The 49728-nt window shown below is 61.6% G+C and carries 49 protein-coding genes, 1 rRNA gene and 2 pseudogenes; 29 read left to right on the top strand and 23 right to left on the bottom strand.

What is annotated here, in order from left to right; genetic code table 11:
- A pseudogene (locus FZZ88_RS00260) lies at positions 1–143 on the top strand (photosystem II D2 protein (photosystem q(a) protein)); the annotation flags it as partial.
- 51 nt (positions 144–194) lie between these two features.
- On the opposite strand, the gene FZZ88_RS00255 reads toward FZZ88_RS00260, so the two are convergent.
- Entirely contained in the window at positions 195–935 is a 741-nt protein-coding gene (locus tag FZZ88_RS00255) for a hypothetical protein (RefSeq protein ID WP_226423757.1), read from the bottom strand.
- Between the two features lie 87 nt (positions 936–1022).
- Between FZZ88_RS00255 and FZZ88_RS00250 the strand changes: the two genes are divergently transcribed.
- A complete protein-coding gene (locus tag FZZ88_RS00250) occupies positions 1023–1958 on the top strand; it encodes a hypothetical protein (protein ID WP_166018487.1) in 936 nt (311 codons plus the stop codon).
- A gap of 29 nt (positions 1959–1987) precedes the next feature.
- A pseudogene (locus tag FZZ88_RS00245) lies at positions 1988–3478 on the top strand (DUF2079 domain-containing protein); the annotation flags it as partial.
- Between the two features lie 7 nt (positions 3479–3485).
- On the opposite strand, the gene FZZ88_RS00240 reads toward FZZ88_RS00245, so the two are convergent.
- The 4 genes from FZZ88_RS00240 to FZZ88_RS00225 are packed head-to-tail and all read right to left on the bottom strand — an operon-like array spanning position 3486 to position 9162.
- Entirely contained in the window at positions 3486–4934 is a 1449-nt protein-coding gene (locus FZZ88_RS00240) for a DUF2079 domain-containing protein (RefSeq protein ID WP_166018488.1), read from the bottom strand.
- Positions 4912–6447: a glycosyltransferase family 39 protein gene (locus tag FZZ88_RS00235; RefSeq protein WP_226423758.1), complete on the bottom strand. Its 1536-nt coding sequence runs from the start codon at positions 6445–6447 to the stop codon at positions 4912–4914. Before FZZ88_RS00235 ends, FZZ88_RS00240 begins: the two co-directional genes overlap by 23 nt.
- Positions 6410–7540 (bottom strand): glycosyltransferase family 2 protein, encoded by a 1131-nt coding sequence (locus FZZ88_RS00230; protein WP_166018489.1) that lies wholly within the window; start codon positions 7538–7540, stop codon positions 6410–6412. The genes FZZ88_RS00235 and FZZ88_RS00230 overlap by 38 nt, the downstream gene beginning before the upstream one ends.
- Before the next feature lie 23 nt (positions 7541–7563).
- The gene (locus FZZ88_RS00225) at positions 7564–9162 is read right to left on the bottom strand and encodes a glycosyltransferase family 39 protein (protein ID WP_166018490.1); all 1599 of its coding nucleotides are present in this window, start codon (positions 9160–9162) and stop codon (positions 7564–7566) included.
- A 429-nt stretch (positions 9163–9591) separates the two neighbouring features.
- Here FZZ88_RS00225 and FZZ88_RS00220 point away from each other — a divergent pair, with 429 nt between their 5' ends.
- From FZZ88_RS00220 to FZZ88_RS00200, 5 genes are all read left to right on the top strand, one after another.
- Positions 9592–11091, top strand: coding sequence for an iron uptake porin (locus FZZ88_RS00220; RefSeq protein ID WP_166018491.1), 1500 nt, complete (start codon positions 9592–9594; stop codon positions 11089–11091).
- A 222-nt stretch (positions 11092–11313) separates the two neighbouring features.
- Entirely contained in the window at positions 11314–12954 is a 1641-nt protein-coding gene (locus FZZ88_RS00215) for an iron uptake porin (protein ID WP_166018492.1), read from the top strand.
- 115 nt (positions 12955–13069) lie between these two features.
- Positions 13070–14038 (top strand): cysteine synthase A, encoded by a 969-nt coding sequence (gene cysK, locus FZZ88_RS00210; protein WP_166018493.1) that lies wholly within the window; start codon positions 13070–13072, stop codon positions 14036–14038.
- Positions 14035–14703: a J domain-containing protein gene (locus FZZ88_RS00205; protein ID WP_166018494.1), complete on the top strand. Its 669-nt coding sequence runs from the start codon at positions 14035–14037 to the stop codon at positions 14701–14703. Before cysK ends, FZZ88_RS00205 begins: the two co-directional genes overlap by 4 nt.
- Positions 14700–16766, top strand: coding sequence for a glycosyltransferase family 39 protein (locus tag FZZ88_RS00200; RefSeq protein ID WP_166018495.1), 2067 nt, complete (start codon positions 14700–14702; stop codon positions 16764–16766). The genes FZZ88_RS00205 and FZZ88_RS00200 overlap by 4 nt, the downstream gene beginning before the upstream one ends.
- Here the strand turns inward: FZZ88_RS00200 and FZZ88_RS00195 are convergent.
- Entirely contained in the window at positions 16745–16999 is a 255-nt protein-coding gene (locus tag FZZ88_RS00195) for an NAD(P)H-quinone oxidoreductase subunit O (RefSeq protein WP_115025407.1), read from the bottom strand. The two genes, FZZ88_RS00200 and FZZ88_RS00195, sit on opposite strands and share 22 nt — an antisense overlap.
- An 82-nt stretch (positions 17000–17081) precedes the next feature.
- Here FZZ88_RS00195 and FZZ88_RS00190 point away from each other — a divergent pair, with 82 nt between their 5' ends.
- Positions 17082–18011 carry a TIGR01777 family oxidoreductase gene (locus FZZ88_RS00190; protein ID WP_166018496.1) on the top strand — a complete coding sequence of 310 codons (930 nt, stop codon included), beginning with the start codon at positions 17082–17084 and terminating at the stop codon, positions 18009–18011.
- Here the strand turns inward: FZZ88_RS00190 and FZZ88_RS00185 are convergent.
- The 4 genes from FZZ88_RS00185 to FZZ88_RS00170 all read right to left on the bottom strand — a co-directional run bounded on the left by FZZ88_RS00185 (position 17959) and on the right by FZZ88_RS00170 (position 20427).
- A complete protein-coding gene (locus FZZ88_RS00185) occupies positions 17959–18231 on the bottom strand; it encodes a hypothetical protein (RefSeq protein ID WP_166018497.1) in 273 nt (90 codons plus the stop codon). The genes FZZ88_RS00190 and FZZ88_RS00185 overlap by 53 nt on opposite strands.
- Positions 18228–19397: a lipid-A-disaccharide synthase-related protein gene (locus FZZ88_RS00180; RefSeq protein WP_166018498.1), complete on the bottom strand. Its 1170-nt coding sequence runs from the start codon at positions 19395–19397 to the stop codon at positions 18228–18230. The genes FZZ88_RS00185 and FZZ88_RS00180 overlap by 4 nt, the downstream gene beginning before the upstream one ends.
- A gap of 168 nt (positions 19398–19565) precedes the next feature.
- Entirely contained in the window at positions 19566–19985 is a 420-nt protein-coding gene (locus FZZ88_RS00175) for a hypothetical protein (protein WP_166018499.1), read from the bottom strand.
- Positions 19986–20034: 49 nt separating this feature from the next.
- Positions 20035–20427, bottom strand: a complete 393-nt coding sequence (locus tag FZZ88_RS00170) for an iron-sulfur cluster assembly accessory protein (RefSeq protein ID WP_166018500.1) — start codon at positions 20425–20427, stop codon at positions 20035–20037.
- A 70-nt stretch (positions 20428–20497) separates the two neighbouring features.
- On the opposite strand from FZZ88_RS00170, the gene zds reads away from it, so the two are divergent.
- From zds to FZZ88_RS00155, 3 genes are read left to right on the top strand one after another with little or no spacing between them, the layout of a single operon-like run.
- The gene (gene zds / locus FZZ88_RS00165; RefSeq protein WP_166018501.1) at positions 20498–21964 is read left to right on the top strand and encodes a 9,9'-di-cis-zeta-carotene desaturase; all 1467 of its coding nucleotides are present in this window, start codon (positions 20498–20500) and stop codon (positions 21962–21964) included.
- The gene (locus FZZ88_RS00160; RefSeq protein ID WP_166018502.1) at positions 21964–22401 is read left to right on the top strand and encodes an SRPBCC family protein; all 438 of its coding nucleotides are present in this window, start codon (positions 21964–21966) and stop codon (positions 22399–22401) included. Before zds ends, FZZ88_RS00160 begins: the two co-directional genes overlap by 1 nt.
- Positions 22376–22879 carry a hypothetical protein gene (locus FZZ88_RS00155; RefSeq protein WP_166018503.1) on the top strand — a complete coding sequence of 168 codons (504 nt, stop codon included), beginning with the start codon at positions 22376–22378 and terminating at the stop codon, positions 22877–22879. The genes FZZ88_RS00160 and FZZ88_RS00155 overlap by 26 nt, the downstream gene beginning before the upstream one ends.
- On the opposite strand, the gene FZZ88_RS00150 is transcribed toward FZZ88_RS00155, so the two are convergent.
- The 5 genes from FZZ88_RS00150 to FZZ88_RS00130 form a co-directional block, all read right to left on the bottom strand.
- Positions 22855–23652 (bottom strand): uroporphyrinogen-III synthase, encoded by a 798-nt coding sequence (locus tag FZZ88_RS00150; RefSeq protein ID WP_166018504.1) that lies wholly within the window; start codon positions 23650–23652, stop codon positions 22855–22857. The genes FZZ88_RS00155 and FZZ88_RS00150 overlap by 25 nt on opposite strands.
- A complete protein-coding gene (locus tag FZZ88_RS00145) occupies positions 23649–24851 on the bottom strand; it encodes a glycosyltransferase (RefSeq protein ID WP_166018505.1) in 1203 nt (400 codons plus the stop codon). Before FZZ88_RS00145 ends, FZZ88_RS00150 begins: the two co-directional genes overlap by 4 nt.
- A gap of 65 nt (positions 24852–24916) precedes the next feature.
- Positions 24917–26518: a glycoside hydrolase family 3 N-terminal domain-containing protein gene (locus FZZ88_RS00140; RefSeq protein WP_166018556.1), complete on the bottom strand. Its 1602-nt coding sequence runs from the start codon at positions 26516–26518 to the stop codon at positions 24917–24919.
- Positions 26499–26903 carry a 30S ribosome-binding factor RbfA gene (gene rbfA / locus FZZ88_RS00135; RefSeq protein ID WP_166018507.1) on the bottom strand — a complete coding sequence of 135 codons (405 nt, stop codon included), beginning with the start codon at positions 26901–26903 and terminating at the stop codon, positions 26499–26501. The genes FZZ88_RS00140 and rbfA overlap by 20 nt, the downstream gene beginning before the upstream one ends.
- Positions 26903–27109 carry a DUF751 family protein gene (locus FZZ88_RS00130; RefSeq protein ID WP_166018509.1) on the bottom strand — a complete coding sequence of 69 codons (207 nt, stop codon included), beginning with the start codon at positions 27107–27109 and terminating at the stop codon, positions 26903–26905. Before FZZ88_RS00130 ends, rbfA begins: the two co-directional genes overlap by 1 nt.
- A 289-nt stretch (positions 27110–27398) precedes the next feature.
- On the opposite strand from FZZ88_RS00130, the gene FZZ88_RS00125 reads away from it, so the two are divergent.
- From FZZ88_RS00125 to FZZ88_RS00105, 5 genes are all read left to right on the top strand, one after another.
- The gene (locus FZZ88_RS00125) at positions 27399–27653 is read left to right on the top strand and encodes a DUF1651 domain-containing protein (RefSeq protein ID WP_166018557.1); all 255 of its coding nucleotides are present in this window, start codon (positions 27399–27401) and stop codon (positions 27651–27653) included.
- A 216-nt stretch (positions 27654–27869) separates the two neighbouring features.
- Positions 27870–28481, top strand: coding sequence for a hypothetical protein (locus FZZ88_RS00120; protein ID WP_166018511.1), 612 nt, complete (start codon positions 27870–27872; stop codon positions 28479–28481).
- Positions 28482–28686: 205 nt separating this feature from the next.
- Complete coding sequence (locus FZZ88_RS00115) at positions 28687–29328, top strand: hypothetical protein (protein ID WP_166018512.1); 642 nt, start codon at positions 28687–28689, stop codon at positions 29326–29328.
- 241 nt (positions 29329–29569) lie between these two features.
- Positions 29570–29932, top strand: coding sequence for a GrrA/OscA1 family cyclophane-containing rSAM-modified RiPP (gene grrA / locus FZZ88_RS00110; RefSeq protein ID WP_166018514.1), 363 nt, complete (start codon positions 29570–29572; stop codon positions 29930–29932).
- Between the two features lie 157 nt (positions 29933–30089).
- Positions 30090–30815, top strand: coding sequence for a glutathione S-transferase family protein (locus FZZ88_RS00105; RefSeq protein ID WP_166018559.1), 726 nt, complete (start codon positions 30090–30092; stop codon positions 30813–30815).
- Here the strand turns inward: FZZ88_RS00105 and FZZ88_RS00100 are convergent.
- Positions 30781–31458, bottom strand: a complete 678-nt coding sequence (locus FZZ88_RS00100) for a DUF6816 family protein (protein WP_166018516.1) — start codon at positions 31456–31458, stop codon at positions 30781–30783. The genes FZZ88_RS00105 and FZZ88_RS00100 overlap by 35 nt on opposite strands.
- Between FZZ88_RS00100 and FZZ88_RS00095 the strand changes: the two genes are divergently transcribed.
- Positions 31457–31720, top strand: coding sequence for a chlororespiratory reduction protein 7 (locus FZZ88_RS00095; RefSeq protein ID WP_166018518.1), 264 nt, complete (start codon positions 31457–31459; stop codon positions 31718–31720). The genes FZZ88_RS00100 and FZZ88_RS00095 overlap by 2 nt on opposite strands.
- Positions 31721–31722: 2 nt before the next feature.
- On the opposite strand, the gene FZZ88_RS00090 is transcribed toward FZZ88_RS00095, so the two are convergent.
- Entirely contained in the window at positions 31723–32298 is a 576-nt protein-coding gene (locus FZZ88_RS00090) for a shikimate kinase (RefSeq protein WP_166018520.1), read from the bottom strand.
- A gap of 51 nt (positions 32299–32349) precedes the next feature.
- Between FZZ88_RS00090 and FZZ88_RS00085 the strand changes: the two genes are divergently transcribed.
- The 4 genes from FZZ88_RS00085 (at position 32350) to FZZ88_RS00070 (ending at position 35624) form a co-directional block, all read left to right on the top strand.
- Positions 32350–33270: a 6-carboxytetrahydropterin synthase gene (locus FZZ88_RS00085; RefSeq protein ID WP_166018522.1), complete on the top strand. Its 921-nt coding sequence runs from the start codon at positions 32350–32352 to the stop codon at positions 33268–33270.
- Positions 33271–33278: 8 nt separating this feature from the next.
- Positions 33279–33953 carry a dihydrofolate reductase family protein gene (locus FZZ88_RS00080; protein ID WP_206339312.1) on the top strand — a complete coding sequence of 225 codons (675 nt, stop codon included), beginning with the start codon at positions 33279–33281 and terminating at the stop codon, positions 33951–33953.
- A 78-nt stretch (positions 33954–34031) separates the two neighbouring features.
- Complete coding sequence (locus FZZ88_RS00075) at positions 34032–35207, top strand: GNAT family N-acetyltransferase (RefSeq protein WP_166018523.1); 1176 nt, start codon at positions 34032–34034, stop codon at positions 35205–35207.
- Positions 35208–35216: 9 nt separating this feature from the next.
- Positions 35217–35624 carry a DUF4346 domain-containing protein gene (locus FZZ88_RS00070; protein WP_206339313.1) on the top strand — a complete coding sequence of 136 codons (408 nt, stop codon included), beginning with the start codon at positions 35217–35219 and terminating at the stop codon, positions 35622–35624.
- A gap of 3 nt (positions 35625–35627) precedes the next feature.
- On the opposite strand, the gene FZZ88_RS00065 is transcribed toward FZZ88_RS00070, so the two are convergent.
- Positions 35628–37202 carry a B12-binding domain-containing radical SAM protein gene (locus tag FZZ88_RS00065; protein ID WP_166018525.1) on the bottom strand — a complete coding sequence of 525 codons (1575 nt, stop codon included), beginning with the start codon at positions 37200–37202 and terminating at the stop codon, positions 35628–35630.
- 144 nt (positions 37203–37346) lie between these two features.
- Here FZZ88_RS00065 and FZZ88_RS00060 point away from each other — a divergent pair, with 144 nt between their 5' ends.
- Positions 37347–37439 carry a cytochrome B6 gene (locus FZZ88_RS00060; RefSeq protein WP_115025429.1) on the top strand — a complete coding sequence of 31 codons (93 nt, stop codon included), beginning with the start codon at positions 37347–37349 and terminating at the stop codon, positions 37437–37439.
- Here the strand turns inward: FZZ88_RS00060 and FZZ88_RS00055 are convergent.
- Both FZZ88_RS00055 and rimO read right to left on the bottom strand, forming a co-directional pair.
- Complete coding sequence (locus tag FZZ88_RS00055) at positions 37432–38655, bottom strand: MFS transporter (protein ID WP_166018527.1); 1224 nt, start codon at positions 38653–38655, stop codon at positions 37432–37434. The genes FZZ88_RS00060 and FZZ88_RS00055 overlap by 8 nt on opposite strands.
- Positions 38652–40028 (bottom strand): 30S ribosomal protein S12 methylthiotransferase RimO, encoded by a 1377-nt coding sequence (gene rimO / locus FZZ88_RS00050; RefSeq protein WP_166018529.1) that lies wholly within the window; start codon positions 40026–40028, stop codon positions 38652–38654. The genes FZZ88_RS00055 and rimO overlap by 4 nt, the downstream gene beginning before the upstream one ends.
- An 85-nt stretch (positions 40029–40113) precedes the next feature.
- Between rimO and FZZ88_RS00045 the strand changes: the two genes are divergently transcribed.
- Positions 40114–41043 (top strand): vitamin K epoxide reductase family protein, encoded by a 930-nt coding sequence (locus tag FZZ88_RS00045; protein WP_166018531.1) that lies wholly within the window; start codon positions 40114–40116, stop codon positions 41041–41043.
- A gap of 1 nt (position 41044) precedes the next feature.
- Here the strand turns inward: FZZ88_RS00045 and nadB are convergent, their stop codons facing one another.
- From nadB to FZZ88_RS00030, 3 genes are all read right to left on the bottom strand, one after another.
- Complete coding sequence (gene nadB / locus FZZ88_RS00040) at positions 41045–42703, bottom strand: L-aspartate oxidase (RefSeq protein ID WP_166018534.1); 1659 nt, start codon at positions 42701–42703, stop codon at positions 41045–41047.
- Between the two features lie 70 nt (positions 42704–42773).
- Entirely contained in the window at positions 42774–43181 is a 408-nt protein-coding gene (gene psbU / locus FZZ88_RS00035) for a photosystem II complex extrinsic protein PsbU (protein ID WP_166018536.1), read from the bottom strand.
- Between the two features lie 112 nt (positions 43182–43293).
- Positions 43294–44004, bottom strand: coding sequence for a DUF3120 domain-containing protein (locus FZZ88_RS00030; protein WP_166018538.1), 711 nt, complete (start codon positions 44002–44004; stop codon positions 43294–43296).
- 111 nt (positions 44005–44115) lie between these two features.
- On the opposite strand from FZZ88_RS00030, the gene FZZ88_RS00025 reads away from it, so the two are divergent.
- The 5 genes from FZZ88_RS00025 to FZZ88_RS00005 form a co-directional block, all read left to right on the top strand.
- Positions 44116–44979, top strand: coding sequence for an undecaprenyl-diphosphate phosphatase (locus FZZ88_RS00025; protein WP_166018540.1), 864 nt, complete (start codon positions 44116–44118; stop codon positions 44977–44979).
- Positions 44980–44998: 19 nt separating this feature from the next.
- The gene (locus FZZ88_RS00020; protein ID WP_166018542.1) at positions 44999–46396 is read left to right on the top strand and encodes a TIGR03279 family radical SAM protein; all 1398 of its coding nucleotides are present in this window, start codon (positions 44999–45001) and stop codon (positions 46394–46396) included.
- Between the two features lie 25 nt (positions 46397–46421).
- Positions 46422–48209 (top strand): TolC family protein, encoded by a 1788-nt coding sequence (locus FZZ88_RS00015; protein ID WP_166018544.1) that lies wholly within the window; start codon positions 46422–46424, stop codon positions 48207–48209.
- The gene (locus FZZ88_RS00010; RefSeq protein ID WP_166018546.1) at positions 48203–49006 is read left to right on the top strand and encodes an inositol monophosphatase family protein; all 804 of its coding nucleotides are present in this window, start codon (positions 48203–48205) and stop codon (positions 49004–49006) included. Before FZZ88_RS00015 ends, FZZ88_RS00010 begins: the two co-directional genes overlap by 7 nt.
- Positions 49007–49613: 607 nt before the next feature.
- A 16S ribosomal RNA gene (locus FZZ88_RS00005) occupies positions 49614–49728 on the top strand; the annotation flags it as partial.

The raw sequence follows: 49728 nt of genomic DNA, 5'->3' as shown, positions 1-49728 counted from the left end.
CAGAAGATCCCGAATTTGAGACCTTCTACACCAAGAACATCCTTCTGAATGAAGGTCTGCGTGCCTGGATGGCACCGGCTGACCAGCCGCACGAAAACTTCGTCTTCCCTGAAGAGGTTCTGCCCCGCGGCAACGCCCTCTGATCGCAAGAAAATTATTTCCATCAACCGCCCAACAGGGCGGTTTTTTTTTGTTTATTGCTCGTCTTGAGCGGCAGTCAAACGAAGGGTGATGTCGACGCGGTCCTGCTGAGCAAGCAGTGCTCGCATCAGCGCATCGATAAGAAGAATGATCCCAATCAGTTCCAGTGCTTCTTCGAGGCCTGTGATTCCTCCATACCAGGGGCTATGCAGGCGAATCAGGCTCGATCGAACAGCAAAGCTGCCGATCATCTCCATGCCAATGGCTCCACCCACATAGACGGCGCCTGAACGCAGCAACCCTGTGGCCGTTGCTCTGGGGATCGACCCGAGGAAGCTTCGAAATCTCCAGAGCAAGATGACGGCGAGGGCGGCGTAGGGCACCACCCAGGTGGATGCCAGGGCTGGGTGCACCTGGTGTCGTAGCCCTGGAATGATCAGGATCTCGTGAATCTGCAGTGCTTCGTCGAGCGCCAGAAAGATGAAAATCTTGGACAGCAAACGCCAGTCATCTCCTGCGTCGGGGTTGCTGTTGTGACCCAGTCGGCGCATCAATAGGGCCGCCATTAGCAACAGCCCGCTGCTGAACAGGGTGGGCAGGTTGAGCTCCCGGTCAATGTTGAGGCTGTCGAGCCAATGCTTCTCCGCCCCGAAGCCATAAATGCCCACTTGAACGACGCAGTGGGCCACCAGAAACCCTGCGGTGATCGCCGTTAGTAGGTTGCGGACAGACCGGGGCGTGATGGGGATGATCCCGGCTTGGCTTTGGTCCGCTGCACTGGGTTGCTGAGTCACGATTGGATTGTGCGGAGGACGAACAACGGCCCCGCTCTCCGGTTCTAAACCTCTGCTTAACCTGCCCTTCACGCAAGGGACGGGTTGGTGGCAGTGATTTACACACGGGGTCGCGGCCTCAAGACCGCTCTTACCGGAATGTTTGTGGTGATTGCGGTGGCGTCTCTGCTGACGGTGGTAGTGCAACTGGTGATGGCCGCCTCAGCCGGATCTCCCCTGGATCTCGGTTGGGGCGTCGTGGCTGGGGTGACCACGGCTGTGGCGATCTGGGCTGCCCGCTCCAAGTGGCTGCTGCGGTTGCTGTCGGTTGCTGATCCCTTGGCTCATCAAGGGCGTTCCCGCGCGGTGTGGGGGCTCTTGGCTCTTGTGGTTTTGCTTGTGGTGGCGCTGAAGAGCGGCTCGGCGGATCGTGATGCCTACAAAAATCTGGTGTTTGGCGAAGGGGGGCTGGTCGAGTGGAGCCAAGTGCTTGTCCTGGTGCTCGCCACCCGAGCGGCCTGGCTGATCGGCACTGATTTGAAGGCACGTCTGGAGGAACGCCGACTCGGGCGCTTGTTCCAGATCGGAGCAGGATGCCTGGCCCTGGTCTTGATGGAGGAACTCGCCTGGGGTCAGGTGATCTTCAGTTGGCGGACCCCGCCGTTGTTGAACGAGATCAATGCCCAGAACGAGACGACCCTGCACAACATCGGTTGGTTTCAAGATCGTTTGGATGTCGGCACGTTCCTCGCGACCCTTGGGGTTTTGGCCGTTGTGGTTCTGGCACCTCGTTGGATGCGAGCTTTCACAAAGCATGGTTCTGAGCCGATGGTGGCCGTGACCCGGGCCCTCACCCCCGCTTTCTACAGCTGGCCGTTGTTCCTGGCGGTTTCTGCACTGGCGTTCTTCATTGCCACGCGCACCTTTTCCGACGTGCTTCTCAATCGGGATCAGGAGTGGGGTGAGTTGGTGCTGTACGCATCCATTTATCTGTTGTTGCTGCGCTCGCGCGTGTTGCTTGGCCCCGTGCAGGACGCTCCGTAACCTGCCCAAAATCCATCAAAGACGGCTGCATGCGTCGACCCAGAGGCATTGATGCGCCCTCCACGACACGGTGGCCACGCAACGTGTTGGCGATGGCGGGCCTGTTTGCCCTGATCTGCTTTGCGTTGCAGGTCTGGCGGCTGTTCAGCCTCAGCGCGACTTATGACCAAGCCCTGTTTCTGCAGGAACTCTGGGCCACCGCTCAGGGGCGGCCTTTTGAAAGCAGCCTTTCATCCGTGTTGTCCGGAGCGGTGGTGGTCGGCGATGGTCTTCCGTCCATCGATTACTTGCACTTGGGGCAGCATGCCAACGTCCTCACCGTGCTCATGGCCCCCCTGGTGGCTGTGTTCGGGATGTGGGCGCTTCCTTTGCTTCAGGTGGGGCTTCTCGCCGCTGCAGGGCTCGTGTTGTGGAGATTGGCCGACTCGCGACTGCCGCGCCCCTTGGCGGAGCGGATCACGCTGGCTTACTTCCTCAGTGGCGCGGTGATTGGTCCGGCCCTCGAGAACTTTCACGATCTGGTTTGGTTGCCTTTGTTGGCGTTCCTGGTGGTGGGAGGCCTGCTCGATGGCTGCCGTTGGCGGGTGTGGCTGTTTGGTGCCTTGTTGCTGTTGGTGCGAGAAGACAGTGGTTTGTTGCTGTTTTCACTCGGGCTTTGGGCCTTGGTCCGTCGTCCCGGTCAACGCATCACCGGCGCCCTGCTGATGCTCGTTTCCTTTGCGTGGGTTGTGTTGGTCACCGGATGGATTCAACCGATGGTGGACTCCTCCTTGTCGGATCGCTTTCTGAAGGAGAAGTTCGGCCATCTGGTGGACGATCCGTCGGGGGGAACCGTTGCTGTGCTTTGGGCGATGCTGCGCCAGCCCTTGGCCTTGCTGGACGCCTTGGTGTCGCCGCCGGGAGCAACCCTCGGCTTTGTGCTGGCGTTGAGCCTGCCGCTCGTGCTGGTGCCCCTGCTCTCGGTGGATGCGGCTTTGCTGATGTTGGCTCCGTTGCTGATTGCGTTGCTCTCCCAGGGGCGATCGGCGTTGTCGGTGACGCTGCGCTACGTGCTTGCCCTGGTGCCCGGGCTCTATCTCGGTGCTGTGCTCTGGTGGCAACGGCACCCGGGGGTCTGGTCGAAGTTGTGGCTGCGTCGCTGTTGGACCGGGGCCCTGTCCCTTGGCCTTGTGCTCACGCTGGTGGCTAACCCGCATCGCACCTTCTCGGCCGTGATCCCCGACAGTTTTTCCCCTTGGGCCTATGTGTCACCGCAGCAAATGCTGGACCGCCGCCAGGCGGCTTCACAGGCTGTGGCGCTGATTCCAGCTAATGCCAGCGTTGCTGCGGATACGCCTGTGCTGCCGTTATTGGCCCAGCGGGAGGCGGTGATTCGTTTCCCTCGGCACGCTCACTACCGCGATCGCCAGGGACGCGTTCAACCGGTGGATTGGGTTGTGGCTCTGCCGGGTTACTACACGCCGTTGGCTGAGGTGTTCAAGGGTTCGCGCAACAAACAGCAGCGCATTAAGCGCGAACTGCGGAAGCTCAAGGAGTCGGGTGACTATCGCTTGGTGCATTGCCACGGCGGGGCTGTTGTTCTGCAGCGGCAGGGGCTCGACACAGCTCCAGGCCCGATGGCCAGCTCCGACAGGTCCAGTTCCTGTCCCTGGCTTGAGTAAGCAAGCTCTTTTGAACCTTTCGGCTCGATCCCCAGCCCGGGTCACTGGGATTGAGCAGCAGCACGTTCCAGGCTGCAGCGTCGTGGGGCATGCTCTGCTTTTTTTTGGGGAAGCTGATGGTGGTGCGCTGGCTGAGCTGCGGCACCAGATAGCTGGTGGTGAGCACCGCGTCCTCTTGTTGGATCAGGGCCTTGGCCTCTTGAACGGCTTGCATTTGGGGCAGTCGGGCCAGATAGGGCCCGGTGAAGAACCAGGGCTTGGCCAGTGCCAGCCAGCAGGCAACGGCCCAGCACAGCATCCAGGGAAAGCCTCGTTGTGGTTCGGGTTGCCGCCGTAGCCCATCGATGCAGGCCACCACGGCCACCATCGCTAGGGGCAGGCTGTAGTGATGCACCAGGGTGCGATAGCTGGCAGAGGCAGAGAGCAGATTCACCAGCACCAACGGCAGCCCGATCAGCAACGTGCTGAGGGAGGCCCGTCGCCACAGGGCGATGCAGGGCAGGCAAAGCAGCAGCAGATATTCCGCTCCTCCGCCCCAATCCAGGCCACTGAGAACCGTGAGCGGATCGCCACTTAAATGGCTGAACATGCGTGATGCGGCCTTGGGCCCTTCGCCGTTCCGCAGCAGTGGATAGAGCCAACGGCTGAGGATGAGCAGCCATCCGCCGCTGAGGCCGCCCGCCGCCAGGCTCCACCGCCAACGCCGGCGCCAGGCAAGATTGATGGCAATGCCGGATGTGATCAGCACTAGGCCATCGCGGCAGCCCAGCATCAGCAGCAGCAAGCCAAACCAGAGCCGGGGGCGATTGCTGCGCTCGGCCCAGATCGCCAGAGCGAAGGCGGGCATCACCCAGGTTTCGGGATGGAAATCAAACAAAGCCGCGTTGAATACCACCGGCTGCAACCACCAGAGGCTGCAGATCAGCCAGCAGCGTCGGCGGGTCAGTCCCGCCTGCTCCGCCAGCCACCAGAGCGGCAGCGCTGTGAAGCTCAGGGCCAGGGCCTGACTGCCCAAGAGCCAATGCAGGCTGGGCAACATCCGATAGCCCCCCCCGGCCAAATACAGCATCCAAGCTCCGTGGTCGGCCAGCACATGCACCTGCTCCATCGAGGAGATCGGTGCGGATCCCGATCCGATCAGCCAGGCCCATTGGTCGAACAGTCCAAGGTCGTAGGCATTGCTTTGGAGCAGGCCATGCCGTGCCGCCGCGACACCCCAGAGAAGCAGGCCCAGGCCTGCGCTCAAGACCACCAGCAGCTGGGGGCAGCCAGAGGGGAGCGATGGCTGGGATTCAGCCCTGGGGGTGGAGTTCATCAATCGGAATCAGGTAGGTCTGGCTGCGCGGGTCCACCCAGGCGCCGGGGCTTGCATCCACCATCTCCCGCAGAATTCGTTGCCGCTGCTCCGGCATCGGCCGGTAGGTCTTGTCCCACACGAAGCTGCCGGCGAGATGGCTGGCTCCGGCCTTCTTCCAGCGCTGGATCCGCTCCGGTGTGAGTTGCTTGCTGGAGATCAGCCAGCCCTGACGCCGGGCCAGGTTGAGCAAGGTTGGATCGGTGCTGGTAACACTCACGATCCGTGCGTCGATCGGCAGATCCCTGCGGATGGTGAGGGCTAGGGGCATCCACGCCTGACGTTGGCGATGCTCCACGGCCCAGTAATCCAGCGAGAGCACCGTGAGGCTCACCACCAGGGCAAGGCTGAGCAACAGCCGAGGTTGCCAGCGGGGGCGATGTTGTTCCCAGGTCTGCCAGCCGAGGCCGATGAGCGGAGAGCTGAACAGCAGCAGCGGCAGCTGGTAGTACTCATGGATCGTGCTCGAGCGCATGGTGGCGATTGTGCAGAGCAGAACGCCCAACAGTCCGCTGATGGCGATCTGTCCGCCACTGCTGCGCCAGCTCGCCCTGAGGCCGAGCAGCAGGAAGGGCACTCCCACCAGTGCGAGGAGACGCAGGCCAATCCGCAACAGCAGGTTGATCCAAGCGCTGAGGTCCAACAGAAGACTGAGGCTGCTGCGATCGGCTCCCGCCCCCCAGAACCCAAAGCTCAGGCCACTGGCTTGTCCCAGTTGATGGGCATGCCAGTACCAGCAGGCGATCGCACCAAGGCTGGTGCTGATGTAAAGCCAGAACCCCGGATGCCTTAGCAGTCGCATCAAGCGACTGAGCAGGGTTTGCCAAGGGGTGGCATGGTTCGGGGGGTTGGTGCTGAGTTGCACCATCAGCAGGGGAAGTCCCAGCCAGAGCAGGGGAATCACCTTGATCAAGCCTGCTGTGGTGAAGCAAAGCCAGCTCAGGGCTAGAGCCCATGGCAATCGTTGTTCACGCCAAAGGCTCAGGCTTTCCAGGGCCCCTGCGGCACAGAGCAGCAGCAGGGCTTCGGCTTGGAAGGCGCGCCCGAAATACACCCCCAAGGGTGCGATGGCAAAGGCCAGGCCAGCCCACCAACCGGCTTGGGGGCTAAACCAACGTCGGCCGAGTCGCATCACCAGCCAGATGGTCAGCCCGCTGCAGAGCACCGACAGACCGCGACCCAGCCATTCCTGCACGCCCATCAGGGTGTAGAGGCGGCTCACCAGAAAGGGGTAGATGGGAAATTCCGACTCCACAAAGCCGGCACTGGCCCCACTCCAGTCGATCTGAGGCAGCCAGATCGGTGTGCCCGCCTGGCTGAAATGCCTAGCCATGGCTGCCGTGTCGGCCTGCCGCCAGCTGTGAATGCCGAGCACCGGCATCCAGATCTGCACCAGCCTCAGCAGGCTTCCCAGCCCGATGGGCAGCCAGGCCGGCCTAGGGGCTATTCCAGACAAAGCGGGATGACGCCGCATAGTTCCAGACGTAGACGACAACAATGCCCGCTAATTGGGCCCAGAGCGCATGGGCCTGGATCAGGGTGTAAAAACTGGTGGCCAGGCCCACGTTGGCAAGTGCCGGCAGGGAGGCCACCAGCAGGAACTTCAGCAACCCCCGGATCAGTTGCCGTCCGCTCTGACGCCGATCGCGAAAAGTGAGAGCGTTGTTCACCAGATAGTTCGAGCTTGCTGCTGTGATCACGGCCACTGGCAGAGCCTGCTGAAACGAGAGGTGGAGCAGGCCCATCAGCAGAGCGGTGGACATCAGCTGAACCACCACACCCGAGGCGCCAACAAGCCCGAAGCTGATCGCCCGCCGCGGCAGCAGCCTTAGGGTTGCGGTGTGAATCAGGGACACCATGAAGTCCCAGAGGATGGCGAGGTCGAGTTTGGAGTTGCCATGCAAACGCGGCTGAAAGCTCAGCGGGATTTCACTCACCTCCAGGCGGCCGCTGCTGATGGCCAGGAGCTCGTAGAAGAATTTGAAGCCGTTGACGTCCACCTGGCGCACCAGCGGTAGACAGCTGTTGAGCCGCAGCACGATGAAGCCGCTCATGCAATCGCTCAGGTGCCGATAGGACCTTGGAAGACTCCAACGGGCCAGACGGTTGGCGAGGGTGGAACCATCGGTGCGTCGATCACTGAGGCCGCGAATTTCGGAGTTGTCCAGGAAGCGGCTCCCCGCGACCAAGTCCAGGTTTTCGCGTTCCAGCAGCTGCACTGCCTCCCCAACGGAGCTGGGCTCGTGCTGTCCATCGCTGTCCATCACCACGGCGGTGGAATAGAGGGCTGCGATGAGTCCTTCCTTGATGGCGCTGGCGAGTCCGGAGCGTCCCACCCGTTGAATGATCCGGATCCTGGGGTCCTGGCGGGCCAGGCTGCGGACCAGATCAGGGGTCCCGTCCCGCGAATCGTCATCGACAACAAGGATCTCGAGCGGATGATCGGTCCCCAGCCGCAAGAGTGATTCGATCACCTGGCGGATCGACCCGCCTTCGTTGAAAGTGGGCAGCACGATGGACAGGCCGCTGTGGCTTGTCTGTCCTTCACGTTCCGCGGTGGACGACACAGTGCGCTCCAGTCGGGCTCAGGCTACCGACAGTCGGCCAGGGTCCATTGCCCCGTTTGGCCCTCGATGGTGCAGTTCTCCTGTGGTTTGTCGCTGAGACGCCGATTCCCGTCACCTTTGAAACGCGGGATACGTTGTTCGGCGTACCAGTTCAGGCTGGGACGTTCGTCGTAGCCCTTCAGCGTTAACTCAGCTCCAGGGTTGTCTCGGGCTAAGGCTGCAACGGGTTGCACGGGCCAGGTTTCGTTGAGTTCCCACAACCACAGTGGGGAGTGAAACAACAGGGCCAGTGCCGCCACATTTCCGCAGGTCATGCTGATCACCCCGAGGCGCCGTTGCCCCGGAGCGGCGGATCGCAGCCACCATCCGCCGCCACACCAGCCGAGACCCAGCACAGCGGTCAGGCCGCGATAGGGCGCAAGGCTGCTGCCGATGCTGCTGAAACTGCTCAGCCACAGCAGCAACAGCAGCAGGCCGAGTCCGCACCAGAACGATGGCAGCCGCAACAGCAGCCAGCGCCAGGGTGGCCTTGGGCTGTCGGGTGCATCAGAGCAAGAAGAGGAGGGTCGCTCCACCAGCCAGACCAGCAGAGGAGCGCAGAGGAGGGCGATCGGGAGCCAGAGCGGGTGGCTGTACCAGGGAAGCTGGGTGCGTAGCGGCAGTATTGCTCCTGCCAGGGTGAGCAGGCTGGCCAGTGACCATCGTCCCCAGCGGCTCTGTCGCCACCGCCAGGCCCAGATCAGGGCAAAGGGGATCAGCGGCAGCCAGGGCCAGCCCCCCTCCAGAATTTCGATTACGGGGACTCGCCACCCCAGATCACTGCCTTCGCCGGCATCCAGCAGAACCCGCCCAGCGCCATCACCACCCCAAAGCCAGAGCGCCTCGGTCCCCCGGATGTGGGCATGCCACAGATGCCAGCCCATTCCCGGTGCCAGGCCCAGCAAGAACCCAATGCAAGCCGTGGCACGGTTGTTCCAGGCTTTCCATTCCTGGCCCCAGACCAGCGCCAGGCCGGCGGCCACGGCCGAGGGCACCAGCAGGGGTGCCTTGAGCAGCAGCATCGCGCTGGCCATCAGACCGGCCACCACTCCCCAGAGGCCGCTCCATCGGCGTTGGTTGAGTTGCAGCAACGCCAACCACAGCAGAGCCATGGCCGTCAGCTGCGTGCCATCCAGCATGGCCAGGCGTCCGTGCCGAGCCACTGGGAGCAGCGACAGCAGGATCACGCTCGTGGCGATGGCGCTGGAGCGATCTCCCGGCCGCAGCGTCCATTGCAGCCAACCTCCGAGGGGGACCACCAAGCAAGACAGCAATGCCGGCGCGAGCCGGACGGTCCACTCCGAGGGGAGCTGGTTGGGCTGCGTCGTCGCGCCGATCACCAGTGCGATCAGGCTGTGCAGTCCTGGTGCCTTGTTGAGGTACGGCGCGCCCCAGAGGGTGGGCAGCAGCGGGGCTTCACCGAGTCCGTGGCGAAGTTCGAGGGCCACCCTTGCCACGGTGGCCTCATCGAAGTCCCGAAGGGGGAGATCCCCGAGGCCAATCAGAGCAAGAACGGCAGCGACAAAGCCGAGACCAATCAATGCGATCCAGGGGGCTGGGTCAGAAGCTGAGCCGGAGCGCATGGGTGCTCCTCATCGCATCAAAAACTGAGTATGGTCCGGGTGTTCAGGATGCAGCGACGTGGAGTTGTGTTTGCTTCCTTCGGGTAGCGAACACAACTCCGAAGGCGTTGCCGGCATTCACAATCCTTCAGGAGGAGGTGTCCATGATTTCCAGTTGTTTGATTCAGGGTCTGCTGATCGCGGAGAACGCCGGCTGAACGGCGCCTTCTGACTGATCATCCGGTTCCGCGGCAAAAGCGGACCCGGCGAGAGCCCCCGTCCGGTTTGCCGGGCGGGGGCATCGTTTTACGAGCCCCCCTGCCTGCATAAACGGTCGTCGTTGATACATGTCGATGTAAAGACCGGCACAAGTCGACTTGGATGTTCGGTGGCTGTCTCTCAAAATCTGGAAATGGCGTTGTTGCGCCTATTTCCTGTGTGAGGAATTCAATGAAGCTTTTCCAGCAACTGCTGGTGGCTCCTGCCGCCCTTGGCCTTCTGGCCACTGGCGCCAATGCCGCCGAGCTGAACATCAACGGCGTTTCTGATTACGCGGCTTCCGCTGATCAGGTGACCAGTGTCACCCAGTTCTCTGACGTCTATCCCACCGACTGGGCCTATCAGGCTCTGGCGAACCTGGTGGAGCAGTACGGCTGCGTGGCCGGCTACCCCAACGGCACCTTCCGTGGCAACCGGGCGATGACCCGCTACGAAGCGGCTGCCCTGTTGAACGCCTGCCTCGACCGGATCACTGAAGTGACCGACGAGCTGCGTCGCCTGCTCAAGGAATTCGAAACCGAGCTGGCCATCCTCAAGGGTCGCGTTGACGGCCTCGAGGCCCGTGTTGGTGAACTGGAAGCAACCCAGTTCTCCACCACCACCAAGCTGAAAGGTAAAGCTGACTGGGTCTTCGGTGCAGCCAAGGCTAACGGCCGTGGCAGCGATGCCTTCGAAGCCGCCAACGGTGGTACTTCCTTCAGCTACAACCTGGCGCTGAACCTGGAGACCAGCTTCACCGGTAAGGACCTGCTCTACACCCGTCTGCGTGCGGGCAACATGAACAACGTCTACACCGGCTTGTTCTCTCAGGAGTACGGCTTCGACTCTGGCAACACTGTCAAAGTCAACCGGATGTGGTACAGCTTCCCCGTCGGTGAGAACTTCACCGTGGTTGGCGGCCCCATGGTTCGTATGGACGACATGCTCCCGGTGTGGCCTAGTGCCTATCCGTCTGCCATGACGTACGACTTCTTCACCTACGCCGGTGCGCCTGGTGTTTATAACCTGGCCCTCGGCGCTGGCGCTGGTGTGTATTGGAAGTCTGATGACTTCAGCATCTCCACCAGCTACCTCTCCACCAACGGCAACCTGAGCGACCCCAACACGGGTGGCCTCGGTACCGATGGGGCCGACTTCTCTGCTACCACTCAGATCGCTTATGCGCCTGAGAACTGGGGTATTGCTGCTGGCTACACCAAGGCTTCCGGCAACGGCGAGAAGCTCTACATCGGCAACGCTAACCCTCAGGCCGCGATCGCTTCTGGTCTTGGTAGTCAGACCAACTCCGCTGGTCTGAGCGCCTGGTGGACCCCTGAGGATTCCGGCTGGATTCCTTCCATCAGCACTGGCGTCGGCACCACCTGGTTCGATGGCAGTGACACTGATGGCTACTCCGCGTCTTGGTACGTGGGCCTCGAGTGGGACGACGTCTTCCTGGAAGGCAACTCCTTCGGTATGGCCGTTGGTCAGCCCACCTTCGTGGCTTCCGTTGACGGCGACGCTGTCGAAGATGGCGCCGGCTATGCCTGGGAATTCTTCTACAAGTTCCAGGTCACCGACAACATCAGCGTGACTCCTGCCATCACCTACCTGAGCAAGCCTTTCCCTTCTCAGGACTCCAATGGCATGAACGCCATGAGCGGTCTGATCAAGACCCAGTTCAAGTTCTGATCGTTGGTTTCGAGGCCCCTCCGGGGTCTCATCCTTGTCAGATACGTCAGCTCTCCACTTCGGTGGAGGGCTTTTTTTTTGTGCGCGCCGCGGTTGGTGCATGGTCTTAACCGATACCTAAACAAGTCTTGAGTTGCCCTTACTGCCAGGGTGAAGTCGTGCCCATAGCGTGAGGCCGCTGGCATGTCTTGCCGGCACTTTTCTCTTGGTGTGAGAACCCAAATGAAGCTTTTCCAGCAACTGCTGGTGGCTCCTGCTGCCCTTGGCCTTCTGGCCAGTGGCGCTAATGCCGCCGAGCTGAACATCAACGGCGTCTCTGATTACGCCTCTTCCGCTGATCAGGTGACCAGCGTCACCCAGTTCTCCGACGTCTACCCCACCGACTGGGCCTATCAGGCTCTGGCGAACCTGGTTGAGCAGTACGGCTGCGTGGCCGGCTACCCCAACGGCACCTTCCGTGGCAACCGGGCCATGACCCGCTACGAAGCGGCTGCCCTGTTGAACGCTTGCCTCGACCGGATCACTGAAGTGACCGACGAGCTGCGTCGCCTGCTCAAGGAATTCGAAACTGAGCTGGCCATCCTCAAGGGACGCGTTGACGGCCTCGAGGCCCGTGTTGGCGAACTGGAAGCAACCCAGTTCTCCACCACCACCAAGCTCAAAGCCAAAACCGTCTGGGTCGCTGGTGCGACGCGCGCCAAAGGTGATAACTACAACACCGGTGGCGAGAAGGGTGCCCGTGCTGCCTACAACTCCGAATACGGCGGCTTCTCTTTCAGCTACGACCTCCGTCTCGGCCTGAAGACCTCCTTCAGCGGTAAGGATCTGCTCTACACCCGCCTGCGTGCGGGCAACATGGGCGATACCAGCGTGTGGGACGGCAACGGCGTCAGCCTGAACAAACTCGACACCGCTGCCCCCGGCGGCAACATCGTCGAGATTGATCGCATCTATTACCGCTTCCCCGTCGGCGACAGCTTCACCATTCAGGTCGGTCCTCTGACCCGGAACACCGAGATGATGGGCTACAAGGCCACGGCTTACGCCAAAGGCGGCACCAAGATTCTCGACTTCTTCGGTGGTTCCCTGGGTACCCCCGGCGTGTGGAACAAGGAGACCGGTGGTGGCTTCGGTGCCATCTACAGCAACAAGAAGCAAGTGGAGAAGGGCAACCCCTATTTCACCGTCGCTGCGAACTACGTTGCTGATTCCGGTGAGGCCAATGACAGCAACCCCAACACGGGTGGCTTCATGACCGACAACTCCGAAGGCAACATCACCACTCAGATTGCCTACGGCAACAAGCAGTGGGGCTTTGCCGCTGGTTACCGCTACGGCCAGTGTGGTGCCAAGTTCCGTACCGCTACCGAGTTCGCTAAGGGCGACAAGTACGGCACCCCTTGCACCGTGGCTGATGGTGAGCGCACCAACGCCGACAGCCACAGCTGGTCTGCACACGCCTTCTGGCGTCCTGAAGACTCCGGCTGGATGCCGTCCATCAGCGCTGGTGTCGGTAGCTCCTATCTCACTGGCAACGATGCCTGGGATGACAACACCAACAAGCGGTCCATGGCCAGCTGGATGGTGGGTCTGACCTGGAACGATGTCTTCCTGGAAGGCAACGCTCTGGGTTACGCCGTGGGTCAGCCCCAGTTCGTCTACGAGGTCGAAGACGGCTTTGTGGCTGATGGCGGTTACGCCATGGAGCTCTGGTACAGCTTCCAGGTCACCGACAACATCCAGATCACCCCAGCCATCTACTGGCTGAGCCGTCCCTTCGGTGACGACACCCAGAACGTCAACGGCGACTACAAGTCCCTCGGCGTCTTCGGTGGCCTGGTTCAGACCACCTTCAAGTTCTGATCTCTTGGCCTGACCTTGGTTGGGCCCACAGAACAACCTTCCTCACACACACACACATCAAGCCCTCCCCTTTGGAGGGCTTTTTTTATGGTTGTTCTGTGGGCAAGCTGCAGCTATGAGCATTGCTCCTGACATCACCGCCTTGATCGGTGGCACGCCCCTGGTGCGCTTGAACCGCCTGCCTCAGGCTTGCGGCTGCCAGGCCGAGATCCTGGCCAAATTGGAGAGTTTCAATCCCTCGGCCTCGGTCAAAGACCGCATCGCCAGCGCCATGGTGCTGGAGGCAGAGCAGGCCGGCACGATCGTTCCCGGCCAAACAGTGCTGGTGGAACCCACCAGCGGCAACACCGGAATCGCCCTGGCCATGGTGGCGGCGGCCCGGGGCTACCGGCTGATTCTCACCATGCCGGACACGATGAGCACCGAGCGTCGAGCGATGCTGCGGGCCTATGGCGCAGAGCTGCAGCTCACTGACGGTGCCCAGGGCATGAATGGGGCGATTGCCCTGGCCAAGGAGTTGGTGGCAGAGATCCCCAACGCCTATCTGCTCCAGCAGTTCGACAACCCCGCCAATCCAGCCGTGCATGAACGCACCACGGCCGAGGAGATTTGGCGCGATACGGAGGGCCAGATCGATGCCTTTGTGGCAGGGGTGGGGACCGGTGGCACGATCACTGGCTGTGCCCGGCTGCTGAAAGAGCGTCAGCCGCAGCTCCAGGTGATTGCCGTGGAGCCCGAGGCCAGTGCCGTTCTGTCTGGGAGGCCGGCGGGCGCCCACCGCATTCAGGGGATCGGGGCCGGTTTTGTTCCTGCGGTGCTGGAACTGGATCGGATTGATTCGATCCTCACGGTGAGCGATGAGGAGGCGATGCAGGTGGGACGGCGACTGGCCCGGGAGGAAGGTCTGCTCTACGGCATCAGCAGTGGAGCAGCCATGGCAGCGGCCCTCCGCGTTGGCCAGGATCCCGCCATGGCGGGCAAACGGCTGGTGGTGATGCTGGCTAGTTATGGCGAGAGATATCTCTCAACACCAATGTTCAGTGCTGCTTCGCAGCTTCCCGCCCGGAGGGATGGCCAGCTGTGAGCGACCCCTATGCCGTGCTTGGTGTCAGCAGCACCGCCAGCAACGCTGAAATCAAAGCGGCCTATCGCCAGCTGGTGAAGCAGCACCATCCCGATGCCGGCGGCGACGATCAGCAGATGCTGGCCCTCAATGCCGCCTGGGAAGTGCTTGGCGATGCCGAGCGCCGGAAGGCATTTGATCGCACGCGGCCCCAGCCGGGGCGTGCTGCATCGCCGGCGGATCTTCGCCGGGCCAGCCGTGCCCACGAGCGCTCGGTGGCGGCTGATGACGCTCTGGTGGAGTGGCTGCGGCGGGTCTACGCCCCGATCGACCGCATGCTCGGTGAGGTGATCAATCCCTTCCCCAAGCAACTCAAAGCACTGTCGGCTGATCCCTATGACGACGAGCTGATGGAGGCGTTCTGCAGTTATCTCGAGGCGAGCGGCAGCCGGATGGAACGCGTCAAACAACTGTTCCAGTCATTGCCCACGCCGGCCTCGGCCCGTGGCTTCGGCCTCAGCCTGTATCACTGCCTCTCGGAAGTGGAGGACGCTCTGGCAGAGCTGGAGCGCTACACCATGGGCTACGTGGATGGTTACCTCCACGATGGTCGCGAGATGCTGCGCGAGGCCAAGCAGCGACGCAAGCGGCTCCAGGATGAGCGGCGTCGGTTGGAGATCGTGTGAAACAGCGCTGGCGTTTCTGGGCTTGGGTTGCCCTGATCTGGGTGCTGTCAACCCTGGTGGATCGGCTTTGGTGGACGCTGCAGACCGGTGTCCCCGCCTGGGATCAGGCTGACTACCTCAACAGCGCCATGGACCACGGCCGCGCTTTGGGATTGCTGCCGGGTGGCGGTTGGCAGGGTTGGCAGGCATTGCTGGATCTCTCCCCGAAGATTCCGCCGTTGGCCTCATTGGTGAACGGCACTGTGATGGCGTTGAGTGGCGATGCCCCGGAGCAGGCGGCCTGGAGCCTCAGCCTCTGGCACGGGCTGCTCCTTGTCGTGATGGCGGGCTGGGGGAGGCGGCTGCAGGGGGAGGGCCTGGCCCTGATCGCTTGCCTTTTGGCGGCATTGACGCCGGCCTTCCTGGATCTGCGGACGGATTACGTGCTTGAGATGGCCCTTGTGGCCAGTTGCAGCCTGGCGATCTGGCGTCTCGGGGTCTGGTGCGACCCCCAGAGCGGTGGCCGTTGGGGGCAGGCCTGGGGATGCACCGTGGCGGCTCTGGCGGCGGTGCTGGTGAAGCAGAGCGCCTTGCTGGTGCTTGTGCCCGCCGGTTTCTGGGCCGCCGGGATGGCGATTCGCCGGGGTGGCCCCTGGTTGCGTCAGGCCCTGCTGTTGCCCTTCCTCACGGCCGCGCTTGTTGGCCCCTGGTTGCGTCACAACTGGATCACCAGCCTCGGCGGTACCAACCGGGCTGTGTTCGAGTCGGCGGCCCGGGAAGGGGACCCCGGCGTGCTCAGCCTGGCCAGTTGGCTGTGGTATCTGCGCCTGTTGCCGGAGCAGCTGGGCAGTGTGCTGCTTTTGGTTGGTCTTTCGGGGGTGCTGCTCTGGTGCTGGCAGCGCCAGCAGGTTTCAACCGATCACGCCTGGTCTTGGCGCTGGCTCGTCATCAATCTCGTCGCGGCCTGGGTGCTCACCACCCTGAGTCCGAACAAAGGCGATCGCTACATCGCTCCCCTGCTTCCCGCCCTGCTGTTGCTGCTGGCCCGGGGTTGGTGGCAGTGGGGGCATTGGTTGCAGGCCAAACGCTCAGCGTTGGTCTGGCCTCTGTTTGGAGCAGGGCTGCTGGCCTGTGTTCCCGCGGGCTGGGCCCATCAGCTGCATCGTTTTGAAGATCGCCCCCGCGGCCCGGTGGAGGCTCTGGTGCAGGCCGCTGGCGGTGCGGACCCCAGCACCCCTCCCGCCACTTTGATCGTGGTGCCCAGTACCTCTGATCTCAACCAACACAACGTCAGCTTCTACGGCCGTCGCCGGGGGGGGCAAACCGTTGGACGCCAGCTGGGTGGCAGCCGCCGTGACCGTGAGCCTGTGTTGGAGCGGGCGGAATGGGTGGTGTTGGCGGAAGGGGACCAGGGATCGGTGCGCAAGGCGGCACGGCATCTGGATCACGCGGTGCGCAGCAGCGGTGTGTTTCAGCTGGTGAATCAGTTTCAGCGTCCCAGGGGGGGCAGTTATTCCCTCTGGCGCCGTCGCTTGACCCACCCGATTGCAGAACCATCCTTTGCGGATCGTTTCCCCAACCTCGCCGCCGGGCTGGCCGCCGGGCCGGTGGGGCTGGATCCAGTGTTCGCAGCTGTGGGGCAGGAGCACATGCTCGATGGCCATTTCAGCTATCGAGACCCGGTGCGCGCAGAGGCCCTGGAGGCACTGGCCCAGGATCCGCAGGCGATTCGACCACGCTGGACCCTGGCGCTGCTGGCGGTGCTTGAGAACCGACCGGCGCAGGCATCAGCGCAGTTCGAGCACTTGCAACGCCTGTTGCCCGACAACCCTTGGCCGGCGGCTTATCGCAGCGTGGTCAACCTGGCGGGCTGGAATCCCTGGCAGGCCGCCGCAGCTGCAGACGCAGCGACCATCTCGAACCCAGTACTCGTGGCCTTGGGGGATCTCAGCGGGGTCCTGTCGGGTGCCGTTTGGCGCATCCCCGCCGCCATGACCTCAGTCCCTGCGGCCGTCACGGCCGTGGAGGAGGCGCTGGAGCCCTCCTCGAATCAAGAGCAGGATCAGGAGCAGGCTTCCAGCTGATCCATCCGTAGCCACACATCGGGTACCGGGCGATTCCAACGCACCTGGCCGTATTCCCCCTTGACTAGCAGCAGCTCACCGGGGCCTTCAAAGATGTACGCGGGTGCCGTGGGGTCGCTGGCAGCCGCTTCAAGGCTGGCGCTGTAGGCGGCCTTGTTCACCCTGACCAAAGCACCTTTCCGCAACGCAGCAGGCTTGGCCTTGGCGGGAGCAGCGGCGTCGGATTCGGCCATGACAAGAAATGGTGATGCCCCCAGGCTAAAACCAATCGCCGACGAACCCCTCTAGCCTCCCAGCCGCATCACCCCCGCTTTCATGCGTCTGCTGCTGTTCGGCTGCACTGGTTTCGTTGGCCGTGAGCTTCTGCCGCTCCTGCTCCAGGCCGGCCATCAGCTCACGGTGGTCAGCCGTCGATTGGCCCGTGGTTACAACACTGAACGGGCGGATGGGCGACTGATCTGGATGCAGCTCGACCCCACCAGCAGCAGCACCTGGGCCGATGCTGGGCTCCTGGAAGCCCTGAACCAGGCCGATGCGGTGGTCAACCTGGCGGGGGAACCGATTGCTGAGAAGCGTTGGACCCCAGCTCACCGGCAGTTGCTGGAGACCAGCCGTCTGCAGACGACCTCGCAGCTGGTGAAGGCGATCGAGGCCTGTTCAACCCCGCCAAAGGTGCTGGTGAACGCTTCGGCGATCGGTTTCTACGGCTCCAGCCTGGAGCAGCGTTTTCTCGAATCGAGCAAACCCGGCAACGACTTTCTCGCCAGCTTGTGTCAGCGCTGGGAGGCGGCTGCCGAGGCGGTTCCTTCTTCGGTGCGGCAGGTCACCCTGCGGATCGGCATCGTGCTTGCCGCTGACGGCGGCGCGCTCGGAAAAATGCTGCCGGTGTTTCGTACGGGTTTTGGCGGTCCGATCGGCAGTGGCCGCCAGTGGATGAGTTGGATCCACCGCAGTGACCTTTGTGCCCTAATCCTCCAATCCCTCACGGACGAGAGCTGGACTGGCGTGATCAATGCCGTTGCTCCCGAGCCGGTGTCGATGGCGGCCTTCAGCAAGCAGCTGGGACGCAGCCTGGGACGCCCCAGCCTGCTGCCGGTCCCTGGACCGGTGCTCCAGGTGCTCCTGGGGGATGGCGCCAAGGTAGTGCTAGAGGGCCAGCAGGTCGCTTCGGAGCGGCTGGACACCATGAACTTCAGCTTCCGTTACCCCGATCTGACTTCAGCACTCGCCGCTGCCACCAGCTGAAGATGCCGCTCACCAGGGCCGCCATGATCAGCAGGCTGATGGCCGGTGCGAAGAGGGGTTGCCACAGCACCTGAACCCGGTCCATGAGCCAGTCATCCCCTTGGCTTTGGCCCACCACCGCAACCGCAAAGACCCCAGCTCCGACAAACACAAACAGCACGTTCACCATCAGCAGGCGGTCCAGCCAGCGTTTCCAGGCCGGTTCTGAAGGGGCACTCATGGCAGCAGTGCACTGATGGCTGCCGCCATTCTCTGGCCTCCGCCTGCCTCCCCGAGGCGTCGTTTTGCTTCCACTCGGCATTGCTGCTGAAAGATTGGATCCCCTCGGAAGCGATCCAGCAGCGCCAAGGCCAACTCTGCTGTGGCCTTGAGGGCCTCACGGCTACCGCTCTCCCCGGGGGCGCAGAACACGGTGGGGCCCAGCAGGCGCCGCTGGGCTTCTGCGAACGCCGCGGTGAATTGCGGCCCCTGGCCTGGTACCTGCAGCACCGGTTTGGCCAGTCCAACGGCTTGCTCGATGGCGGTGCCCGCCATGCCGATCACCAGATCGCTGTTCTGCAGTACGGCCTTGAACGCTCCGCGGCGCACGTTGATCGACACGGCTCCATCGCGCTGCAGCACGCCGTTCGTCAACCGCCAGCCGATCCTGTTGCTCAGTCGCTGCAGGCTGACGTCATCCAGACTTGGCACCAAGGCCAGATCCACGCTGCAGGGTGGTGTGGTGGGGAGCAGCTCCATCAGCTGCAGCAGCAGCTGCAGGTTCTGCTCCAGTTCCGGTCGGCGGCTGCCGGGCACCAGACCGATGTGCTGACCGCTGGCTGGCGCTGTGGGTGCCGCAGTCAGCACTGAATCCATGAACGGATTGCCCAGGAAGGTCACTGGTCGATGCAGTTGGTGACTGAGATCCTCAGCGGTGCGTTGATCGCGGCTGTAAACGGCCTTGAACCGTTTGCTTTTCAGCAGAGCGGCGCAGGGCCAGGGCAGGCGCAGCTGCCCTTCGTAGTGGCTGGAGTAGGCCACCAGGTATGTCGCAACGGGGCGGTGACTGAGCCATGCCGCGATCACCGGGATCACATCCCCCACCACCAGGATCAGATCAAAGCGATGCCGGTGACGCAGCAGACGAATCAGTCTTTTGAGTAGATACAGCACCTGTCCCTGCAGCAGTTCTGTCAGGCGACCCTGAAGGCTGGTGTAGCCGATGCCGCCGGTGCTGAATTCATGGCTGCGTCCCAGCAGCGGCACGCCGGCCTTGCGGTAGGCGCTGCCGAGTCCCGCAAGGGGGAGCGCCTGCACGCTGTGCCCTTGCTGCTGAAGTTCTTGGGCTAGCAGGGCGCCGGAGAGGTCTTCGCCGTGGCCATTGCTCAGCAGAAGGATGCGTGCCATTGCGGGGTTCTCTCTCACTAAATCCACCTATTCGGATCCGGAATGCCGTTGGCGTGTTGGGACCGCAGTCGGGTGATGGTCCAGGTGGCTGTCATGCAGGGGCTGTCATGCAGGGCTGTCATGCAGGCAGTGCGCGTGACCGGGCTTTTGGAGGGCGGGTTGTTGCAATCAGAGTTCAAGCCAGGCTTTCACTTTCTCGAGAGCCTTCCAGCCTGGTTTGCGCTCGAGGCCATCGGTGATTGAGGCCTTGAGTTCGCTGGACACCTCCGGGGCAAGGGTCATCACTTGCTGCACCACCTGGATGTGGTCCCGCACGCCCTTGGATTGCGTCTCCAGCAAGGCCAGGCTCAAATTGATCCTGGCCTGCGGGTCCTGGCCGTTGAGCTTCACGGCGAAGCGTGCTGATCGCAGCGCTTCCTCCGGCTGATCGCAGAGCAGCTGCAGCCAGGCCAGACAGGTCCACCCCGCCGACTGGCGGGGGGCGGCTTCAACGATCTGGGCGAAATCAGGCAGCACCTCTTCGGCAGCGGCGCCGCTCTGGTATCGGGCCATAGCCTGCTCAAACAGGCTGTCCTGGGAAGTCTCCATCAACGGGGAGAGGGCAGTGATCTCCCCTCAGAGTCCCACGTGGCTTCGCTCACACTGCAAAAGAACTGCCGCAGCCACAGGTTTGGCTCGCGTTGGGGTTGGTGAAGTTAAATCCACCACCAATGAGGGCTGTGCTGAAGTCCAGCTGCATTCCGTAGATGTAGAGCAGGCTCTTCGGATCGCAGATCACCCGGAAGCTCTGGCCATTAGAGGCCACATACTCGTAGGTCTCGTCGTCGTCGAGGGTGTCGGCGGCGGACACGAAATCCATCGTGTAGCTCATGCCGCTGCAGCCGCCGGAGCGGACTCCGACGCGCAGCACCTGGTTGTCACCCTGTTCGCCACACAGCTTGGCCAGCTGCTGCATCGCCGGTTCGGTGATCAGGATGCCCTTGCCGTCTTTGGCGGTATGGGCCGGCGCAGTATCGGGGGTGGAGGTCATGGTCAACGCAGGCTCGTGCTCTCACTCTATGAACGCTCATACATAGAGTCGCCTTAGTTGACCAGATCTTGTGCGGGTCGCGATCGTTGGTTCCGGCCTCGCCGGTCTCTCCGCTGCTGTTGACCTCGTGGATGCAGGCCATGAGGTGAATCTCTACGAAGCCCGTCCGTTCATGGGCGGAAAGGTGGGCAGTTGGGTGGATGAGGGAGGTAACCACATCGAGATGGGGTTGCACGTCTTCTTCTTCAATTACGCCAATCTCTTCGCCTTGATGCGCAAGGTCGGGGCGTTTGAGAACCTGCTGCCCAAGCAGCACACGCACCTGTTCGTGAACAAGGGGGGCGATCTACGGGAGCTGGATTTCCGCTTCCCCATCGGTGCGCCGTTCAACGGCCTCAAGGCTTTCTTCACCACACCGCAGCTCAGCTGGATCGACAAGTTGCGCAATGCCCTGGCCCTGGGCACCAGCCCGATCGTGCGTGGTTTGGTGGATTACGAGGGAGCGATGCGCACCATTCGTGCTCTCGACTCCGTCAGCTTCCAGGATTGGTTTGTGGGCCATGGCGGCAGCCCTGAAAGCATCCGGCGGATGTGGAACCCCGTCGCCTACGCCCTGGGTTTCATCGACTGCGAGGCCATCTCCGCCCGCTGCATGCTGACCATCTTCATGATGTTTGCGGCCAAGACTGAAGCTTCCAAGCTCAACCTGCTGAAGGGATCCCCCCACCGCTGGCTCACGGGCCCGATTTTCGACTACATCCAGCAGCGTGGCGGCAAGTTGCATCTGCGCCACCGGGTGAAGCAGGTGGAATTCAGCGAGGGTGAGGCGCCCGAGATCACCGGCCTCCAGCTGGGAACGCCTGAGGGTGATGTCCGTGTTGAAGCCGATGTCTATTTGGCGGCGTGTGATGTGCCGGGGATTCAGAAGTTGCTGCCCGAAGCTTGGAACCGCTACCCCCAGTTCGAGGCAATTCATCAGCTGGAGGCCGTGCCGGTGGCCACGGTTCAGCTCCGCTACGACGGCTGGGTGACCGAGTTGGGGGATTCCCACGAGGCCCAGCGTCGGGATGTGGCGACCCCCACGGGTCTCAACAATCTGCTGTACACCGCTGATGCTGATTTCAGCTGCTTCGCTGATCTGGCATTGGCCAGCCCGGAGGACTACCGCAAGGAAGGAGAAGGATCCCTGCTGCAATGTGTGCTGACTCCAGGGGATCCCTGGATTCCCAAGTCTGTGGACGAGATCGTGGCTCACACCGACCGTCAAGTGCGAGAGCTGTTCCCCTCAGCCCGCAACCTCAAGCTCACCTGGAGCAACGTGGTGAAGCTGGCCCAGTCGTTGTATCGGGAAGCCCCAGGCATGGAGCCCTACCGCCCTGAACAGCGCACACCGATCTCGAATTTCTTCCTTGCCGGCAGCTACACCCGCCAGGACTACATCGATTCGATGGAGGGAGCCACGATGAGCGGTCATCTGGCAGCGGCGGCCATCCTTGATCGGCCTGTGAAGCTGGCCACCAACGCGGCGGTGGCCTGATGGGACGCTGGCTCGAACACACGGTCACCACCGAGGTGCAGGCATCGGCCGCCAAGGTCTGGGAGGTCTGGAGTGATCTCGAAGCGATGCCCCGCTGGATGCGTTGGATTGAGTCGGTCAAGCCCCTGGAGGATCCCGATCTCACCGATTGGACCCTGGCGGCTCAGGGCTTTCGCTTCAGCTGGAAAGCCCGGATCACGCAGCGGGTCGAAGCCCAGCAACTGCATTGGGAATCCGTGGGGGGACTGCCCACCAAGGGGGCGGTGCGCTTTTATCCCGAAGCTGATGACCGCACGGTGGTCAAGTTGAGCGTGGCCTACGAATTGCCGCGGGTCTTGGCACCGTTAATGGAACCCAGCATCCTGGGGGGCATCGTGACCAAGGAGCTCCAGGCCAATCTTGACCGTTTCCGTGACCTGGTGGAAGCAGGCGGCTGAGCGCTGGTTCCTTCCCGTAGTTGTGTTGGTGTCAGTGGCGGGCTGTGGTGGTGAAACGCCAACGGTCACAGCACTGCCATCGGCTCCAGTGCAGCCTTCGCCGTTGCCCGAAGCGTCTGCTCCCGCAGCTCTTGCCATCGGCCTGACCCCATTGCCATCTGCCGAGGAGGTGCAGCAGGCTGCCCCTGGTGGACGGGAGGATCCTTTCGGTCGTCTCGCTGCTGCTGATGTTGATGTGCAGGATCCAGCATCAGGACTCACCCTGACGGGGGTTCTGATGGTGGGGAACCAGCAACGCGCCATGGTGACCACCGCCAGCGGCAGCGGTGTGATCTGTGTGGGTGCCGATGGCCGCTGCGAGGATGACGCTCCGCTGGTTCTGCCGACGGGATGGTCGGTGCTCAGCATCGATATGGTGAGCGGCTGCATCCGCCTGGCGTTGAACGGTGAGGCTCAGGATCCAATCTGCATTGCCTGAGCACAGGCGTCGGCCAGCCCCTCGAGATCGTGGGGGTCGGCCTCGGCATCCACCCGTCCGAAGCATTGCCGGCAGCTGCGGCTGGTCTGGGGGCCGATCGAAATCACTTTCACTCCCTCCAGTCGATTGGTCCAGCCTGGGCCGAAGCGTTGCTCCAGTAGCTGAGCGGTGTGCTCCGCCGTCTTGCCGCTGCTGAAGGCGATGGCATCGACGCTGCCCCCGTCCAAGGCGGCTGCTGTTGGGTCCGGCATCGAGGAGGGGCATCCGGATTCGTAGGCCGCCACCTCCACCACCCGCACTCCGGCCTCGCCGAAGGCATCCGCCAGCAGGGTGCGACCACCGCTTTGCACTCGTGGCAACAGCATCTTGAGGCCCCAGCCCGACACTGGGAAGTGATCGATCAAGCTGTCGGCCACGAAGCTTGGGGGCACAAAATCCGCTGCAGCCCCAAGGTTCTCCAGCACTTGCGCCGTCTTGCGGCCCACCGCCGCAATCTTGAGGCTGGCGGGACGCCGGGCCAGGCAACGCCCGATGCGTTGCAGCCGCTGCTCCACGGCCTGCACGCCATTGGCACTGGAGAACACCAGCCAGTGAAAGCTGTCCAGCTCCTCAAGGGCGTCATCCAGGGGGCCCCAGTGGTCGGGTGGTCCGATCACCAGGGCCGGAAGGTCCAGCACCGTGGCACCTCGCTGCTCCAGCAGCTGACGCGCGGCCCCCTGCTGGTCGGCCGCGCGGGTGACGATCACCGTTCGGCTCTTCAAGGGATGGCTCAAGCGACAGCCTCCCCGTTCAGCTTCACGACCCCCTGCACTTTCTCCCGGAGCGCGTCGGCCGCGTCGGACTGCCCCTGCGCCTGAAGCAGGCTGATGGCGCGGATGAAGCTGCTGCGGGCCGCATCGATGTTGCCGCCCAGCAATTGCGCCACCGCGTTGTTCTGATGGCACGCGGCGTTGTTGGGATCCAGGGCGAGGGCGCGCCCGTAGGCCTCGAGGGCCGCAGCGAGGTCACCGCGCCGTCGTTGCATCAGCCCGAGGTTGTACCAGGACAGGGCCACTTCCGGGGCGCGCTGGGCGGCGGTTTGGGTGAGGCTGATGGCTTCCTCAAGGTCGCCCTGTTCCATCAGTCGGGCCGCCAGGTTGAGTCGGGCTCCCAGACTCACCCGGGTGTCGAGGGGAATCTCCAGCGCTTGCCGGTAGCAGCGCACCGCTTGGGCGGGATCGCTGGGGGTCAGGGCCAATCCCAGGTGCAGCAGCAGCTCATAGCGTTCGGCACTGCCCCCATCACAGTGTTGGAGTCCCGCTTGAAGTAGGGGAATGGCGTCGTCGGTCTTGCCTTCACTGATCAACAGACCCCCGAGCTTGGCGCTGGCGTAAGGATCACCGGGGCGGTCCCGCAGGTCGTCTTCCATGGCCTGCCGCAGCCGATCCGCCTTGTCGCTGCCCTCCAGCAGCTCCGGTCTGTAGCCGTCGTGGAGGATCGCAGGTTCACTGCAATCGGCGATGCGCCATTGGGGTTCCGTCTCCAGCAGGGCGTGAACGCTGTCGTCGATCATCGAGTGATAAGGCCGACTCCACTGGATTGAGGGGTGGCGGCGGAACAGGCGACTGACGCTGGAATAGGGCGCCATGGCGGCTCCTACCTCGTAGCGCAGCAGGTTGATCACCAGCACATCGGGCTGGGCCATCAGAGCCTTCAGGGCGGGGATGGCCTCGGGGCGCAGCTGTTCATCGGCATCCAGCACCAGCACCCAGTCACCGTTGAGGAATTCCATGGCCTGGTTACGGGCCGGGGCAAAGTCCCCAGGCCAGGTGATGCGTTCAACCCTGGCTCCGGCGGCTTCGGCAATGGCCACCGTGGCATCGCTGGAGCCGGTGTCGACCACCACCAGCTCGTCGGCAAAGCCCTGCACGGAGCGCAGACACTCCCCGAGACGCGCCTCTTCATCGCGCACGATCATCGAGAGGCTGAGCATGGCCGGCCGGCTGGAAGTTGGCGAGAGGTTAGATGCGGTTTGCCCGTGCGGTTGATTGGATGTGGTCAGTCGGTGAATGCACCTCCTCCGCTAGCCGGCGAACTGGTGGGAAACAGCGCGGTGAGCACCTGGCGCTGGGCCTCCTGCATCTGGCCAGCGGAATAGGCGGCCGGACAACCGCTGGGCAGAATGGGCTGAAGGGTCTCCCAGAGGTAGGGGCTGCCGTAGATCACGACCCCGGCCAGTCGGTTGAGGGTGACCAGTTGTTGTATGGCTGCAGCCCAGGGCTCCTGAGCGTCACGCCCAGCGCGGAAGGGGTTGCCCCGCAGGAAGAGTTGCAGCATCACCGGGCCATTCCCCAGGCCTTCCAGCGCAAGGGGTGCCTCCGGCTGGTCGCTCCAGGGCGACAGGCCTTCTCCATGCAGCACCACCGAGCGAAATCCTTGGGTTTCGGGAATGCGCAGGGCCGGTGACCAGCCGCTGAGGGCGGCTGCGCCTGGTAACAGTGAATCCACCCGCACCAGGTTGATCCCTGCGTCAGCCCGCACCACTGCATTGCGGATGGTGACGCTGTGGCGCACCAGCTCCGCTTCCAGGGCCTGGTCGGCTGCCGTGACAATCGGCCCTGAAGGGGCGCTGATAGGGATTGATTGCAGAGCATGGGCACGGCGCTGACGGCTCTCCTCCAACCGCTCGAGGGGCAGTCGTCCGCTGTTGAAGCCAGCGCAGAGGCCATCGATGGCGGCATCAGCATCCGCCGGCATCAGGATCAGGTCGGCTCCGGCTTCAAAGGCCAGCACGGCCGCTTCTGCTGCGCCATGCCGTGCGCTGATCGCTTCCATCACCAGGGCATCGGTCACGACCAGACCGTTGAACCCCATCTGGCGCCGCAGCAGATCGGTGAGGACGGCCTTGGAGAGGGTGGCGGGCTGCTCTGGGTCCAGTTCCGGCAGCAACAGGTGGGCCGTCATCACGCTGTCAATGCCGGCGGCAATGGCGGCACGGAATGGGGGCAGTTCCACCTGTTCCAGCCGTTCGCGGCTGTGGGGCAACACCGGCAGGTCGAGATGGGAGTCGCTGGCGGTGTCGCCGTGGCCAGGAAAGTGCTTGGCGCAACCGAGCACATCGGCCTGCGATAGCCCCCGCTGAAAAGCCACGGCCAGGGCGCCCGCACTGCTGGGATCCTCCCCCCAGGCCCGCACATTGATGACGGGGTTGGCGGGGTTGTTGTTGACGTCGCACACCGGTCCTAGCACCCAGTTCAGGCCGCAGCGGCGAGCCTGTTCGCCGGTACAGCGGCCGTAGCGTTCGCTTAGTGCCATGGCCAGCTCGGGGTCGCCCCGGTAGAGGCGTCCAAGGGCCAGGGGCGGCACCAGCCAGCTGGCGCCCTCGAAGCGTTGGCCCACGCCCTCCTCCACGTCTGCGCAGAACAGCAACCGCTGGCTACTCCACCCCTGCAGTTGCTGGGTGCGTTGCTGCAGCTCCACGGCGCTGCCCCCCAGCAGAATCACGCCGCCGACACCTTCCTGAAGCAGACGCTGAAGTGTGCCGTTGGGCAGTTCCCATTGCGGGTAACGGCGCTGATGGTCGCTGAGATGACCACTGGCCCGCAGCACCAGCAGCTCAGCCACCTGGCGACGCAGGTTGCTACTCGCTGGGGTGTTCATCACTCCCCGGTGGAACCTCACCTCGCTGCTGCCGTTCATCCTCGAGGCGATTCAGCAGCCCCAGCACGGAGGTACCGCGTTCCAAGCCGCGGTCAAGTTGGAACACCACCTCGGGGGAGCGGCGCATCTGCAGCCGCCGCCCCAGTTCTCCCCGCAGGAAACCGCTGGCGGCCTGAAGGCCTTCGAGCACCTGTGCGCGCTCCTGGGCCTCTCCGAACACGCTTACAAAGATCTTGCAGTGCTGCAGATCGCCGGACACCTCCACTTCGGTGATGCTCACCATGCCCTGGTGCACCCGTTCATCCCGAATGCCATTGATCAATAGTTCGCTGACTTCTTTGCGGATCAGCGCGGCAACCCGCTCCACTCGACGCCCCTGTGCCATCACGCCATCGGTGCTGAATTCACCATGGCACGCAGCACAAGTATGAGGCTGATTCCCCCGCTGATCAGGGCGCCGATCAAGGCGACGGCTGTGACGGGATTGCTCCGGCGTGCGACTAGGGGTTCGGCGACGGAATTCATCACCCCGAGGGTGAAGGCCACCAAGTAGCGGGGGTAACGGGAGACGTTGAGGAAAAACTCTCTCATATCTAGTTATTGCAACGTTTTTGGAGGTGTTTGGAAGGCTTAGACAATTCTTGGGCAGAGGCTGCTGACGCAGCACAGATCCATAACGGACCGGTGTTCAGCAAGAGATGCCTTGGATGCGTGGAGTTTATTCGGCTCAAAAAACCGTGCGGGAGTTTGCCTGAGACTTCTAGATCTCTTGTAATTGCAGTGCATCTGCGGGGTTATTGGACATGTTTTATCCAACGCCTTGGACAGGCTGGCTCGATCTATTGATGAGACCTGCAATAGCTTGGTACATATGAACTAAATCAGAGTTTTTGGGTCAGAGGGCTTCATCCAAGATCCGGCGACCAAAGAAACGAAGCGGTTTCACCGGGATAAGAAGAGCTGGATCAGAGATCCAAAGGTCTTTTTCGACACGGGGATACCCATACCGGAAGAACCACCACTCCTCAAGACACGTGTGCATCTGCGCAGGGACGCTGCAGAGCAGCTCTGGAAGGAGTTGCATCGCGTTGGCTGGCAACAAGTGGAGCCTTGTTGGGGAGGGAGCCTCTGCTGAGCTCTAGAACGAAGGGGGTATGGGGGGAATCAGCGTCCTGGTGTGTATGTAATTAGGGCCTGGAAATTTCTGTTGGAAGATCTGATGCGATGCAACCTCAGACAAAAGCAACTGCAGCAGGGTGAGCGCCTGAAGTAGTGATGCACGCTTTGGGCGTCGACGTGGCAGAAGTAAGTGGGCTTGGCACCAGAAACGGTTTGAGACCACAATTGGCTCATGATTCGCGCCGCTCTCGCAACCATTGCTCTGATTGCTGGAGCAATTCCTGTAACTGCTGCTGGTGATGTCGCCCCTGAAATCCACCAGCTCTGTCTTCAAGCCGCCGACTATCGCGGCTGTGTAGAGGCTCAGGCTGGAACCCCTGAGTACCTCGGCAACAAGTGCCCTGAAAATCACGCCTATGTCGGCGAAGGCAAATGCCAGCGCGTCTACTGCGACTGGGTTGGACTTGGCGGAGGTCACCACGAACCGCTGGTTGCTGGCAAGTCCACCTGGCGCTGCGGAAACAACTACAACTTCTGGAAGGACGAGCTGCAGGTTGGAATCCTGCGTCTTGGTGCCACCGTCGAGGTCGAGCAAACCTCTACCTGCCCTTCAGTCGCTCCTCAAGAAGGTTGGAACTCCAGTTGCGAGCATGCTGAAGACAATTGGCGAGCCATAGAGGCTGAAGCGAAGCGCCCTAAATGCTCCAAGAGGCTTGTTGCGTTCGAGTGCGACTGGAGCGCCTACTTGGAGGCAAACCCTGGCATGAAGGCATGGGCTGAAAGCAACCCTGAAGCCGCTGAAAAGCAGCGCATCAAGTTGGAGGCTGACCCACTGAAGAAATGATCGGGACGAGCAGGCCAGGCTGCTTGGTTGGCACCTGGGGGAGAGCCTCAACTCAGATGCGAGAGAATGTGATCTCAGCCCAATCCTTCCATTCTCTGGGTGAGTCCTTCTCGAACAAACACCTGCTTTTAGGCGCAGCACTCTCCAAGGCAACTGGAGACACCTCAGGCTTTGTCAGTAAGATTGTGAAGACGACTGCAGAGACATGACATTTCTTCAGCGAATCAAAAAACCAGCAGAAATCTACGTATTACTCGCTACATTTATTTTTACCGAACAATTCGATCGAAACCTCAACCTCGAGGCAGTAGAAGAAGGAGCAATAAAAAACTTCCTAGAAGTTGCACATGCTTTTCTGGACGCCCTTACCAACCATATGCAGCCAATTGGCGCCATATTTTTTGGCTACACATTTATCCTTATTGTCTTGAATTTGGCGAACAAGGGAGTGAGAAAAGGCGTCGATATATTGGCAATATTTCTCTCAGTGTGCTGGATTTTAGAGCTTGTTATCATGAATTTACTTCTTGTTGCCCCGATCAAAAGCCCAGTCCTTTTAATTGTTGAACTTCTTCTATTTATACCCATAATTTTGATCTGCTTTTCGTGGTGGTATTGGCGCATCAATGAAGGTCGTTCGATCAGGAATTTACCTCCTGCCATTCTGGTCTATGATGCACCTGGAGCCATGGAATATTTCTTTTTTGCGGCCGAAGTTTGTTTTGATTACTCGCAAGATTCATGCAAGACTGCCCCCTCGAAAGCGGTAAGACTTTTAAATGGATTTGTTGTTCTAGACGTTTTTGGCCTCACCCTATCCAGGGCCGTCGATCTTGCCATTGGCTAGCAAAAAAGTGTTTTTTTGGGCGAAGGCACTACAAGATCGATCGTAAATAAGCCAAGAGGCGACACGATTGTCGCCATCCATCTCTCGACAAGACCTCACATACAAGCCACCCCGTCAGCGATGGCGGGGATTTTTATTGCTTGAGCAGAGCGGTTAACACTCAAGGCAGTCACGTCTGACACATGACCCGCCGCTTCCACTATGGCTAGTACTTCAGAAATTCAGCTGCTCAATGGGCCTAATGAAGCCAACCACCCTTCTTGGAACACTGATCCTGCTCAGCACCTGGAGCAGTGTTGGCGCCACTGAGGCCGGAACATATTCAGTTCAAAAAGCTGACAACAGCATCGAGCAACGCATTGCTGCTGCACGGAGTGACGACGGCTGGTCGCACCTGTTGAATGCAAAGCTGCACAAACCGCTGGATATCGCTGCTTGGGGTAACGGTCGCGGACGTGGCTGGGCCAACGGCGGTGGCTGGCGCAATGGTGGCGGTTTCGCTAATTCCGGTGGTGGTTTCGCTAACGCCGGTGGTGGTGGCTGGCGCAACGGTTCAGGTGCCTGGGGCAACGGTGGCGGGCGACGTGGCTTTGTGAATTGGTAGAACTGCGAGCTAACTTCACCCCGTCAGCAATGGCGGGATTTTTATTGCCTACCCAGATGGGGGATTCGTAGCCCTGAAATTGGGCAAAACTCCCGCATGGTTCTGGCGAGCTTCGGAATGTGCTGGCTACTCTGCCGGGCCTATGGCTGTTTTGGACATGCTGGAGCTGCATCAATTCCGCCATTCCGCCTTCTGCCTCAAGGTGCGGATGGTGTTGCAGGCCAAAGGGCTGAGTTTCCGCACCGTGGAGGTGACCCCTGGCGTTGGCCAGGTGGCCGTGTTCCGGCTGTCCGGGCAACGGCAGGTGCCTGTGCTGGTGGATGGGGAGCAAGTGATTGCCGACTCCAGTGCCATTGCGCTGCACCTGAATCGACGTGAGCCCGACCCTGCTTTGCTGCCGGCTGATCCACGTCAGGTTGCCCAGGTGCATCTGTTGGAGGACTGGGCCGATACCACCTTGGCGATGGCCGGTCGCTCGTCTTTGGTGCAAGCCGCGGCATTAGACCCAGAGCTACGTGTTGCACTGCTGCCCGACGATCTTCCCGATCCCGTGCGTTCGGTGATGGGTGTGATCCCCGGCGGTTGGGTCAGCAACATCACCGAGCTGGTCAACCAGAAGGAACGCACCGAGCTTCTTGCCAGCCTTGAGCAGCTCGCCGCCTCGGTGCAGTCCAGCCCCTGGTTGGTCGGCGATAGCCTCACCTTGGCCGATATCGCCGTGGCAGCCCAGCTGTCGCTGCTTCGATTTCCCCCCTCAGCGGGTTCGGCCCTGGCTGGCAAGGGTGTGCCCGGGTTGAGCGATCACCCCAAGCTGCAGCCCCTATTCCAATGGCGTGACCAGCTCGAACTCAAATTGATGGAGCGGACGCTGGAAGAGGTGTGAAGCGCAGTTTGTAGTGGTGCTGAGCAATGGCCTGATCCCGCAGGCTTTCCCCTGGGGAGGCATAGCGCCCTTGCCACTGCTCAGCGCAGATGTCTTCGCCGCAGCGGTTGTAGCGGCTGAGGGTTTCGATTCTGCTCAACCGCGGAGGTCCTGGAGCATGCAAGATTTGCAGCACCAGTTCGTCTGCAAGAAAAGTCTCAGGGCTCGGGCTCTCTTGGCGGCGGCCCGTCACCGTTGTCTCCAGGAACAGGTCGCCTTTCAGTCGAGCGATCTGGCGATTGGCGGAGTCGGGGTCTTCCTCGACCCCCAGCAGCTGCTCCCCGAGCAGGGCTCGGCCAATGGCTGTGGCATTGAAGCTTCGATCGCCGATCAGGCGACCGCGTCGGTCGGCCTTGAACCGTGCCTGATGGCGCAGAGCTGGATCGCCAGGGGCATCCAGATCAATGCTTTCCACTTGCCAGAGCCCGTCAAACCAGTCGGGATAAACCAGGTCGTCCCGATTCGAGGGCCGCGGCAATGGTGCTGGAAGGCTCCAGTCGGGCCAACTGTTCAGCCGCTGCTCAAGGCTGCCTTGAGCCCAGGCGGGGCCGCCACTGAGCAGGATGGTGAGGCTGATCAGCAGCATCCACAACCCCCGTTCCATGTCTGATCCCCTGATCCGTGCCCTTGATGACTATGTGGTGCTGGAGCCCGGCAAGCCGGAGAAGCTGCTCAGCGCTGCCGACACGTTGACATGGCTGAGCGGTTGGTTGCGCAGGCTCGATCAGCTGCCGGCCGATCTCGCGGATCAACCCGATGTGGAAGCGGCAGCTCAGCGTTTGATCGACACGGCTTGCGATCTGGAGATCAGCCCCGGTCTGACCTTGCAGTGGTTTGCAGTACGGCTGGAGCCGCCAACGGCTTGATTTCAGTCGGTGCGGCGTTGGGTCGGATCTTTCAGCAGGCTTGGAAGCAGCTGCAGAATCCCATCGGCTACCACGTCAGGGTTTTCGTCGTTGATCACCACCGTGAGATCGGCTTCGGCGTAAAGGGGCTTTCGCTTGTTCAGCAGCGCCTTCAGGTCGGCTTCTGGATCGGCGGTCTGCAACAGCGGACGCACCGTGCTGTCGGCTTTAAGACGTTGCATCAACTGGTCGGGGACCACATCGAGCCAGATCACGATGCCGCTGTGCAGCACCCCCCAGTTCTCCGGTTCGGTTACCACACCGCCACCGGTGGCCACCACCAGTGAGTGGCGCTGACTGATGGCATTGAGCACCTGGCTTTCCAGGCTGCGGAAGCCTGCTTCGCCATCCCGCTCAAAGATTTCCGGGATGCTGCAGCCCGCTGCCTTTTCGATCACAGCATCAGCATCGACAAAGCCGTAACCCAGGCGTTCGGCCAGAGGCCGTCCGGTGCTGGTCTTGCCGCTGCCCATCATTCCCACCAAATAGAGGCTTCGCCCGCTCAGTCGCTGCTTAAGGGTGGGGGTGGAATCCGCCATGACTCGGAATCGGCATTAGCTCATTAGGATGCCTCGCGGCCGGAACGTCACATGACTGAAATGAAGTCAACAGCGCGGCACGGCCAAGGTCGTGGCTGTGTCATTACCCGGCGGGCCTGTTTCAGCGCCAGCCATCGCTATTGGCTGCCGGAGTTATCCGCCGATGACAACGCCGCCCGTTTTGGGCCCTGTGCTTTGGCACCAGGTCATGGTCACAACTACGAACTGATCGTGTCCATGGCCGGCGGACTGGATGCCGACGGCATGGTGCTCAACCTCTCGGAGGTGAAGCACGCCATTCGTAACGAGGTCACCGGCCAGCTCGACTTCCGCTTCCTCAATGAGGCCTGGCCGGAATTCGATGTGTCCGGTCCTTCCGGCTGTCTCCCCACCACTGAGGCCCTGGTGCGGGTGATTTGGCAGCGCCTCAGCCCGCATCTGCCGATTACGGCTCTGCGCCTCTACGAACAACCGGGCCTTTGGGCCGACTATCTCGGACATCCCATGGACGCCTTCCTCACCATCCGCACTCACTTCGCTGCTGCCCACCGCCTGGCTCGCCCAGAGCTCAGCCAGGAGGAAAACGAAGCGATCTACGGCAAGTGCGCCCGCCCCCATGGCCATGGCCACAACTATCTGGTGGATGTGACCGTGCGCGGTGAGATTGATCCCCGCACCGGCATGGTTTGCGATCTGTCCGCCCTGCAACGCCTCGTGGATGATCTGGTGGTGGAGCCTTTCGATCACACCTTCCTTAACAAGGACGTGCCGTTCTTCGAAGAGTGTGTGCCCACAGCTGAGAACATCGCTTTGCACATCACCGATCGTCTCTCAAGCCCGATCAAGGCGATTGGTGCCAGCCTGCATAAGGTGCGGCTGCAGGAAAGTCCGAACAATGCGGCTGAGGTCTATGCCGAAGCACCGCAGTTGGAGATGTCACCGGCTGCACTCGATGCAGTGGCGGCCGTCTGACTGACGGCTTGACGCCCCCGCTCCCCACCTCTCAATGCCCCACGGTCCGGCTGGTGTTGGCTATCAGCCTCGACGGCCGCTTGGCTCCGCCTGAAGGTGGTGCGGCCCAGCTGGGTGGAGCCGGAGACCGGCGTGCTTTGGAGCAGGCACTGGCTTGGGCAGATGCCTGCCTGATTGGCGCTGGGACGTTGCGCGCCCATCAGTGCACCTGCTTGATCCGTAACCCTCAGTTATTGGAGCAGCGCCTGCAGGAGGGGCGACCACAGCAGCCGGCCGCTGTGGTGGTCAGCCGATCGCTCGGCTTCTCGCGCACCTGGCAGTTCTTTGACCAGCCACTTCAGCGTTGGCTCTTGGCTCCGGCACCCATGCATCAGGGCTTTGATCGTTGGTTCCCTTTGGCGCCAACCTGGCCGGAGCGGCTCCAAGCGCTGGGCGCGGCTGGGATTCAGCGGCTCGTGCTTTTGGGTGGCGCTCAACTCACCGCAGATCTGCTGGCAGCGGACTGCGTCGATGCTCTCCAGCTCACAGTGGTGCCTCAACTTCTTGGGGGTGCCAATACATGGCTGCCACTCACGGATTCGCCATTGCCTGCTTCTTTGGTGCAACCGGGCGCCTGGCAGTCCGATGGCGTTGAGGACCTCGGTCACGGGGAGTGGCTTCTTCGGTACCAGAGGATCCGCTAGGGAACTGCCCTGCTCCTTTAATCATCCCGTGGTTCTCCCTGGTTAAGGTCATCAGCGATGGCCAATGACACCGTCTGAATGACGTCACTCACGGCCCGCTGGCATCGCTCCATCAATGAGATCCCTGAGCAGCAGTGGAACAGCCTTGTTGGAGACAATGTGATTCCCTTTTACCGCTGGAGCTGGTTGGAGGCTCTGGAAAGCTCCGGCAGCACCATCCCTGATCAAGGCTGGCAACCCTTGCATCTGGCCCTCTGGCGGGATGACAGTCCGATTGCTGTGGCCCCTCTGTTCCTGAAGGGGCACAGCTACGGCGAGTTTGTCTTTGACCAGACCTTTGCGCGCCTCGCTGCTGATCTGGGCTTGCGCTACTACCCCAAGCTCCTTGGAATGAGCCCTGTCAGCCCAGTGTTGGGGTACCGCTTTCATGTGCGGCCCGGAGAAGACGAGGCTCTGCTTACCCGGGAGCTGCTGCGGGCGATTGATCGCTTCTGCGAACAGAACGGGATCCTCAGTTGCAATTTTCTCTACGTCGATCCGCAGTGGCGGCCCCTGGCGGAAGCGGGTGGCTGCGCCGCCTGGCTGAACCAGCAGAGTCTCTGGAGCCGAGGCGATGACCAGAGCTTTGAGGACTACCTCCAGGGCTTCAATGCCAACCAGCGCCGCAACATCAAGCGGGAGCGCAAGGCCGTAGCAAAGGCAGGGATCATGGTGACGCCGCTCAGCGGAGACCAGCTCGACCTGGAGCTGCTGCAGACCATGCATCGCTTTTATGAGCAGCACTGTGCCCGCTGGGGGCCATGGGGCAGCAAATATCTGGAAGAGGGTTTTTTCGAAGCGCTGGCAAGTCTGCACCGCGACCAGCTGGTGCTCTTTTCAGCCCATCGCGGTGATCCTCACGATCCGGTAGCGATGTCGATGTGCGTGCAAGACGGCCGGCAGTTGTGGGGCCGGTATTGGGGCAGCAACGAAGAGATTGATTGTCTCCACTTCGAAGTCTGTTACTACGCCCCGATTGAATGGGCTCTGGCTAACGGCATCACCAGTTTTGACCCTGGAGCCGGTGGCAGTCACAAACGTCGCCGCGGCTTTGTGGCACGACCCCACGCCAGCCTGCACCGGTGGTACCAGCCCCAAATGGATCAGTTGATCCGTACCTGGTTGCCGAAGGTCAACGGCCTGATGCTGGAGGAGATTGAGGCCATCAATGCGGAGCTGCCCTTCAAAGCGGAACCTCCTGCCTTGGCTTTGTAGGTTGAAGACATGACCACAACCCCTGAAGCACCGGTATCGACCGCCGCGGCGATGGATGCCCTGGATCAGCGCCTGTCTCAGCGCTTCATCGCCTTGGACCCGAGCGGATATTTCCTGATCAAATTGGATCGTGATGCGGCCGAACTGGTGCTGGAGCACTACGGCAACACCATTGATGACAAAGGGCTGGCCAGAGATTCCGACACCGGTGAGGTGTTGCGTTGTGATGGGGAGAATGCTCCCCGGCGTCCCTCAGCGATCTATCGCGGCCGTACAGCCAAACAGCTAGGCATACAGCTCACTGAGAGGGATGAGCCTCATCCGCTGAGTCGTCTCGATCACGCCCTTTATCTGGGGAGGGAGTTGCAAAAGGCCGAGCAGTGTCTCCGAGACGGCACGGTCTATGTGCAGGACTGAGTTTTAGACGGTTTGTAATTCTTTTGGAGCGGTGGGTTCTTCCGGCGGCAAGGATTCCAGCTGTTCGCGGATTTCCTGCTGAACGATCGAGCGGTACTCGAGGAAGTGCTCGTTGTGGGCCAACACGACCAAAAACTGCTCCAGCAGAGCAGGGTTATGGCGGGCCATCCCAAACATGTACTTCCAGAAGCGACTGCGGGTATCGCGTTTGATCCCCTGACGCCAGACCACGGTGCTCAAAGCTTTGATATCAATCCATGTCGGAAGCTTTGCGGCAGCTTTCCAGCGGGGGGCACCCATTTTCAGGTAGTAGCTGTAGACCCGATCCATGTAGGCATTGGGTTCGTAGAGCGCGCAGAAAGCTTCCACGTACTCGTTGGCGATGTCTCGGATCGGTCGGGTGGGCTCGAAATTGAGCAAGTTGGTCTGATTCACGCCCTTGGCGGCATCTTCTCCCTGAATCAGCCGACCTTCCCGCTCTAGCCGCGCCCACAGAGCTGTCTTGGGTAAAGCCTGAAGCATGCCCATCATCGCTGCGGGAATGCCGGTGCGGGTCACAAAGTCCACGATTCGGCGGCCTGCCCCATCCTTTTCTCCGTCAAAGCCGATGATGAAGCCGGCCATGACTCGGATGCCGTTCGCCGTGATCCGGTCAACAGCAGCATCGAGCGGGTTGCGCGTGTTCTGCACCTTGCGGGCTGTTTCCAGACTGGCTTCATCTGGGGTTTCGATGCCCAGGAAGACGCTTTCGAATCGCGCATCGTGCATCATCCGCATCATCTCGTCGTCGTCGGCCAGGTCCACGGAGGCTTCAGTAGCGAAGCTGAACGGGTACCCCCGCTCCTCCTGCCACGTGCGGATCTGCGGAAGCAGCAGCTTGGCGTTGCGCTTGTTGCCGATGAAGTTGTCGTCTACCAGGAAAATTGAACGCCGCCAGCCAAGGTCGTAGAGGTACTGCAGCTCCGCCACCAATTGCTCGGGGGTTTTGGTGCGGGGTTTGCGTCCGTAGAGAACGATGATGTCGCAGAACTCGCAGTTGAAGGGGCAGCCGCGGGAGAACTGAACGCTCATCGAGTCGTAGGCGTCGAGCTGCAGGAGATCGAAGCGGGGAATCGGTGTGGCGGTGACGTCAGGCTTGTCTCCCTCTGAGGTGAACCGCCCCTTGGTATCGCCCCGTTTCAGGGCTTCCAGGAACATCGGCAGGGTGATTTCCCCCTCATCGAGGATCTTGAAATCCGCCAAATCCAGTTCGGGTGCATCCGGTGTGGAGCTGGCGAAAGGGCCCCCGATGGCCACCGGCAGGCCCCGCTGCTTGGCCTTGCCGATCTGCACGGCCATGTCGTCCTTCTGAACGATCATTCCCGAAATGATGACCAGCTCGGCCCAGCTCCATTCTTCTTCTGTCACCTCCCGCACATTGCGGTCCACCAGCTTCATCTCCCAGTCCTGGGGCAGCAGCGCTGCGACCGTGCACATCCCCAGCGGAGGCAGCAACACCTTGCGGTTCACCAGCTCAAGGATCTTCTCGTAACTCCAGAAGGTCTTTGGGAACTCGGGATAAACAAAAAGGGTACGCATGGCGTCGGGCGTTGATGGATGGACGTCCGGTTGGCCCGGTTGGAGATACCTCTCAATCGGTATCAGCTGTTCACAAACCCTAAGCGCATTGGCCTGAACCCAGGCGAATGTCTGATCTAATAGTGGTCACCTCAGTACTTGCACATGGGCGTCGGCATCTATCTCGGCCTGGTTGGTTCCGGTCTGGTGACGGCTTTTGTGCTCACCAAGATCCTCAAGGGAATCAAGCTCATCTGAGCTGTTCCAGACGCTTCGCTCCTCGTTTTCGCATCCAGAGCACAGCCACAGCAGCGCTGAGGCCTCCGGTGAGAGCGAATGCCGTTGACAAGTTGGTGATCATCACCAGTAGTGCCACCAGCAATCCACTGAGTCCGCCTCCGCCCAGGAAGGCGATCTGGCTTAGGCCTGCCATGCGACCACGCATCACCTGCGGTGAGCCGATTTGACTGATCAGGTTGCAGCTGCTCAGCAGCCCTGCTGTGCCGGTGCCGATCAGGAAGGCCATGGCCAGGCTGAAGCTCGGCCCCGGAGTAGAGGCCATCCCCAGCTGACCCAACGCTGTGATCAGTCCGAAGCCCCCCAGGGTGAGGAACGGGCGCCTGCAGAAGCGCTGGCTGTTGCGCTGCAGCACCACACCGCCCACGATGCTTCCGCCCGCCAGAACGCTGGTGAACAGGCCCAGATCCGTGGGCTTGTCCCCCAGCTGATCGAAGGCGATCAACGGGGCTAGCCCAGGGTGATAGAAGCCAATCAGGCAGAGAACCGCGGTGAAACTGAGCACCCCCTGCAGGGTGCTGCCGCAGTGGCGCCAGGCGTTGAGCAGGCTGGCGTCCTTGCCGCCGCTGCTGCGCACCTCCAGAGCCCGATTCGGGTTCAGCAGAAACATCACGCTGGCAATCGGCATCAGGTAGCTGGCCGCATCAATCCCCAGGGCCCAGGCTGGGCCCGTGGCCGCCAGCAACCAGCCGCCGATCGGGGGACCCACCAGTTTTCCCACGTTGAACACCACCGAAAAGCTGGTGAGGTAACCCGCCAATTGTTCTGGCCGTTCCACCAGGATCGAGCAGTACTTGTTGCGGGCCGTCAGCTCATAGGCGCCGGCGATGCCCACCAGCAGGGTGCTGCAGAGCAGAAGCAGCACCTGGGGTGTGCCCTCCAAGAGAGGAATGGCCAGTGCCCCCAGGCCCGAGGCGGCCAGCAGCGCCCATTGCGCCTGCACCAGCACCCCTTCACAGCCCACGCGGTCGGTGCGCACTCCCGCTGGTCCGCTCACCAGAAGGGTCGGCAGCGACAGTGCGGCGAAGTTCAGAGCCAGCACGAAGGGATCCACGCCCCCTTTCATCAGGATCCAGCCCTTGGCGGTGATGCCGGCGAAAGACCCTGCTGTGCTGACGCCAGAGGCGATCAGAAAAAGCTGGCGCTGCTGCTCGGCCCGCAGTTTGAGAAGGGTCAACCCTGGCGTCTCGCTGCGGCCACCATGGCGCGGGCACCGACAATTCGCCCGCTGAGGTCATAGATGTCGGCTCCGGTGATCTCCACCGGCACCAGGCTGCCGGGTGCGGCCTGTTGACCGTCTGCGCCGGTCTGGACCCGCACTTCGCCGTCCACCTCTGGAGCAAAACGAGCGCACCGGCCGATCATCTCGCCGGTCTGGGGGTTGTGCTGTTCAATCAGGACGTCCACGGTGCGGCCCACCCAGCGGCTGTTGCGTTCCGCCGAAATCGGTTGCTGCAGCGCCATCAGGGCATCCTTGCGGGCCTGGGCCAGCTCTGGATCGACGTGATCGGGCAGGTCGGCTGCTGCGGTGCCGTCCTCTGGCGAGAACGTGAACACTCCCACATGATCGAAGCGCTGGCGCTCAAGGAAACCCATCAGGTGCTGAAAATGCTCCTCGGTTTCACCTGGGAAGCCCACGATCAACGTGGTGCGCAGCACCGCGTCGGGGAGTTGCTCGCGGATCTGATCCAGCAGGCGGTCGTTCACATCCGCCTGCCAGGGGCGGTTCATCGACCGCAGCACCTCTGGATGGCTGTGCTGCAACGGCAGATCGAGATAAGGCACAACATTCGGCACGTCCCGGTATGCCGCCAGCACATCCGGGGTCAGGCCGGTGGGATAGGCGTAGTGCACCCGGATCCAGGGGATCTCCACCTCCCCTAGGGCCCGAAGCAGCTCCGCCAGCTTGGGTTTGCCGTAGAGGTCGAGCCCGTAGTTGGTTGTGATCTGGCTGATCAGGATCAGCTCCTGCACTCCCTGCTCCGCCAATTGGTGGGCTTCAGCCACGATCGATTCAATCGGCCGGCTGCGCTGATCTCCCCGCAGCTTCGGAATGATGCAGAAGGCGCAGCGGTAGTCGCAGCCCTCAGCCACCTTGAGGAAGGCCACGGCCTGATCGGTGGTGCGCTGGCGCGGAAGATGTTCATCGCCGACAAAGGTGGGCACGGCGCTGACTTGGTTGACCCGCTCCCCTGCTTCCACCCGCTGCAGCACGTCAACGATGTGCTGGTAATCGCCGGTTCCCACAATGGCCTTGGCTTCCGGAATCGACTCCAGTAATTCCTCCTGGAAATGCTGGGCCAGGCATCCCGCGATGATCAGCTCCTTGCCCTGTTCTGCCAGTCCCACCAGGGTTCGCACCGATTCCTCGCGGGCGTCCTGGATGAAGCTGCAGGTGTTTACCACCACCACGGCGGCATCGCTTTCATCGGTGCTAACGCCATAGCCCGCTTCCGCCAGCAGCCCCACCATGTGTTCGGTGTCGACCCGATTCTTTTCGCACCCCAGGTGGGCGAACGCGACCGTCGGTTTTGTCGGGGTGCTTGTCATCACGTCGCCGGCAGGCCATCTCTCAGCCTACGAAGCGGCTTGATCACGCTGGAACTGACAGAATTCGAATACTTGAAGATCAAGGATGGGCACCACCCGTCTCGTTAGCCGTCGACGCCAGGATTCCGGCGCGAAATGGGCCCGCATCGCCATGGCGGTGCTGGCCACTGCGGGGCTGATCGACACCGGTTCGATCACCCTCAAGCGCTGGGGCCTGCTCGGCAACCTCACCTGTCCGATGGGGGCTGACGGTTGCGACAAGGTGCTCAATAGCGCCTGGGGGACGGTCTTCGCTGAGATTCCTCTTTCGCTGATTGGGGTGCTGGCCTATGGCGCCGTGCTGCTGATGGCGCTTCTGCCCTTGTTGCCAGGTCTGCAAGAAAACAAGGCCGATCTTTCGCGTCGCACCTGGTGGGGCCTGTTCACGGTGTCCCTGGCGATGGCCGTCTTCAGCGGTGTGCTGCTGGGCGTGATGCTGCTCAAGATTCAGGCGTTCTGTTTCTTCTGCGTTCTCTCCGCGGCTCTGTCCCTGGCGTTGTTGGTGCTCTCCATCGTTGGAGGCGGCTGGGAGGATCTGAGTCAGCTGCTGTTCCGTGGGGTGCTCCTGGCCCTGGCCGTGCTGCTGGGGGGCTTGATTTGGGCGTCAGTGGTCGATCCCAATCGGCCCGAGACTGTGGCCAGCGGCACCGGCGTTGCTCCGCTTGTCACGACCGAGAGCACGCCTGCGTCGATTGCCTTGGCCGAGCACCTCACCAGCAGTGGCGCGGTGATGTATTCCGCTTACTGGTGCCCCCATTGCCATGACCAGAAGGAGCTTTTCGGCAAGCAGGCTTCCGATCAGCTCAAGGTGGTTGAGTGCGCGCCGGATGGTGAAAACAATCAGGCTGACCTCTGCCGCAGCAAAGGATTAGAGGGCTTCCCCAGCTGGGAGATCAATGGCAGCGTCGACTCCGGCGTGAAAGGGCTCGACACCCTGGCGGAACTCAGCGGCTACGAGGGCAACACCGACTTTTAAATCAAGGGCGCACGGCTCGGGTGAAGATGCCCTGCTCTCGTTGCTGCCTGGAATGCTGCCGCCATTGCGGCAGCGGCGCGGGAGCATCGCTTCGGTAATGACCGCCTCGGCTTTCGCCGCGAAACAGACATGCCTCCAGCATCAGACGGCTGGTTAACAGCCGGTGGTGCAGATCCAGCAACAGGTTCAGATCGCGTCGGCTGCTTTCCGCCAGCAGGCGCGGGGCACAGGGGTCTGCCCGCAGCAAGGTCTGAAGCAGAGCCTGCTGCTCCAGACGCTGCTCGTCCTCCTTGACCTTGGTGAGGGCCTGGCGCAGTCCGGTGGCGGACCGCTCCACACCCGCCCGCCGCCAGCAGAGCTGTCGCAGCTGTTCGATCGCGTCGATCAGCTGCGAACTACTGCTCCCGTCCAGGTCGAGCTCGAGGGGTTGGGCTGTGCCGGTGGTAGGTGTCGGCAGGGCTGGCCCGAGCTCGATCTCCTTGAGTCGATGGGCGAACACCAGGCACTCCATCAGGGAGTTGCTGGCCAGACGGTTGGCCCCATGCAGGCCTGTGCAGGCCACCTCCCCCACGGCATAAAGCCCCGGCAGTGTGGTGGCGGCCTGCAGATCCGTGGCGACTCCTCCCATCCAGTAGTGGGCAGCCGGGGCTACGGGAATCGGCCGTTCCAAGGGATTGAGTCCGAGTTCATCGCAGCGGTCCAGGATTGTTGGGAAGCGTCGCTCGGCTTGGTCGCGCGGGATGGCGGCGAAGTCCAGCCACATCTGTTTCACCTGCTGCCGCTGCATGGCTTGCATTAAGGCGCGGCTCACCTGATCCCGTGGTGAGAGGTCGCGTTGGCGCAGATGGGCCACAGGGCTGCCCCCGAGGGAATCCACCAGCACTCCACCTTCACCGCGCACGGCTTCGGAGATCAGAAAGCAGGGGGCGTCATCCAGGCGGATGGCCGTGGGATGGAATTGCACGAATTCCAGATCCTCCACTGCAGCTCCCGCTTGCCAGGCCAGGGCGATGCCCTCGCCGCAGGCCTGGGCAGGGTTGGTGGTATTGGCGAACAGATGGCCGCCCCCGCCGCTGGCCAGCACCACGGCGCGGGCTTCGATGCCGTGAAGATTCGCCCCATCCAGCACCTGCACGCCACAGCAGCGCCTATCGCGCACCAGCAGCTGGGTCACCCGGACGCCGCGGCGGTGCAGCAATCCCGGCCGTTGCTCGACACGATCCCGCAGCACATCCACAAGAGCCCGTCCGGTTCGGTCTTGCACATGCAGGACTCGCCGGTGGCTGTGGGCTGCTTCCAGGGTGGTGGCAAGACCTTCTTGATCCCGGTCAAAGGCCATGCCCAGCTGGTCAAGTCGCTCCACGCAATGCGGCGCCTCCTGCACCAGCAGTCGGACTGCATCGCCATCGCAGAGATCAGCTCCGGCCAGAACGGTGTCCTCGGCATGGCTGTCGGCGCTGTCCTCCTTCCGCGTCACCGCAGCAATGCCGCCCTGGGCCCAGCGGCTGGAGGAACGCCGCCCCGTGTTGCGGTTGAGCAGTAAGACCTTCAGCTCTGGGGGCAGATCAAGGCAGGTCATCAACCCAGCTGCCCCGGCACCGATCACCACCACGTCCCAGGGACCTGAGGGGATGGGATCAGAGCTGCGGGGCTGGGCCATCAGGAGACAAAAAAACCGCCGGTGGTCCGGCGGTTCAGGCAGTCACAGGCATTGTGACGGGATTAAAAGATCAGCGGTACTGGCCGTCATTGATGCGGTCGTCGCCCTCATTCAGAGCAATGGAGGGGGGTGTGACAGTGAAGTTGTCGCGGTACTTGGCAAACAGCTCCTGCTGACGATCAGTCAGGTCGAGCGACAGAACGTCGTCAACGCTGTTGTAGGGGCCGCCCAGAACGATTTTCCCGGCCATGGTCGGATACATACCAGGGAATTGCTGGAAGCGACGCACGGAGGAATTGTTGAGGTCGACCTTGCCTTCACGTTCCGCGATCTTGTCGTCCACAACGTTGCGGATCTCGTTGCCGGAATACTTGCTGCGAAGGTCGTCGTCGGCATAAACGCTGTTGGGAAGCACAAGGCCTGCCATCAGACTTGCCATCACCAGTGCGCCGGTCAGCCAGCTCAGAAGCCGCTTCATCTCAACTCTCGATCAGGGGTCAGAACGGGACGACCGGCGTTGCCGGCTCGGGAAGACTACAAGTCGTTGCCCCTTTCAACCCTCTGGTTTGCCGCAGCTTTTGCAGTTCGTTTCACTCGATCAGCCCGCTGAGCCCGGGCTGCAGCAAAGCCGAGAGCAGGAATAATCCGTCTACCCAAAGGGTTGTGATCAACACAGCGGCTGCCATGGCTCCGGTGTCGCCGTTGGAATTGCTGTTATTCGGATTCAGTCGGCGTCCGACAACCATGACCAGCGCAGCAGCTATCACCAGGGTGGCCATGGGCAGGGGCTGCAGCAGATGCAGGCCCGCTTGATGCAGCAGCAGAGGAGCTTGATCTAAGGAAGCCGTCACCACTGCAGGCCAGAACTGCATCACGCCGGTGGCCGCCATGGCCAGGTCGGTGCAGGCTGTACCCAGCAGGGATGACAAATAAAACGTTGCCGCCAGCCGCCAGCGTCCCTGCAGGCCACCCAAGGCAACAGGCACAGCAAAGGCTTCCACGGGCAGGTGAAGCACTGGATGAGCCCGCAGCCAACCCCAGAAAATGCAGCCCGCAAGCCAACTTCCGCTGAAACCAACGAGAAGCGAACCCAGGTCGGATGCCGTCTGGGAGCGGCTCTGATGCAACACCAGGCCGGCTGCAATCAGAACACCCGTGAAAAGGGTTGCTGAGAAAGGATCCAGACGAACCCAAGGTGCCTGCAGAAACACAGGCAGCACCACCATTGCTGCAGCGATGCGCGCGACCGGAAAGGACGACGACCGTGCGGAGGCTGAGGTTTGCCAGGTGCCGCCGATCAAATCCTTTTTATGAAGAAAGTCACGGAACCTTAGAAGACATCTTCAAGTGACGCGGCCGACATCCCTGCCTTACTGGCCGGGGATACCGTCAAGGCGACATCTGTTGTCTCGATGGCGGACCCCGCTGCATCCATAACCCTGCTTGAGGCCTGCTGGCGTGATCTGCTGCTGGGAGTGGTGCAGGGACTCACTGAATTTTTGCCGATCAGCAGCACCGCTCATCTAAAGGTTGTGCCTGTGCTCTTGGGTTGGGGCGACCCTGGCGTCTCCGTAACCGCCGCGATTCAACTGGGCAGCATCGTTGCCGTGATCGTCTATTTCCGCAGCGATCTCAGTCAGGTGCTGCGGGGAATCAGTCGCGCCATTCGCCATGGTCAGTGGCGGGAACCGGAGGCGCGTCTTGGGCTCGCCATGGCTGTGGGAACCCTGCCGATCCTGGTGGTCGGGCTGGGCATCAAATTCTTCTGGGCTCAGGGTTACGAACAGTCGCCCCTGCGCAGTGTTCTTTCCATTGCGATCGTCTCGATCGTGATGGCTTTGTTGCTTGCTTTGGCGGAACGGGCTGGGACCCGTCGTAAGCAGCTCCCGGATGTTTCAGGGCGTGATGGCTTGGTGGTGGGTGTGGCGCAGGCGTTGGCGTTGATTCCAGGGGTGTCCCGTTCTGGCAGCACCCTCACAGCTGCCCTATTCGATGGTTGGCAGCGGGCCGACGCCGCACGCTTCTCTTTTCTGCTGGGCATTCCCGCGATCACGATTGCGGGGTTGGTGGAACTCAAGGATGCTTTGGATGCCAGTGCTGGCAACGGCCCCCTGCCGTTGTTGGTAGGCATTTTTTCAGCTGCCTTGGTGTCCTGGCTGGCGATTGATTGGTTGCTGAAGTTCCTGCAGCGCAATAGCACCTGGATCTTTGTTGCCTACCGGCTGCTGTTCGGTCTGCTTCTGCTGGTCTGGTGGGGCGCTCACGGCGCACACTGAGTTCAGATGAAGTCGGCTTGTGTGGAATGAGCCTTCCGCTGGAGTTGCCGTAGCAGCTCTGGATCCAACCAGCAGTGGCCGCCAACCGCAGCCAGCCGTGGTGGCGTCCGTTGAGGCCGGCTCGATCGGGGAGGAGCTGGGTTTCGAGCCAGGCGATCAGTTGCTCAGCATCAATGGCATTCGACCACGAGATCTGATCGATTACCGCTACCTCTGCGTGGATGAGGAGCTTTGCCTTGAGGTGCGTGATGCAGCGGGTGCTCTGCATCGAGTGGAGCTGGAAAAGGAGGCTGATGATGGTCTCGGCCTGGCCTTCACCGAGGCCCTGTTTGATGGTTTGCGTCAGTGCAACAACAACTGTCCGTTCTGTTTCATCGATCAGCAGCCCCCGGGCCGGCGCGACAGCCTTTATCTAAAAGACGATGATTATCGGCTGAGCTTTCTCTATGGCTCCTATCTGACCCTCACCAATCTGGGAGACGCCGATTGGCAGCGGATTGAGGAGCAGCGTTTATCCCCCTTGTTTGTATCGGTGCATGCCACGGAGCCCGACCTGCGCTCCCGGCTGCTGGTGAACCCGCGTGCTGCCCAGGTGATGGATCAGCTCGCCTGGTTTGACCAGCGGGATCTGCAGATTCATGCCCAGGTTGTGGTCTGCCCCGGGCTTAATGACGGTCCTGCCCTGGAGAGGACACTCAACGACCTGGCGTCCTTCGCATCTGGCCCCTGGCCGGCGGTGCTGTCCGCAGCGGTGGTGCCGGTGGGGCTTACCCGGTTCAGGCCGGCTGAAGATGGCCTTGTTCCTGTGGATCCGGCCTGTGCCCGGCAGGTGATTGCCCAGGTGGAACCCATGCAGCAGAACTTCCAGGCGGCCTTGGGCACCCGCTTTGCCTGGCTCTCTGATGAGTGGTACTTGATGGCTGGGTTGCCGTTGCCGCCTCGGGATGACTACGAGGATCTTCCGCAGCAGGAGAACGGCGTGGGCAGCATTCGCGCCTTCCTCGAAGCTCTGGATGCCGCGACTGAAGACCTGCCCAGCGCGGTTCCGCAGCCCCGTCGTTGCAGCTGGGTGGTGGGTCAGATCGTGGCCCAGGCATTGCAGCCCGTGGCCGAACGGTTGAATGGCGTTGATGGTGTTGAGTTTCACCTGATCGGACTGCCGAGTCCCTATTGGGGGCAGGACCAAGTGGTCACCGGACTGCTGACAGGACAGGATCTGCTCAGTGGGTTGCAGGGGCGAGATCTTGGCGATGAGCTGTTGCTGCCGTCAGTGATGTTGCGGCAGGGCCAGCCCGTGTTCCTCGATGACATGACCCTGGAGTCCCTGGCTGCGCAGCTGCCGGTCCCCATCCGGATTGTGCATGGGGCGGCTGACGTCGTGGCCTCAGTTCTGAGTGTCGTAGGAAAAAGTCCCTAAGCTCCGCCAAAGGTTTTTGTTTGCTGTGCGCCGGATCACCGCGAGTATCTGTCTCGTTGCGGGCGTCGTCTCCACCGGTGTTCCCTCTGCACTCAGCGAGGAGAAGGCTCAGTCTGAGTCGGCGTTGGTCGACCAGACCACGCTTCCCGATGCGATCGAGTTGAAAGGAGCACGCCCCAAGGCCGATCCATCTGTCGTTGCTCCAGCGGTGGATTCCCTTTCACCATCCCTTGAGCCTCTGACTGCTCCCCCCAGTCTTGCTCTCCCAAATGAGCCGTCTCAGGTGCGCATTCATGAGTTGCGTCCGCTCACCCTGGAGGAAGCTCTTCAGTTAGCCGAGTTCAACAGCCCGAAACTCAAGGCTGCTGCAAGCCAGGTGGATCAGCTCAAGTCTGCACTCCGAGCAGCGATTGCAGCTTGGTACCCCACTGTCGAACTCTCGGCCAGTGGTCTCCCTCAATATTTCAAGTCGTACTCCTACCAAAATCCAGATTTCGTCCCAGATCGAGTGGTGCAGAAACCCACGGGTCAAATCAACCCCGCAACTGGTGAGGAGATAACTCGTCCCGAGACACGAGATGGATACAACGAGCGCTACGGCCGCGAATGGCGGGCCAACGTCAGCCTTCAGGTGAGCTGGGATCTGATCAATCCGGCGCGCGTTCCCGAGATCGCTGCAGCCCGTGATCAATTTGAGCGGGCGGGCGATTCCTATTTGATTGCTTTGCGTGATCTTCGTTTGGATGCGGCAACTGCCTACTTCGAACTTCAGGAAGCTGATGAGGGGGTGCGCATTGGCCAGGCTTCTGTGAAGGCTTCCTTGGTCAGTCTTCGCGATGCGCGGGCTCGCTTCAACGCAGGTGTGAACACGAAGCTGGAGGTTTTGGAGGCGGAGACCCAACTTGCGCGTGACCGCAACATCCTCACGACCAAACTCGGCAATCAGGATGTGCAGCGTCGCAAGCTCGCTTCGCTGCTCGACCTTCCGCAGGACATCACCCCAACCGCTGCATCACCTTCGCGACCTTTGGGTCTCTGGGAGCCCTCACTGCAGGAAAGCATCGTGGCTGCGTACAACTACCGCGAAGAGCTTGATCAATTAATCCTCGATATCTCCATCAACAACAGCCGAGCTAATGCGTCTCTTGCCGCTGTTCAGCCTGTCCTTCGCTTTGTGAACTCCACCACGGCATCGCGTACGGAAGGGCAGAGCGGTCAGACCTCGCTCAGTGACATTGATATGGGCGATTTCACGTACGGCATTCAGAACAGCACGGCGCTGACGGCGAACTGGCGTCTGTTTGATGGCGGCCGTGCACGGGCCCAATACAGACGCTCCAAGCAGGCCGCTGAAGAAAGCCGGTTCAAATTCGCCAGCACCCGTGATCAGATCCGCCTGGAGGTGGAGCGGAGCTTCTTCAGCCTGCGGACGGCAATCCAGAAGATCGACACCACAGCCAGCGAGGTCCTTTCATCCCGCGAATCTCTGCGTTTGTCGCAGTTGCGGGTTCAGGCAGGCGTCAGCACCCAGAGGGAAGTTGTTAACAACCAGCGGGATGTCACCCAAGCAGAGCTGAAATATGCCCAGGCGATCCGCGAATACAACACCAATTTGGCGCAGCTGAGGCGCCGAACTGGGTTGGATGCATTGGTGGCATGCAATGCGGTGTCGTTGCCGGCGACCAAGCCGGTACCCGATCAAGCACCGATTCCGATTGAGCCAACGCCGCTCAAGTCCGCTTGTCCATCGGTAGCTTCCGCAGGTTCGACGGTGAATCAGACTGAGAGCAGTCCTTTACAGCCTCTGTGGTGACGTTGGTGCTCAGTGACGATCAACTGAGCTCCGTTCATCTGTTGCTGGATCGCATCCGTGCTCGTCAGCTTCAGGACTTTGGCCAGATCGGTTCCGATGTGAAGCCCGATGGTTCCTTGATCACCGACTGTGACCGCTGGAGTGATGCTTCTCTGGTTGAGGGCTTGTCCAGCATTGCCCCTGGGGAGGGCGTCCTGAGCGAGGAAGGATCCAAAACAGTCCCGAACAGCAGGGCGTACTGGGTGGTGGATCCTTTGGATGGGACCACCAATTTTGCTGCTGGCATTCCCTATTGGGCGATTTCCGTGGCGCGTTTTGTTGACGGCCGACCCAGTGAGGTCTTTCTGGATGTGCCAGCACTGGGGCAACGCTTTGTTGCTCTGCGTGGCCGCGGCGCCACCCGAAATAACCAACCGCTCACGTCTGAGACCCGAGCGTTGGCGACCAGTGCCTGCGTTTCGCTTTGCAGCCGTTCGATCCGTGTGCTGCAGCGCAAACCTCATCAGCGCTTCCCTGGAAAGATTCGCTTGCTTGGTGTTGCCAGCCTCAATCTGGTGAGCGTGGCGATGGGGCAGACCATCGCTTCACTAGAGGCCACTCCCAAGATCTGGGATTTGGCTGCGTCCTGGTTGGTGCTCGACGAACTCGGTTGTCCAATTCGCTGGTTGGATGCGGATCCAGCGCAGCTCTCTCCGGGTGAGGACGTTGCTGAAAGGGGTTTCCCCATGCTGGCGGCAGGTTCATGGGCCCATCTGGCGCGTTTCCTTCCTTGGGGAGAGGCTCTGGTACAGCGCTGAAGCTTGTTAGTTGCGATAGGGAGAGATGTGGTGTTATGGTTTTGTCTTGCGCGGGAGCCGAGAGGCGAGCGCGCAAGCCGAAGCGCTGAAGGCGAAAGCCTTGATGTGTCTTAGGCGACTTACAAGATCAAGAGGGAGCGATCCCACGGTGTTGTAAGTTCATCAAGCGGCCGTGAAGGCCGCGATGACCAGCCAACCGAACTCCTGAGAGGGAGTGCAGCGAGGTTTGGTCGCACCTGGACAATCGAAAAGTTTAGGAACTGACGCTTTCATCGCGTTTGGTTCTGAGCCGAACTGAAAGGTGAGGTGAGGAGCCGAATGAAAGAGCGATGAAGGTGTGAGGTCCCGTCAAAAAATTCGTTGCGTCGAAGCAATTCGCTGCAACGGGAAGGTTTTCACGAACCTTCTTGTTGTGGGTGTGCGAATTGTGGAGCAACAACCGGATCTGAGATCCCGGAAAGTCATTGAAAGAGAAATCTAGAGATGCACTCTTAAGAACCCTTTTTGTGTCAGCGAAGAGGAGGCCTCAACTGTTGCCAGATTGATCTGAGTAATGGGTGACGCAAATCATTTTGAGGGAGCGAGAGCTTCTAAAAGGAAATGATCTACAACGGAGAGTTTGATCCTGGCTCAGGATGAACGCTGGCGGCGTGCTTAACACATGCAAGTCGAACGAACCTTCGGGTTAGTGGCGGACGGGTGAGTAACGCGTGAGAATCTGC

It is taken from the genome of Synechococcus sp. PH41509 (assembly GCF_020514285.1).
Lineage (GTDB): Bacteria > Cyanobacteriota > Cyanobacteriia > PCC-6307 > Cyanobiaceae > Parasynechococcus.
Note: the sequence above shows the minus strand (reverse complement) of the source record. Positions and strands in the feature narration are given on the sequence as shown.

What these genes read in the sequence shown, in the direction of transcription:
- FZZ88_RS00220 (WP_166018491.1), top strand. Translation starts at nt 9,592, where the DNA reads ATGAAGCTTTTCCAGCAACTGCTGGTGGCTCCTGCCGCCCTTGGCCTT.
- psbU (WP_166018536.1), bottom strand. Translation starts at nt 43,181, where the DNA reads ATGAAGCGGCTTCTGAGCTGGCTGACCGGCGCACTGGTGATGGCAAGT.
- FZZ88_RS00195 (WP_115025407.1), bottom strand. Translation starts at nt 16,999, where the DNA reads ATGGCCGAATCCGACGCCGCTGCTCCCGCCAAGGCCAAGCCTGCTGCG.
- grrA (WP_166018514.1), top strand. Translation starts at nt 29,570, where the DNA reads ATGAAGCCAACCACCCTTCTTGGAACACTGATCCTGCTCAGCACCTGG.
- FZZ88_RS00045 (WP_166018531.1), top strand. Translation starts at nt 40,114, where the DNA reads ATGGGCACCACCCGTCTCGTTAGCCGTCGACGCCAGGATTCCGGCGCG.
- rimO (WP_166018529.1), bottom strand. Translation starts at nt 40,028, where the DNA reads ATGACAAGCACCCCGACAAAACCGACGGTCGCGTTCGCCCACCTGGGG.
- FZZ88_RS00180 (WP_166018498.1), bottom strand. Translation starts at nt 19,397, where the DNA reads ATGGCACGCATCCTTCTGCTGAGCAATGGCCACGGCGAAGACCTCTCC.
- FZZ88_RS00190 (WP_166018496.1), top strand. Translation starts at nt 17,082, where the DNA reads ATGCGTCTGCTGCTGTTCGGCTGCACTGGTTTCGTTGGCCGTGAGCTT.
- FZZ88_RS00070 (WP_206339313.1), top strand. Translation starts at nt 35,217, where the DNA reads ATGACCACAACCCCTGAAGCACCGGTATCGACCGCCGCGGCGATGGAT.
- FZZ88_RS00095 (WP_166018518.1), top strand. Translation starts at nt 31,457, where the DNA reads ATGTCTGATCCCCTGATCCGTGCCCTTGATGACTATGTGGTGCTGGAG.
- FZZ88_RS00175 (WP_166018499.1), bottom strand. Translation starts at nt 19,985, where the DNA reads ATGGAGACTTCCCAGGACAGCCTGTTTGAGCAGGCTATGGCCCGATAC.
- FZZ88_RS00085 (WP_166018522.1), top strand. Translation starts at nt 32,350, where the DNA reads ATGACTGAAATGAAGTCAACAGCGCGGCACGGCCAAGGTCGTGGCTGT.
- FZZ88_RS00160 (WP_166018502.1), top strand. Translation starts at nt 21,964, where the DNA reads ATGGGACGCTGGCTCGAACACACGGTCACCACCGAGGTGCAGGCATCG.
- FZZ88_RS00120 (WP_166018511.1), top strand. Translation starts at nt 27,870, where the DNA reads ATGATTCGCGCCGCTCTCGCAACCATTGCTCTGATTGCTGGAGCAATT.
- FZZ88_RS00140 (WP_166018556.1), bottom strand. Translation starts at nt 26,518, where the DNA reads ATGAACACCCCAGCGAGTAGCAACCTGCGTCGCCAGGTGGCTGAGCTG.
- FZZ88_RS00170 (WP_166018500.1), bottom strand. Translation starts at nt 20,427, where the DNA reads ATGACCTCCACCCCCGATACTGCGCCGGCCCATACCGCCAAAGACGGC.
- nadB (WP_166018534.1), bottom strand. Translation starts at nt 42,703, where the DNA reads ATGGCCCAGCCCCGCAGCTCTGATCCCATCCCCTCAGGTCCCTGGGAC.
- FZZ88_RS00105 (WP_166018559.1), top strand. Translation starts at nt 30,090, where the DNA reads ATGCTGGAGCTGCATCAATTCCGCCATTCCGCCTTCTGCCTCAAGGTG.
- FZZ88_RS00075 (WP_166018523.1), top strand. Translation starts at nt 34,032, where the DNA reads ATGACGTCACTCACGGCCCGCTGGCATCGCTCCATCAATGAGATCCCT.
- FZZ88_RS00145 (WP_166018505.1), bottom strand. Translation starts at nt 24,851, where the DNA reads ATGCTCAGCCTCTCGATGATCGTGCGCGATGAAGAGGCGCGTCTCGGG.
- FZZ88_RS00235 (WP_226423758.1), bottom strand. Translation starts at nt 6,447, where the DNA reads ATGCGGCGTCATCCCGCTTTGTCTGGAATAGCCCCTAGGCCGGCCTGG.
- FZZ88_RS00065 (WP_166018525.1), bottom strand. Translation starts at nt 37,202, where the DNA reads ATGCGTACCCTTTTTGTTTATCCCGAGTTCCCAAAGACCTTCTGGAGT.
- FZZ88_RS00185 (WP_166018497.1), bottom strand. Translation starts at nt 18,231, where the DNA reads ATGAGTGCCCCTTCAGAACCGGCCTGGAAACGCTGGCTGGACCGCCTG.
- FZZ88_RS00115 (WP_166018512.1), top strand. Translation starts at nt 28,687, where the DNA reads ATGACATTTCTTCAGCGAATCAAAAAACCAGCAGAAATCTACGTATTA.
- FZZ88_RS00130 (WP_166018509.1), bottom strand. Translation starts at nt 27,109, where the DNA reads ATGAGAGAGTTTTTCCTCAACGTCTCCCGTTACCCCCGCTACTTGGTG.
- FZZ88_RS00090 (WP_166018520.1), bottom strand. Translation starts at nt 32,298, where the DNA reads ATGGCGGATTCCACCCCCACCCTTAAGCAGCGACTGAGCGGGCGAAGC.
- FZZ88_RS00215 (WP_166018492.1), top strand. Translation starts at nt 11,314, where the DNA reads ATGAAGCTTTTCCAGCAACTGCTGGTGGCTCCTGCTGCCCTTGGCCTT.
- FZZ88_RS00060 (WP_115025429.1), top strand. Translation starts at nt 37,347, where the DNA reads ATGGGCGTCGGCATCTATCTCGGCCTGGTTGGTTCCGGTCTGGTGACG.
- FZZ88_RS00100 (WP_166018516.1), bottom strand. Translation starts at nt 31,458, where the DNA reads ATGGAACGGGGGTTGTGGATGCTGCTGATCAGCCTCACCATCCTGCTC.
- cysK (WP_166018493.1), top strand. Translation starts at nt 13,070, where the DNA reads ATGAGCATTGCTCCTGACATCACCGCCTTGATCGGTGGCACGCCCCTG.
- rbfA (WP_166018507.1), bottom strand. Translation starts at nt 26,903, where the DNA reads ATGGCACAGGGGCGTCGAGTGGAGCGGGTTGCCGCGCTGATCCGCAAA.
- FZZ88_RS00025 (WP_166018540.1), top strand. Translation starts at nt 44,116, where the DNA reads ATGGCGGACCCCGCTGCATCCATAACCCTGCTTGAGGCCTGCTGGCGT.
- FZZ88_RS00225 (WP_166018490.1), bottom strand. Translation starts at nt 9,162, where the DNA reads ATGCGCTCCGGCTCAGCTTCTGACCCAGCCCCCTGGATCGCATTGATT.
- FZZ88_RS00240 (WP_166018488.1), bottom strand. Translation starts at nt 4,934, where the DNA reads ATGAACTCCACCCCCAGGGCTGAATCCCAGCCATCGCTCCCCTCTGGC.